The 56,591-nt window shown below is 66.7% G+C and carries 49 protein-coding genes and 3 tRNA genes (2 of these 52 only partly in view); 32 read left to right on the top strand and 20 right to left on the bottom strand.

The window, feature by feature from the left end:
• Window positions 1-66, top strand: partial view of a bifunctional [glutamate--ammonia ligase]-adenylyl-L-tyrosine phosphorylase/[glutamate--ammonia-ligase] adenylyltransferase gene (locus tag G481_RS0102435; RefSeq protein WP_028028583.1) — the end only. Its footprint begins 2,706 nt before the window's first position; only the last 66 of its 2,772 coding nucleotides appear in the window; its start codon lies off the left edge, out of view; it ends in the stop codon at window positions 64-66.
• A gap of 112 nt (window positions 67-178) precedes the next feature.
• On the opposite strand, the gene G481_RS0102430 is transcribed toward G481_RS0102435, so the two are convergent.
• The gene (locus G481_RS0102430) at window positions 179-796 is read right to left on the bottom strand and encodes a glutathione S-transferase family protein (RefSeq protein WP_028028582.1); all 618 of its coding nucleotides are present in this window, start codon (window positions 794-796) and stop codon (window positions 179-181) included.
• 138 nt (window positions 797-934) lie between these two features.
• Here G481_RS0102430 and G481_RS0102425 point away from each other — a divergent pair, with 138 nt between their 5' ends.
• The 9 genes from G481_RS0102425 (at window position 935) to G481_RS0102380 (ending at window position 10,730) form a co-directional block, all read left to right on the top strand.
• Window positions 935-1,801 (top strand): AAA family ATPase, encoded by an 867-nt coding sequence (locus tag G481_RS0102425; RefSeq protein WP_425402450.1) that lies wholly within the window; start codon window positions 935-937, stop codon window positions 1,799-1,801.
• 315 nt (window positions 1,802-2,116) lie between these two features.
• Window positions 2,117-2,193: transfer RNA gene (locus G481_RS0102420), tRNA-Met, on the top strand.
• Between the two features lie 228 nt (window positions 2,194-2,421).
• Entirely contained in the window at window positions 2,422-4,119 is a 1,698-nt protein-coding gene (ade, locus tag G481_RS0102410) for an adenine deaminase (RefSeq protein WP_028028580.1), read from the top strand.
• 142 nt (window positions 4,120-4,261) lie between these two features.
• Complete coding sequence (locus tag G481_RS0102405; RefSeq protein WP_028028579.1) at window positions 4,262-5,248, top strand: XdhC family protein; 987 nt, start codon at window positions 4,262-4,264, stop codon at window positions 5,246-5,248.
• Complete coding sequence (locus G481_RS0102400; RefSeq protein WP_028028578.1) at window positions 5,248-6,255, top strand: molybdopterin-binding protein; 1,008 nt, start codon at window positions 5,248-5,250, stop codon at window positions 6,253-6,255. Before G481_RS0102405 ends, G481_RS0102400 begins: the two co-directional genes overlap by 1 nt.
• A 124-nt stretch (window positions 6,256-6,379) precedes the next feature.
• Window positions 6,380-6,871: a (2Fe-2S)-binding protein gene (locus tag G481_RS0102395; RefSeq protein WP_028028577.1), complete on the top strand. Its 492-nt coding sequence runs from the start codon at window positions 6,380-6,382 to the stop codon at window positions 6,869-6,871.
• A 99-nt stretch (window positions 6,872-6,970) separates the two neighbouring features.
• A complete protein-coding gene (locus G481_RS0102390) occupies window positions 6,971-9,346 on the top strand; it encodes a xanthine dehydrogenase family protein molybdopterin-binding subunit (protein ID WP_028028576.1) in 2,376 nt (791 codons plus the stop codon).
• A 13-nt stretch (window positions 9,347-9,359) separates the two neighbouring features.
• Window positions 9,360-10,145 carry an FAD binding domain-containing protein gene (locus tag G481_RS0102385; RefSeq protein WP_028028575.1) on the top strand — a complete coding sequence of 262 codons (786 nt, stop codon included), beginning with the start codon at window positions 9,360-9,362 and terminating at the stop codon, window positions 10,143-10,145.
• A 99-nt stretch (window positions 10,146-10,244) separates the two neighbouring features.
• Window positions 10,245-10,730, top strand: coding sequence for a PaaI family thioesterase (locus tag G481_RS0102380; RefSeq protein ID WP_028028574.1), 486 nt, complete (start codon window positions 10,245-10,247; stop codon window positions 10,728-10,730).
• Here the strand turns inward: G481_RS0102380 and G481_RS0102375 are convergent.
• A complete protein-coding gene (locus G481_RS0102375; protein WP_028028573.1) occupies window positions 10,727-11,137 on the bottom strand; it encodes a SufE family protein in 411 nt (136 codons plus the stop codon). The two genes, G481_RS0102380 and G481_RS0102375, sit on opposite strands and share 4 nt — an antisense overlap.
• A 125-nt stretch (window positions 11,138-11,262) precedes the next feature.
• Here G481_RS0102375 and G481_RS0102370 point away from each other — a divergent pair, with 125 nt between their 5' ends.
• Window positions 11,263-11,718, top strand: coding sequence for a hypothetical protein (locus G481_RS0102370; protein ID WP_028028572.1), 456 nt, complete (start codon window positions 11,263-11,265; stop codon window positions 11,716-11,718).
• Here G481_RS0102370 and G481_RS0102365 read toward each other — a convergent pair whose 3' ends face one another.
• From G481_RS0102365 to G481_RS0102340, 6 genes are all read right to left on the bottom strand, one after another.
• The gene (locus G481_RS0102365; RefSeq protein ID WP_035024795.1) at window positions 11,719-13,749 is read right to left on the bottom strand and encodes a capsular polysaccharide biosynthesis protein; all 2,031 of its coding nucleotides are present in this window, start codon (window positions 13,747-13,749) and stop codon (window positions 11,719-11,721) included.
• Between the two features lie 88 nt (window positions 13,750-13,837).
• On the bottom strand, window positions 13,838-14,887 hold the full coding sequence (locus G481_RS0102360) for a flagellar motor switch protein FliG (RefSeq protein ID WP_028028570.1): 1,050 nt from the start codon (window positions 14,885-14,887) through the stop codon (window positions 13,838-13,840).
• Window positions 14,888-14,944: 57 nt separating this feature from the next.
• Window positions 14,945-15,103, bottom strand: a complete 159-nt coding sequence (locus tag G481_RS25810; protein WP_154664503.1) for an adenylosuccinate lyase — start codon at window positions 15,101-15,103, stop codon at window positions 14,945-14,947.
• Window positions 15,104-15,193: 90 nt separating this feature from the next.
• Window positions 15,194-16,498, bottom strand: coding sequence for an adenylosuccinate lyase (gene purB, locus G481_RS0102350; RefSeq protein WP_028028569.1), 1,305 nt, complete (start codon window positions 16,496-16,498; stop codon window positions 15,194-15,196).
• 153 nt (window positions 16,499-16,651) lie between these two features.
• Window positions 16,652-17,284, bottom strand: a complete 633-nt coding sequence (locus tag G481_RS0102345; RefSeq protein WP_028028568.1) for a MarC family protein — start codon at window positions 17,282-17,284, stop codon at window positions 16,652-16,654.
• A 504-nt stretch (window positions 17,285-17,788) separates the two neighbouring features.
• A complete protein-coding gene (locus tag G481_RS0102340) occupies window positions 17,789-19,639 on the bottom strand; it encodes an ABC-F family ATP-binding cassette domain-containing protein (RefSeq protein ID WP_028028567.1) in 1,851 nt (616 codons plus the stop codon).
• Window positions 19,640-19,867: 228 nt separating this feature from the next.
• Here G481_RS0102340 and ndk point away from each other — a divergent pair, with 228 nt between their 5' ends.
• Entirely contained in the window at window positions 19,868-20,290 is a 423-nt protein-coding gene (gene ndk, locus G481_RS0102335; protein ID WP_028028566.1) for a nucleoside-diphosphate kinase, read from the top strand.
• Window positions 20,291-20,388: 98 nt separating this feature from the next.
• Here ndk and rimO read toward each other — a convergent pair whose 3' ends face one another.
• A complete protein-coding gene (gene rimO / locus G481_RS0102330; RefSeq protein ID WP_028028565.1) occupies window positions 20,389-21,762 on the bottom strand; it encodes a 30S ribosomal protein S12 methylthiotransferase RimO in 1,374 nt (457 codons plus the stop codon).
• 139 nt (window positions 21,763-21,901) lie between these two features.
• On the bottom strand, window positions 21,902-22,699 hold the full coding sequence (locus G481_RS0102325; protein WP_028028564.1) for a crotonase/enoyl-CoA hydratase family protein: 798 nt from the start codon (window positions 22,697-22,699) through the stop codon (window positions 21,902-21,904).
• An 82-nt stretch (window positions 22,700-22,781) separates the two neighbouring features.
• Between G481_RS0102325 and G481_RS0102315 the strand changes: the two genes are divergently transcribed.
• A complete protein-coding gene (locus tag G481_RS0102315) occupies window positions 22,782-24,749 on the top strand; it encodes an AsmA family protein (protein WP_084450591.1) in 1,968 nt (655 codons plus the stop codon).
• Window positions 24,750-24,752: 3 nt separating this feature from the next.
• Here G481_RS0102315 and hrpB read toward each other — a convergent pair whose 3' ends face one another.
• Window positions 24,753-27,191 carry an ATP-dependent helicase HrpB gene (hrpB, locus tag G481_RS0102310; RefSeq protein ID WP_028028562.1) on the bottom strand — a complete coding sequence of 813 codons (2,439 nt, stop codon included), beginning with the start codon at window positions 27,189-27,191 and terminating at the stop codon, window positions 24,753-24,755.
• Between the two features lie 243 nt (window positions 27,192-27,434).
• On the opposite strand from hrpB, the gene trkA reads away from it, so the two are divergent.
• The 4 genes from trkA (at window position 27,435) to hflX (ending at window position 32,002) form a co-directional block, all read left to right on the top strand.
• Entirely contained in the window at window positions 27,435-28,811 is a 1,377-nt protein-coding gene (trkA, locus tag G481_RS0102305) for a Trk system potassium transporter TrkA (protein WP_028028561.1), read from the top strand.
• On the top strand, window positions 28,812-30,329 hold the full coding sequence (locus G481_RS0102300) for a TrkH family potassium uptake protein (protein WP_028028560.1): 1,518 nt from the start codon (window positions 28,812-28,814) through the stop codon (window positions 30,327-30,329).
• Between the two features lie 159 nt (window positions 30,330-30,488).
• Window positions 30,489-30,722 carry an RNA chaperone Hfq gene (hfq, locus tag G481_RS0102295; RefSeq protein ID WP_028028559.1) on the top strand — a complete coding sequence of 78 codons (234 nt, stop codon included), beginning with the start codon at window positions 30,489-30,491 and terminating at the stop codon, window positions 30,720-30,722.
• On the top strand, window positions 30,719-32,002 hold the full coding sequence (gene hflX / locus G481_RS0102290; RefSeq protein ID WP_051294248.1) for a GTPase HflX: 1,284 nt from the start codon (window positions 30,719-30,721) through the stop codon (window positions 32,000-32,002). Before hfq ends, hflX begins: the two co-directional genes overlap by 4 nt.
• A gap of 226 nt (window positions 32,003-32,228) precedes the next feature.
• Here hflX and G481_RS0102285 read toward each other — a convergent pair whose 3' ends face one another.
• The gene (locus G481_RS0102285) at window positions 32,229-33,080 is read right to left on the bottom strand and encodes an AAA family ATPase (RefSeq protein WP_028028557.1); all 852 of its coding nucleotides are present in this window, start codon (window positions 33,078-33,080) and stop codon (window positions 32,229-32,231) included.
• A 386-nt stretch (window positions 33,081-33,466) separates the two neighbouring features.
• Here G481_RS0102285 and dksA point away from each other — a divergent pair, with 386 nt between their 5' ends.
• Both dksA and G481_RS0102275 read left to right on the top strand, forming a co-directional pair.
• Window positions 33,467-33,889 (top strand): RNA polymerase-binding protein DksA, encoded by a 423-nt coding sequence (gene dksA, locus G481_RS0102280; RefSeq protein ID WP_028028556.1) that lies wholly within the window; start codon window positions 33,467-33,469, stop codon window positions 33,887-33,889.
• A 72-nt stretch (window positions 33,890-33,961) separates the two neighbouring features.
• Window positions 33,962-35,155, top strand: a complete 1,194-nt coding sequence (locus G481_RS0102275; protein ID WP_028028555.1) for an FAD-dependent oxidoreductase — start codon at window positions 33,962-33,964, stop codon at window positions 35,153-35,155.
• A gap of 38 nt (window positions 35,156-35,193) precedes the next feature.
• Here the strand turns inward: G481_RS0102275 and G481_RS0102270 are convergent, their stop codons facing one another.
• Window positions 35,194-36,078 (bottom strand): hypothetical protein, encoded by an 885-nt coding sequence (locus G481_RS0102270; protein WP_028028554.1) that lies wholly within the window; start codon window positions 36,076-36,078, stop codon window positions 35,194-35,196.
• A gap of 86 nt (window positions 36,079-36,164) precedes the next feature.
• Here G481_RS0102270 and G481_RS22640 point away from each other — a divergent pair, with 86 nt between their 5' ends.
• Together G481_RS22640 and G481_RS0102260 are read left to right on the top strand one after the other, a co-directional pair.
• Complete coding sequence (locus tag G481_RS22640) at window positions 36,165-37,844, top strand: ABC transporter permease (RefSeq protein WP_051294247.1); 1,680 nt, start codon at window positions 36,165-36,167, stop codon at window positions 37,842-37,844.
• A 49-nt stretch (window positions 37,845-37,893) separates the two neighbouring features.
• Window positions 37,894-37,968, top strand: a tRNA-Thr gene (locus tag G481_RS0102260).
• 216 nt (window positions 37,969-38,184) lie between these two features.
• On the opposite strand, the gene G481_RS0102255 is transcribed toward G481_RS0102260, so the two are convergent.
• Window positions 38,185-38,268 (bottom strand) — tRNA-Leu (locus tag G481_RS0102255).
• A gap of 224 nt (window positions 38,269-38,492) precedes the next feature.
• On the opposite strand from G481_RS0102255, the gene G481_RS0102250 reads away from it, so the two are divergent.
• Window positions 38,493-38,957: a disulfide bond formation protein B gene (locus G481_RS0102250; protein ID WP_028028553.1), complete on the top strand. Its 465-nt coding sequence runs from the start codon at window positions 38,493-38,495 to the stop codon at window positions 38,955-38,957.
• 41 nt (window positions 38,958-38,998) lie between these two features.
• On the opposite strand, the gene G481_RS0102245 is transcribed toward G481_RS0102250, so the two are convergent.
• Window positions 38,999-40,594, bottom strand: a complete 1,596-nt coding sequence (locus G481_RS0102245; RefSeq protein WP_028028552.1) for a GMC family oxidoreductase — start codon at window positions 40,592-40,594, stop codon at window positions 38,999-39,001.
• A 148-nt stretch (window positions 40,595-40,742) separates the two neighbouring features.
• Here G481_RS0102245 and G481_RS0102240 point away from each other — a divergent pair, with 148 nt between their 5' ends.
• Window positions 40,743-43,079 carry an ATP-dependent helicase gene (locus G481_RS0102240; protein WP_028028551.1) on the top strand — a complete coding sequence of 779 codons (2,337 nt, stop codon included), beginning with the start codon at window positions 40,743-40,745 and terminating at the stop codon, window positions 43,077-43,079.
• A gap of 96 nt (window positions 43,080-43,175) precedes the next feature.
• Here G481_RS0102240 and G481_RS0102235 read toward each other — a convergent pair whose 3' ends face one another.
• Window positions 43,176-43,550: a DUF4260 family protein gene (locus G481_RS0102235; RefSeq protein WP_028028550.1), complete on the bottom strand. Its 375-nt coding sequence runs from the start codon at window positions 43,548-43,550 to the stop codon at window positions 43,176-43,178.
• 89 nt (window positions 43,551-43,639) lie between these two features.
• On the opposite strand from G481_RS0102235, the gene G481_RS0102230 reads away from it, so the two are divergent.
• The 4 genes from G481_RS0102230 to G481_RS0102215 all read left to right on the top strand — a co-directional run bounded on the left by G481_RS0102230 (window position 43,640) and on the right by G481_RS0102215 (window position 46,151).
• Window positions 43,640-44,536 carry a LysR family transcriptional regulator gene (locus G481_RS0102230; protein ID WP_028028549.1) on the top strand — a complete coding sequence of 299 codons (897 nt, stop codon included), beginning with the start codon at window positions 43,640-43,642 and terminating at the stop codon, window positions 44,534-44,536.
• Between the two features lie 78 nt (window positions 44,537-44,614).
• Entirely contained in the window at window positions 44,615-45,436 is an 822-nt protein-coding gene (locus G481_RS0102225; protein WP_028028548.1) for an MBL fold metallo-hydrolase, read from the top strand.
• A gap of 169 nt (window positions 45,437-45,605) precedes the next feature.
• Window positions 45,606-45,740 (top strand): hypothetical protein, encoded by a 135-nt coding sequence (locus tag G481_RS26845; RefSeq protein WP_281171634.1) that lies wholly within the window; start codon window positions 45,606-45,608, stop codon window positions 45,738-45,740.
• 54 nt (window positions 45,741-45,794) lie between these two features.
• Window positions 45,795-46,151 carry a TfoX/Sxy family DNA transformation protein gene (locus tag G481_RS0102215; RefSeq protein WP_035024934.1) on the top strand — a complete coding sequence of 119 codons (357 nt, stop codon included), beginning with the start codon at window positions 45,795-45,797 and terminating at the stop codon, window positions 46,149-46,151.
• Between the two features lie 172 nt (window positions 46,152-46,323).
• Here G481_RS0102215 and parE read toward each other — a convergent pair whose 3' ends face one another.
• Window positions 46,324-48,276, bottom strand: a complete 1,953-nt coding sequence (gene parE, locus G481_RS0102210) for a DNA topoisomerase IV subunit B (RefSeq protein WP_028028546.1) — start codon at window positions 48,274-48,276, stop codon at window positions 46,324-46,326.
• A gap of 98 nt (window positions 48,277-48,374) precedes the next feature.
• Window positions 48,375-49,034, bottom strand: coding sequence for a glutathione S-transferase family protein (locus G481_RS0102205; RefSeq protein WP_028028545.1), 660 nt, complete (start codon window positions 49,032-49,034; stop codon window positions 48,375-48,377).
• 145 nt (window positions 49,035-49,179) lie between these two features.
• Between G481_RS0102205 and G481_RS22635 the strand changes: the two genes are divergently transcribed.
• The 5 genes from G481_RS22635 (at window position 49,180) to G481_RS0102180 (ending at window position 55,055) form a co-directional block, all read left to right on the top strand.
• Window positions 49,180-50,940 (top strand): bifunctional helix-turn-helix transcriptional regulator/alpha/beta hydrolase, encoded by a 1,761-nt coding sequence (locus G481_RS22635; protein ID WP_051294245.1) that lies wholly within the window; start codon window positions 49,180-49,182, stop codon window positions 50,938-50,940.
• A 298-nt stretch (window positions 50,941-51,238) separates the two neighbouring features.
• Window positions 51,239-52,186 carry a polyphosphate kinase 2 gene (gene ppk2, locus G481_RS0102195; RefSeq protein WP_051294244.1) on the top strand — a complete coding sequence of 316 codons (948 nt, stop codon included), beginning with the start codon at window positions 51,239-51,241 and terminating at the stop codon, window positions 52,184-52,186.
• 69 nt (window positions 52,187-52,255) lie between these two features.
• Window positions 52,256-53,104, top strand: coding sequence for a ferritin-like domain-containing protein (locus G481_RS0102190; protein WP_051294271.1), 849 nt, complete (start codon window positions 52,256-52,258; stop codon window positions 53,102-53,104).
• 141 nt (window positions 53,105-53,245) lie between these two features.
• Complete coding sequence (locus G481_RS0102185; RefSeq protein ID WP_028028542.1) at window positions 53,246-54,586, top strand: M23 family metallopeptidase; 1,341 nt, start codon at window positions 53,246-53,248, stop codon at window positions 54,584-54,586.
• Window positions 54,576-55,055, top strand: coding sequence for a bactofilin family protein (locus tag G481_RS0102180; RefSeq protein ID WP_028028541.1), 480 nt, complete (start codon window positions 54,576-54,578; stop codon window positions 55,053-55,055). The genes G481_RS0102185 and G481_RS0102180 overlap by 11 nt, the downstream gene beginning before the upstream one ends.
• A gap of 63 nt (window positions 55,056-55,118) precedes the next feature.
• Here G481_RS0102180 and G481_RS0102175 read toward each other — a convergent pair whose 3' ends face one another.
• Both G481_RS0102175 and prfB read right to left on the bottom strand, forming a co-directional pair.
• On the bottom strand, window positions 55,119-55,892 hold the full coding sequence (locus tag G481_RS0102175; RefSeq protein WP_028028540.1) for a DUF2189 domain-containing protein: 774 nt from the start codon (window positions 55,890-55,892) through the stop codon (window positions 55,119-55,121).
• 265 nt (window positions 55,893-56,157) lie between these two features.
• Window positions 56,158-56,591, bottom strand: partial view of a peptide chain release factor 2 gene (gene prfB, locus G481_RS0102165; protein WP_028028539.1) — the 3' portion only. Its footprint extends 694 nt past the window's final position; the window shows 434 of its 1,128 coding nt (coding positions 695-1,128); its start codon lies beyond the right edge, outside the window — the gene reads right to left on this strand; the stop codon is at window positions 56,158-56,160.

Genomic DNA, 56,591 nt, shown 5'->3' with positions numbered 1-56,591 from the left:
GGCGAGCGGATCACCGAGCTGACCACGGGGGCCGAGGCGGTGATTGGCGCCGTGATGGCAGGTTGAGGGCGCCTGTGGGGCGGGCAGTGTCTGGGGGCCTTGCCCCCGGCTGCTGTCGTGCCTCTGGCCGGTGCTGCGCCTGCCCCAGGATATTTAAGGACAGATGAAGGGGGGCCGGTCAGGGGGCCGGGAAGAACGCCTCGGGGCTGCGCATGGCGGGCAGGGCGCGCATCCGGGCGATCCAGCCGGTCAGTGCCGCGTTGGGGGAAACGCCGGCCTCGTCCAGCCACTGGGCATAGCCCCAGACCGCACAATCGCCAATCCCGGGGGCGGCGCCGTGCAGGAAGGGGGCATCGCCCAGCAGCAGCGCAAAGCGGGCCTTGTCGGTCTCATAGCGCATGCGCAGCCAGTCGGTGGCGCCGGGCGGAAAGCCCTGGCCCTTGACGCGGCGCTCTTCCTTGAGCTGCGGCAGGCACATGCCGATGCGGTTCGCCTCCCACATCAGGATCTCGCGCCCGCGGCGCAAGCCATCGGCGTTTTCGCCGCCAAGGATGCCGTAGCGGGTCGCAAGCTCCAGAAGGATTGCCCCTGATTGCACATGGGGCGCCCCGTCGATCATCAGCAGCGGCACTTCGGCAAAGGGGCTGTTCGCCAGGAACTCGGCCGGGCGGGTTTCGCGCGGCGCCCAGATATCGACCCGCACCGTGCGATGGGGCAGCCCCGCCAGCGCCAGCGCCAAGGCAACCTTGCAGGCGTGGCCCGAATCGGGATGGCCATAAAGAACGAGAGTGGACATCGCTTGCTCCTGAGCTGTTGCCCGATAGGGCGCAGGGGCCTTTCCCCTTGTCAAGCAGGCCGCGTCGCCGCAGGCTGGGCACAGTCAGGGAGGACTTTCGTGCAACGCCCCATCGCCTCGATCGACGACGTGCAGCAGATGCTTGCGGCGCAATCCTATGTCTGTGGCCGTCCGCTGGCCACGGTGCTGTTCCTTGCGCTGCGCCTTGGCCGGCCGCTGTTCCTTGAGGGCGAGGCCGGCACCGGCAAGACCGAGATCGCCAAGGCCATTGCCGCCGCGCTTGGCCGCCGCCTGATCCGGTTGCAATGCTACGAGGGGCTGGATGCGGCCTCGGCGGTTTACGAGTGGAACTTTGCCGCGCAGATGGTGGCCATTCGCGCGGCCGAAGCCTCGGGCGATGCCGATCGGCTGCGGGGCGATCTGTTCGGGCCCGAGTTCCTGATCGAACGCCCGCTGTTGCAGGCGATGCGGCCGCAAGATGGTGGCGCCCCCGTCCTGCTGATCGACGAGATCGACCGCACGGATGAACCTTTTGAAGCCTTCCTGCTGGAGGCGCTGTCGGATTTTCAGGTGACGATCCCCGAGCTGGGCACCGTGCGCGCCCCCGAGCCGCCCATCGTCATCCTGACCTCGAATCGCACGCGCGAGGTGCATGATGCGCTCAAGCGCCGGTGCCTTTACCATTGGGTCGATTACCCCGATTTCGCCCGCGAGATCGAGATATTGCACGCCCGCGCGCCCGAAGCCTCCGAGGTGCTCAGCCGCGAGGTGGTCGCCTTTGTCCAGCGTCTGCGGGGCGAGGATCTGTTCAAGAAGCCTGGCGTTGCCGAAACCATCGACTGGGCGAAATGCCTGCTGGCGCTGGATGTGCTGACGCTCTCGCCCGAGGTGATTTCCGACACGCTGGGGGCGATCCTGAAGTATCAGGACGATATCGCCCGCCTTCAGGGGATGGAGGCCAAACGCCTGCTGGACGAGGCGCGGCGCAGCCTGGAGCCGGTCTGACGCGGCTGGCTACGAGTCGGCCGGCCCCGGGTCGGGCGCCGCGCATCGCCTCGTTTCAACGCGGTGCGCGACCCCAGACATGGATTCCCGGCCAGAGGTCGCCCGCGCGATTGGCGGTGCGCGGGCGAATATCCCGGCGGGCAGTAAAATCTTTGGCGCGTGACGCGTTGCGGCGCGCCGCCCCAACCCCCTTTCCCGCTTGGCCTGTTTGCAGGTCGCGCTGCAGGAGGGGGCACGATCTTGTGGCAAACATTTGGGGTATCGCAATCTTTCCCCTTGACGCCCCCCGCGCCACACCTTAGGACGCCGCCCAGTGGCTAGGTAGCTCAGTTGGTTAGAGCACATGACTCATAATCATGGGGTCGGGGGTTCGAGTCCCCCCCTCGCCACCACTTCAACACCCATCGTCTGACTGGCTGCCAGACCGGCGCCTTGCGTTGGGCCGCCGTGTCCCGGTTGGTGTCCGACCGGAAATCCCGCTCGTGTGCATATGCTTGCGGTGCTCAAGCACCGGCACTTGCATGGCAAGCCTTCGGCCATGCCATCCGCCAAGGTGGCGACGCCTGCCGTTTCGCTGTAAGGCTGGGGCCAGATCGGGCACAAGCAGAAGGGCTATCGACATGACCGGGCTGTCCAACCTTATCCGTCAGGGCCGCGGGGCCGAGCCGGCCGATCTGGTGCTCAAGGGCGGGCGGGTGTTCTGCGTTGTTACGGGCGAGGCGATCGAGGGCGATGTCGCGATCTGCGGCGACACCATCGTCGGGATCGGGCACGACTACAGAGGCACGCGCGAAATCGACGTGACGGGCAAATGGCTGGTGCCAGGATTCATCGACACGCATCTGCATATCGAAAGCTCGCTGGTCACTCCGTTCGAATTTGACCGCTGCGTGGCGCCGCGCGGGGTGACGACCGCGATCTGCGATCCGCATGAAATTGCCAATGTGGCGGGGGTGCCGGGGATTCGCTATTTCCTCGACGCCTCGCAGCACACGGTGATGAGCATCCGGGTCAACCTGTCGTCCTGCGTGCCCTCCTCTCCGATGGAGACCGCAGGCGCGCGGATCGAGGCCGAGGATCTGGTGCCGCTGATGGACCACCCGGCGGTGATCGGGCTGGCCGAGTTCATGAACTACCCCGGTGTCCTCCACGAGGATCCAGGCTGCATGGCCAAGCTGAACGCGTTTCGCGGCCGCCATATCGACGGTCACGCGCCGCTTTTGTCCGGGCGCGATCTGAACGCCTATGTCGCTGCCGGGATCCGAACCGAACACGAGGCCACCAGCGCGGCCGAGGCGCGCGAGAAGCTGCAAAAGGGGCTGCGGGTGCTGATCCGCGAAGGGTCGGTCAGCAAGGACATGGTGGCGCTGGCGCCGGTGCTGACCCTGGCGACCAGCCCCTACATGTGCCTGTGCACCGATGACCGGAACCCGCTGGACATCGCCGAATATGGCCATCTCGACCATATGATCCGCTATCTGATCGGGCAGGGCATTCCGCCGCTCGCGGTCTATCGCGCGGCCAGCCTGTCGGCGGCAGAGGCGTTCGGGCTCAAGGATCGCGGCCAGATCGTTGCCGGACGGCGGGCGGATATCGTCGTGATGGACCGGCTGGAGGACTGCCGCGCCGATCTGGTGCTGTGCGGTGGCGTCGTCGTGGGCGACGCAGCCTTTGCCGCGCGTGGTCATGTGGCGCCGGTGGCGCGCGGGTCGGTCAAGGCGGCCCGGGTCGGGCCACAGGATTTCCGCTACCGCGGCAACACTGACGAGGTGCCGGTGATCGGCATCTGGCCTGGCAAGATCCTGACCGAACATATCCGCGAGGTCATCGCCCCGGTCGACGGCGACCGCCGCCCCGCCCCCGCGCGCGATCTGATGCGCATCACCGTGATCGAACGCCACGGGATCAACGGCAACATTGCCAACGGCTTCGTGCGCGGCTTCGGGATGCAGGCGGGGGCCATTGCCTCGACCGTCTGCCACGATCACCACAATATCGCGGTGGTCGGGGCGGATTACGCCGATATGGCGCTGGCTGCGAACCGCCTCGGCGAGATCGAGGGCGGCTTTGTCGTGGTCAAGGATGGCAAGGTGCTGGCCGAACTCGCCTTGCCGGTCGCGGGGCTCATGAGCCTCGAGCCCTTCGAGGTGGTGCACGAGGCCTTGGAACAGCTGCGTGCCGCCGCCGTCTCGCTGGGTGTCGTGCTGGAAGAGCCGTTCCTGCAACTCGCCTTCCTGGCCCTGCCGGTGATCCCGCACCTGAAGATCACCGATCGCGGCATGGTCGATGTGGACCGCTTCTGCCTGATCGAAGGCTAGGCCCCCGCGATCCCCCTCTGGTCTTTGCCTTTTCTCAAATACCCATCACCGCCGGGGCCCCGCGCCCCGGCAAGGGGGAGGTTCCCCCTTCCGCCCGCCCCCATCCCGGCGCATACTCGGCCCCCAGAACAGGGGGGCAGCCATGGACGACCGACACGACCGCATCCCGGAAATCGCGCTGGACTGGCACCGGCAAGGCAAGGGCGCGGCCCTTGCCACCGTGGTCGAAACCTGGGGATCGGCCCCCCGGCAGGCGGGCAGCCAGCTCGCCGTGTCGGGCGCCGGCGAGATCATGGGCTCGGTCTCGGGCGGCTGTGTCGAAGGCGCCGTCGTCACCGAAGCGCTGGAAGCGATGGAGGATGGCAAAAGCCGCCTCCTGACCTTTGGCGTGGCGGACGAGACCGCGTTTTCCGTGGGTCTGGCCTGTGGCGGCACCATCCGCGTCCTGGTCGAGCCGGTGGGCGGCGCGCAAGGTATTCCCGAGGCGATGCTGGCCGATCTGGTCACCGCCCGCGCGGCGCGCGCGCCCCTTGCCTATTCGGTGCACCTGACCGACTGGTCGCGCAGGCTTTACACCCCCGGCACGGCGCCCGAGGCGATTCGCGCCCGGTTCCGCTCTGACCGTTCCGGGCTGGCCGAGGATGGCAGCTTCATCGCCATCCACAACCCGCCGCTGCGCCTGATCGTCGTGGGCGCCGTGCATATCGCCCAGGCGCTGGTTCCCATGGCGCGGCTGGCGGGATTTGATCCGGTGCTGATCGACCCGCGCGATGCCTTCGGCTCGGCTGCGCGGTTCCCCGGCGAGACGCTGCTGAATGACTGGCCGGATGAGGCGATGACGGTCCTGCGCCCCGACATGCGCACGGCCGTCGTGACGCTGACCCACGATACGAAACTGGACGATCCGGCAATCCTGGCCGCGCTGGCCAGCGAATGCTTCTACCTGGGCTGTCTTGGATCCACCCGCACCCATGCCAAACGGCTGGAGCGGCTGCGCGCCGCTGGCGTCACCGAATCGCAGATCGCCCGCATTCATGCGCCGGTCGGCCTGAACATCGGTGCCGCGACCCCGGCCGAAATTGCTGTATCGGTGCTGGCCCAGATCATCGAACGGCTGAGGAAGGGCTGATGCGCTTTGGCCCCGTTCCGCTGGATCAGGCGCAAGGGGCCGTGCTGGCGCATTCGGTGCAGCTGCCAGCCGGGCGGTTGCGCAAGGGGCAGGTGTTGAACGCCGCCCATCTGGATCAGTTGCGCGCCGCCGGCTGGCAAGACATCACCGTGGCCCGGCTTGACCCCGGCGATGTGCCCGAGGATGCGGCGGCACTGCGTCTGGCCAAGGCGCTGGTGGCCGGGCAGGGGCTGCGCATCCAGCCGGTCGGCACCGGGCGCGTCAATATTCATGCGACGGGTCCGGGCGTTCTGCGCATTCATGCCGACGCGATCCATGCGGCCAATGCCGTTGACCCGATGATCACCGTGGCGACCTTGCCTGAATGGCAGCGGCTTGACCCCGACACGATGGCGGCCACCGTCAAGATCATCGCCTATGCCGTGCCGGGCGCGGCGCTGGAGCGCGCTTGCGCGGCGGCGGCCGGGGCGCTGGCGCTATGCCCGCCTGTGCTGCGCAGTGCCGTCCTGATCGAGACGCGGATCGGCGACGATCCGCCCCCCGACAAGGGCGCCCGCGTCACTGCGGCGCGGCTTGATCGCCTTGGGCTGGCGCTGTCCGGGCACCATGTCGTGCCGCATCGCGCGGCGGATCTGGCACAGGCCCTGCGCGAGGTTTCCAGGGCGGATCTCATCTTGATCCTGACCGGCTCGGCGACGTCAGACCCGATGGATGTGGCACCCTCTGCCTTGCGGCTTGCGGGCGGGGTGGTCGATCATGTCGGAATGCCGGTCGATCCTGGCAACCTGCTGTTTGTCGGTCACCTCGATGGGCGGCCGGTGATCGGCCTGCCGGGTTGCGCCCGATCGCCGGCGCTGAACGGGGCCGACTGGGTGCTGGAACGCATCGCCTGCGGCATTCCCGTCGGCCCTGCGGACATCGCCGCGATGGGGGTTGGCGGGCTGTTGACCGAAATCCCCACCCGCCCGCGCCCGCGTGCCTCAGGCGATATTTCCCAGCGGAAATAAGGTTTTGCAGTGCGGCATCGAAAATCCCCGCAAAGTGACACCTATTGAGCGAAGCGGTTGTAGACGCAGCGGAATCGCCGTGCTTAACTCCCTCTGCCAGCCAGCTACATAGGGAGGAGCACGCATGGCAAAGGTGACCATGACGGTGAACGGGCGCGCCATGTCGGCCGAGGCCGAGGGGCGGACGCTGCTATCCGATTTCTTGCGGCAGGGGCTTGGCCTGACCGGCACGCATGTGGGCTGCGATACCAGCCAATGCGGGGCCTGCACGGTGCATGTCGACGGATTGGCGGTGAAGAGCTGCTCGGTTCTGGCGATGGATGTCGCGGGGGCCAATGTGACGACGATCGAGGGGATGGCGAATGCCGATGGCTCGCTCTCGACCTTGCAACAGGCGTTTCAGGACCATCACGGCCTGCAATGCGGCTTCTGCACGCCGGGCATGGTGATGTCAGCGGCGGCGCTGCTGGCCGACACCCCCAAGCCGACCGAGGCCGAGGTGCGCCATCATCTTGAAGGCAACATCTGCCGCTGCACGGGCTATCACAACATCGTCAAGGCGGTGCTTGCGGCCTCGGGTCAGGATGTGGGCAAGGTCGGCATCGCGGCCGAATGATCTGAACTGACTGGCTGCACGGGGCGGAGGGGCCCCGTTCAGGCAACTGTCGCACAGGCGGGACTTGCCCGTCATGACAAGCATTCAGGGGAGGATTCCATGCCGAAAGATGGCGGCATCGGCGCCAGCACAAAGCGGCGCGAGGACGTGCGGTTCCTGACCGGGAACGGCCGTTATACCGACGATATCAACCTGCGCGGCCAGCTTCACGCGCATTTCCTGCGCAGCGAGGTGGCTCATGGCCGCATCCGCGGTCTGGACACTGCGGCCGCGGCCGCGATGCCGGGGGTCGTGCGCATCTTCACGGGGGCCGATTTTGCGGCCATCGGCGGCTTGCCCTGCGGCTGGCAGGTGACAGACCGTTTCGGCCAGCCGATGCAGGAACCCAAGCACCCGGTTCTGGCCGATGGCAAGGTGCGCCATGTGGGTGATCCCATCGCCGTTGTGGTGGCCGAAACGCTGGAACAGGCCCGCGATGCCGCCGAGGCGATCGTCGTCGACATCGAGGAACTGCCCGCCGTCATCGACATGAAGGCAGCCTTGGCGCCCGATGCTCCGAAGGTGCATGAAGATCTGACTTCAAACCTTTGCTATGACTGGGGTTTTGTCGAGGAAAACCGCGAAGCCGTGGCCGAGGCGTTCCGCAAGGCCGACCATGTGGTCAGCCTTGATCTGGTGAACAACCGTCTGGTCGCCAACCCGATGGAGCCGCGCGTCGCCGTCGGCGATTACGATCCGTGGAACGACATGTCCACGCTGTATACCACCAGCCAGAACCCGCATGTGATCCGGCTGTTGATGGGGGCCTTCGTGCTGGGCATCCCGGAACACCGGCTGCGCGTGGTGGCACCGGATGTGGGCGGTGGGTTCGGATCCAAGATTTTCCACTATGCCGAAGAAGCCTTCTGCACTTTCGCGGCCAGAGCGTTGAAACGGCCTGTGAAATGGACCTCGACCCGGTCCGAGGCCTTCATCACCGATGCCCATGGCCGCGATCATGTCACGCGGATCGAGCTGGCATTGGACAAGGATCATAACTTCACGGCCCTGCGGACGGAAACCCTTGCGAATATGGGGGCTTATCTGTCGACCTTCTCGTCCTCGGTGCCGACCTGGTTGCACGGGACGCTCATGGCGGGCAACTATAGCACGCCGCTGATCTATGTGAACGTCAAGGCGGTGTTCACCAATACCGTGCCGGTGGATGCCTATCGCGGGGCTGGCCGCCCCGAAGCCACGTTCCAGCTGGAACGCCTGATCGACAAGGCTGCGCGCCAGCTGGGCGTTGACCCGATCGAGCTGCGGCGCAAGAACTTCATCCAGCCTGACCAGTTCCCCTATCAGACCCCGGTCGCGGTGGTCTATGATACCGGCAACTATCAGGCCACGATGGACAAGCTGTTGCAGGTGGCCGATTATTCGGGTCTTGAGGCCCGTGTGGCCGAGGCGAAGAAGCGCGGCAAGCTGCGCGGGTTCGGCATCATCCATTACATCGAGGCATGCGGCATCGCGCCGTCGAACCTGGTGGGCCAACTGGGTGCCCGCGCGGGACTTTATGAAAGCGCGACGGTGCGGGTGAATGCCACGGGGTCGATTTCCGTGTTCACCGGCAGCCATTCCCATGGTCAGGGCCACGAGACGACCTTTGCCCAGGTCGTGGCCGAGATGATCGGGATTGATGCGGGACAAGTCGAGATCGTTCACGGCGATACCCAGAACACGCCGATGGGCATGGGCACCTATGGCAGCCGGTCCCTGGCGGTCGGCGGCTCGGCGCTGGTCAAGGCGACGAACAAGATCATCAACAAGGCCAAGAAGATAGCGGCCCATCTTCTCGAAGCGTCTGAAGACGATATCGAGCTGAAGGACGGCAAGTTCTCGGTCGCGGGAACGGACAAGTCGGTCGACTGGGCCGGGGTCACGCTGGCCGCCTATGTGCCGCACAACTACCCGCTGGAAAGCATGGAACCGGGGCTGGAAGAGACGGCATTCTACGATCCGTCGAACTTCACCTATCCCTCGGGTGCCTATGGCTGCGAGGTCGAGGTAGACCCCGACACCGGCAAGGTCGAGGTTGTGTCCTTTGCGGCGGCTGACGATTTTGGCAATATCGTCAACCCGATGATCGTCGAAGGTCAAGTGCATGGCGGTCTGGCGCAGGGCATTGGCCAGGCGTTGCTGGAAAACTGTGTCTATGACGAAAACGGCCAGCTTCTCAGCGGCTCGTTCATGGATTACGCCATGCCGCGCGCCGATGATGTGCCGTTCTATCGAGTCGATCACAGCTGCAACACGCCCTGCACCCACAACCCGCTTGGGGTGAAGGGCTGCGGCGAGGCAGGCGCCATCGGCTCGCCGCCTGCCGTGGTCAATGCGGTGATCGACGCGCTGCACCGGGGCGGCTACACCCACGTCAGCCATATCGACATGCCCGTCTCGCCGGCCCGCGTCTGGGCCGCGATGCACACGAAGTAACGGAGGCAACCCCATGTATGACTTCGAATTTGTCAAACCTGCCTCTTTGGCCGAGGCCGTGGCGGCCATGGGCCGGGACGGGGCGCAGGCGCTGTCGGGGGGCATGACCTTGCTGCCCACGATGAAGCAGCGCCTGAACCAGCCGGACAGTCTGGTCAGCCTGAACGGGCTGGCCGAGCTGAAGGGGGTGTCGGTGGCGGGCGGTGTGCTGACCATCGGCGCCGCGACCACCCATGCCACCGTGGCACGCGAAGCTGGCGCCTATCCGGCCTTGGCCGCGCTGGCCGGGCAGATCGGCGATCCGATGGTGCGCAACCGGGGCACCATCGGTGGCTCTCTGGCCAACAACGACCCGGCGGCCTGCTATCCGTCGGCGGTGCTGGCCTCGGGCGCGACCGTTGTCACCAATCAGCGCGAGATCGCGGCGGACGATTATTTCCAGGGCCTGTTCTCGACCGCGCTGGAAGAGGGCGAGATCATCACGGCGGTCAAGTTCCCGATCCCGGACAAGGCGGCCTATGTGAAATTCGCCCAGCCCGCGTCGCGCTTTGCCCTGACCGGGGTGTTCGTGGCCAAGGGACCGGCGGGGGTGCGCGTTGCCGTCACCGGCGCATCCGAAGATGGCGTCTTCCGCTGGACCGAGGCCGAAGAGGCGCTGAGCGCAAACTTCGCCCCCTCGGCGCTGGACGGGCTGACGGTCGAGGCCGATGGCATGATCGGCGATCTGCACGGCACGCCCGAATATCGGGCGCATCTGGTCAAGGTCATCACCAAACGCGCGGTCGCTGCCGCCGGTTGAATGCCATGACGCAACGGCGCTGCCCCCTTGGGGCGGCGCCTGCTGGACATGGCGGCCCTGCTTTGCCATCACCACGATGCGCCAGAGCAGGAGACCGCCATGACCCAGACCCTTTACGCCACCCGCCCCGAGGACCTTCCCCCGCGCGAGGTGCTGCTGTCCATGTCGGGTCTGGAATTCACCCAGGCCATGCTGGACGGCCGCTTGCCCGGCCCGGCGATGGCGCAAACGCTGAACTTCACCCTGACAGAGATCGACAAGGGCCGCGCCGTGTTTCGGGGCGCACCCAAATTCGCCTTCACGAACCCGATGGGCGGGGTGCATGGCGGCTGGTATGGCGCTGTCCTTGATTCGGCGCTTGGCTGCGCGGCGATGACCATGGTGCCCAAGGGCAGCTGGTATACGACGCTGGAATTCAAGGTGAACATCGCCCGCGCCCTGCCGGTCGGGTCCGAGATCGAGGCGGTCGCAAACGTCCAGCACGCCGGGCGCAGCACCGTGGTGGCCGAGGCCGTTCTGTGCGGCCTGGCCGATGGCAAGGTCTATGCCACCGGCTCGACCACCTGCATCATCATGCAGGGCTAGGCGGCAGCCGCTGCCAGCGTGCGGATCCGCTCGACCATCGCGCGCACGCCGTTCGATCGCTGCGAGGACAGATGGTCATGCAGGCCAAGGCGCCCAAGTTCGGCATGGGCGTCAATCGCGCCCACCTCGGCCACCGGAACACCGGCATAGAGCGCGTGCAGCACGGCGATCAGCCCGCGCACGATCAGCGCATCGCTGTCGCCCTGAAAATCGAACCGGCCGTCTGCAATGGCCGGATGCAGCCAGACCTGGCTGGCGCAGCCATCCACCTTGGTCGCCGGCACTTTCAGCGCCTCGGGCATCGGGGCCATGGCTTTGCCAAGTTCGATGACATGGCGATAACGATCTTCCCAATCGTCAAGGAATTCGAAGGTTTCGGCAATATCTTCAAAGGCAGGCGTGGCCATGGCGGTCTCCGTGGGTTGATCATCACCTAAGACCGGCGCAGCAATGTGTCCACCCCGGAGGCCGGGCTTTTCAAAGCGCGCGCCTTGGGCTAGGCAGGGAGGGAAGAACCGGATCGGAGGGGCGGATGCGCAAGAGCCTTTTGGCAGCCTTGGCGGCGGTAGTGGTCGTGACCGGCTGTGCGTCGGTGCGCGACTCGCGCCTGAACCCGTTCAACTGGTTCGGCCGGTCGGAAAAGGCTGCCGCGGTCGCGGCCGAACCCGTGCGCGACGAGGGCCGGGTTCCCGTCGCCCAGGTGACAGAGCTGTTCGTCGAGCCCACGGTCGGCGGGGCGATCATCCGGGCCAAGGGCCTGCCGCCCACCCAGGGTTGGTATGCTGCCGAACTGATCCAGGAAGAGGTGGAAAAGCCGGGAGAGCTGGTGTTCCGCTTTGTGCTGAAACAGCCTGCGGCCGCCGTTTCGGGAACGCCGATGTCGCGTGAAGTCACCGTTGCGACCTTTGTTTCGGACTTCAAGCTGGAAGGCGTGCGCACGATCACCGTGACCGGCAGCGACAACGCCCGCACGACGCGGCGGCGCTGATCAGCGGCGCCATATCCAGGCATGGCCGGCCAGCGCGCCTTGCGCCTTGGCCAGCAGCCGCAGCGAGGCGGATCGGGGCAGGGTGCGCCCGCTGGCGATCCGCTCGACCACCAGCTCGACCGGGCAAGGCCGCCCTGTGATCGGGTCGCGGTAGCGGGGGTAGTCTATCAACACCGCATGGGCCAGCGCCGCCACCGTGGGGCGTTCCTGCCGCCGGGCGGGCACCGGGCCCAGATCGCGCGTCAGCCCCCAGCCAGCATAGAAGGGCGCGCCCAGACAGGTCACGCGACGGCCGCGGAGCAGCGCCTCGAACCCCAGGCCGGAGGTCATCGTCCAGACCTCATCGGCCAGATCCAGCGCCGCCGCCGCATCCACGCCAGACAGCACCGCATCGGCCAAGCCGGGCAGCCGATCCGCTGGCACCGCACCAGGGCGCAGGCCCGCCTCGACATCGGGATGCGGCTTCCACAGGATCACCGCTGCGGGATTATCGGCGCGCACCCGTTCCAGCAGGGCAAGGTTGGTCTGCACCTCGCCTGCGCCAAGGCGGATGCTGGCATCATCTTCGACCTGACCGGGCACAAGGATGCGGTGTCCGGCGGGCACATCGGGGGCCGTGCCGCCAAGGTTGTATTTCGTCACCCCCGCGCTGGTCAGCCGGGCGATCAGCCGGTCGGCCCGGGCGATCTGACCGGGGCGCAGCCGTGCCCTGACCAGCCGTTCCAGCTGGCTGGGCCGGGTCGGGTCGTAGTAGATGCCGCAGTCATCCAGCACCAGCGAGAGCGGCGGCACCAGATCGGCGCCCAGACCGCGCGAGCGGATCAGCCCATCCTCGACCCGCACCGCCGATGCGCCCGCCGGGGTCTGGCCCCAGACCATCAGTCGGCGGCCGCTGGCCTGAGCCATGGTTTCCGCGCGGGCCGGGACGGCAAAGCGCAAGGGACGTTCGCGCCCGAAGAAGCCTTGCAAGGGGCCGCGCTTCCACAGCCGCATTCCGCTGGCGACCCACCCCTTGCGGTCGTCGCGAAAGGCGCGCACCTCGGCCTCCAGCTGGTCGAGCGCGGTTTCAAAGCTGCACAGCCGGTCGCGGCAGGGGTCATACCAGATCGGCGCCAGGATCATCGCCCCGGCAAAGATCTGCGCCCGCGTCAGGTTGCGGTGCCGGCGCGGCAGCGGCCCGCCATGATCCTCGGTCAGGCCCCAGCCGGCATAGAACGGGCGGCCAAAGACCTGCGGCCGGTGGCCGGCCAGAATCGCCTCGAACCCCAGTTGCGAGCTGACGGTGTAGACGGCGATGGCGCCTTCCAGCAGCACCTGGGGCGCGACAGGATCGGTCAGCAGGGTGACACCATCCCGCGCATCTTCGGGGCCGAAATGCCCCTCGCGCAGCCCGGCGGCGGTTTCGGGATGGGTGCGGATCACGATGGGGCGGCCGGGGTGGTCGTCCTGCGCGCGAAACAGCATCTCGCGGAAGGTGCCATAGCCCGCGCCGCTGGCCGCAATCGAGGCATCGCCCCGCGTCTGGTCGACGATCAGCACATAACCCGGCGGCGGGCCGGGCAGGGCGGGGTCGTGCTGGTTGTATTTCGACAGCCGCTGATCTGCCAGCCGGGCCATCCCCTCGCGCGCGCGGTCCAGCAGGGCGGAATCGTCCAGCGGGTGGCCGGCCAGCAGCGTTTCCAGATGCGAGGGGGCAGAAGGGTCGAAATGCACCCCGCCGCCAGGGTCGATCATCAGCCCTAGCGGCCCGTCGCCCCTCCGCCTGGCCCGCCCGGGCGCGATCGAGCGCAGAAAGGCATCCTCGACCCGGATCAGTGGCAGATCTTGCGTCGCGGCCAGGGCCTCGGCCTTGGGCGACAGCGGGCTGCGGCCCCAGGTGCCAACTGCGTCACCCGGGCGCGGGGACATGCCGGGCAGCGCGGGCATGGGCACCCGCCCGGCCAGAGTCAGGATCCGTCGCACCCGTCCGGGCAACCACAGGCCCGGCGCGGTGCACCAGAGCCGTTGCGGCGCCTTGTCTGTCGTTTGCATGATCGGTCCCGCCCGTGCCCTGTCCGCCCGGTTCTGTGCCGGGCTGCCATCAGCCTAGCGCAAGGCCGTGGCCGTGGCCACGGGCTGATCAATCCTCGTCTTCAAGGATCAGGCGGATCTCGCCCTGTGCCTCAAGGTTGCGCACGGCATCGACCACGGCGTTATGCGCGGCTTCGGCATCCTTTTCGCGCACCTTGCCCTTGGCCGCCATTTCCTCGCGCAGGCCTTGCGCCATGCGCTGGCTCATGTTCGACAGGATGAATTCGGCCACCGGCGCCAGCGGGCCGGTTGCCCCGACCAGCGCGGTCACCAGCACGGGCTGATCGACCATGCGCACCACCTTGGGCACATCGCGCGGGGCCACGCGGGCGGGGATATGGCCAAAGGTGAAGATCGCCTTGCGCACCTTTTCGGCAAAGGCTGCATCCTCGGCCCCCAGCCCATCCAGCAGCGCATCGCGAACCGAGGCTGAACTGACATTGAGGATCGCGCCAACCCGTTCCTCTGGCCCTGCCTCAAAGGCCTTGGGCGGCTGGGCATCCAGCTGCGCCGCCAGCGATACGCCAATGCGGCGCACCGTATCGGGGTCGATATTGCCGGTCAGGGACACGGCATGGGCCACGCGCCGCGCCTTGTCGCCAGCCAGCTTGCCCAGCAGATCGGCGGCCTTGGACACCGGCAGTTTCGACAGCAACACCGCGCCAACCTCGACCGCCTCTTCCTCCAGCACCGGAAGCAGACGCTCGGCGGGCAGGGGGATGATCCGCTCCCACGGATCGACCTTGCCCGAGGCCCCGGCCAGACGGCGCAGCCGCGTGGCCGCCGAGGGGCTGATATGGCCGTCCAGCATGGACAGCGCCCCTTCCAGCCCGCCAGGAAACGACAGGCCGACCGATTCGAGCTGGCCGACGAATTCCTCGACCACGGCCTCCATCGTGGCGCGGTCCACCAGCCGCATCGCGGCCATCTGTTCGGTCAGCGCCGCCTGCATGTGTTCGGGCAAGGCCGCCAGCGGCAAGGGCGCCCCCTCGGCCAGCAGCAGGCGCACGATGATCGCCGCCTTTTCGCGGTTGCTAAGCATGACCGGCGCAGGCGCTGGAATGCGCTGCGGCGTGATCCGGGCCAGGGCCTGCGGCATGGGAACCTCCACCAAGGGTTTCCCGCAGCCTGACAGGCCCTGGTTAAGATGGTGTTATCAGCTATGCACCGCCTTGGTGCATTGTCCCGAAACCGGGTCGCGCATCTCTCCGGCAGAACAATCCACGACCTTCTGGTCATGTCCCGAGCACATCGCCATCACGGCGCCGGGCGCAAGGGTCAGAACGAGGGTCGTCAGCAGAACGGTCAACTTCATGCCTTGTCTCCCTGTTGCCGGGGCAGGACGCCCCAGCTTCAGGATAGCACGGATTTCACTGTCTCGCAGCAATGATGCCCGGCGATCCTGTCAGGCGCCGAACACCCGGGCAAAGATCGTGTCGACATGCTTGGTATGATAGCCAAGGTCGAACTTTTCCTCGATCTCGGCCGGCGACAGGGCGGCGGTGACTTCAGGATCGGCCAGAAGCTCGGTCTTGAAATCGGCGCCCTTCTCCCAGACCTTCATCGCATTGCGCTGCACGAGGCGATAGGCATCCTCGCGCGACACGCCGGCCTGGGTCAGCGCCAGCAGAACCCGCTGCGACATGACCAGCCCTTTGAACTTGTTCATGTTCTTGAGCATGTTCTCGGGATAGACCACCAGCTTTTCGACAACGCCCGCCAGACGGTTCAGCGCGAAATCCAGCGTGATCGTGGTATCGGGGCCAATCCCGCGTTCAACCGAGGAATGCGAGATGTCGCGCTCATGCCACAGCGCCACATTCTCCAGCGCGGGGACCACCGACATGCGCACGAGGCGCGCAAGGCCGGTCAGGTTTTCGGTCAGCACCGGGTTCCTTTTGTGGGGCATGGCCGAGCTGCCCTTCTGGCCAGGGCTGAAATATTCCTCGGCCTCCAGCACCTCGGTGCGCTGCATGTGGCGGATTTCCACCGCGATATTCTCGATGCTGCTGGCGATCACGCCCAGCGTCGCAAAGAACATCGCGTGGCGGTCGCGCGGGATCACCTGGGTGGAAATCGTCTCGGGCACCAGCCCCAGCTTCTCGCAGACATATTCCTCGACCCGCGGGTCGATATTGGCAAAGGTGCCGACGGCGCCAGAAATCGCGCCGGTGCGGATTTCCTCGCGCGCGGCTTCCAGCCGTTTGCGGCCGCGTGCCATCTCGGCATAGAACCGGGCAAAGGTCAGGCCCATGGTGGTCGGCTCGGCATGGATCCCATGCGAGCGGCCGATCCGCACGGTGTCCTTGTGCTCAAACGCCCGCGTTTTCAGCGCGGCCAGCACCCGGTCCATGTCGGCCAGCAGGATATCCGCCGCGCGCACCAGCTGGATGTTCAGCGTGGTGTCCAGCACGTCGGAACTCGTCATGCCCTGATGGACAAAACGCGCTTCCTCGGCCCCGACATGCTCGGCCAGATGGGTCAGAAAGGCGATGACATCATGCTTGGTCACCGCCTCGATCTCGTCAATGCGGGCGACGTCGAATTCGACATCCTTGGCGCGCCAGACGGCCTCGGCATTGGCCCGCGGGATCACGCCCAGATCGGCCTGCGCATCGCAGGCATGGGCCTCGATCTCGTACCAGATGCGGAACTTGGTCTCGGGCGACCAGATGGCGACCATTTCGGGGCGGGAATAGCGGGGGATCATGGCAGGCCTCAGGGCTGGCAGCGGGGCAATCGTCGCCCCCTTAGCCGCCAATGGCCCGCAGGACAAGCCGCAAGCGCCGCATCCGCCCCTTTGCCTTTTTCCAAATACCCATCGCGGGCACCGCCTGGCGCACCGTCCGGCAGGCGTGCGCGACTACCCGACCAGGCCCGTGCCGCGAATGCCGTCAATGATGAACTGGATCGCCAGCGCCGCCAGCAACATCCCCAGAAGGCGGGTGACCAACATCGTGCCCGTCCGTCCCAGCGCACGGCCCAGCCGGTCCGCGATCAGGAAATTCAGGAACGCAATCACGATCACCGTCAGCATCACCGCCTCGACCACCGCAAAGCCCCACCATCCGCCACCCGCCTGCCCGACCAGCAGGATCATCGAGGCGATGGCCCCCGGCCCCGCCAGCAGCGGAATGGCCAGCGGCACCACCGACGGGTCGTCAACCTGCTCGGCCTCGGCCTCGTGCGCCTTGTCCTCGCGCCGCCGCGTCCGGCGCTCGAACAGCATGTCCAGCGCGGTCAGGAACAGCAGCATCCCGCCCGCAATGCGAAAGGCAGGCAAGGTGATGCCGATCAGCGTCAAGAGCTGCTCTCCGACCGCGCCGAACAGCGTAAGGATCCCCGCCGCCACCAGACAGGCCCGCAACCCGGTGCGCCGCCGCTGCGCCGGGGTCATGCCATGGGTCAGCGTGATGAACAGCGGCACCAGCGCGATCGGGTCGATGATCACCAGAAGCGTGGTAAAGGCCGCCAGCAGAAAGGTCACATCGGTCATGCGGGCTCCATCGGAATGGCCCACCAGAACAGCCCGCGACCACAGCCGTCAAGGGGCCACGGGGACAGCCGGCACGCCACGAGGCCAAGGGCCAGGGGCAAAGCCGCGACATGTCTTGCAACCGACAATCGGCGCCTGCCTTGCTTCGCCGCGCAGAAATCCACCGCGGGGCCCCGCCCTGATACCTGGCGCATCCCGCCCACCAGCGCCCCAAAGGGGAAGCGATCAGACGCGCGCTGGCAAGCCTTGCCCCGGATCACCCCCAGCCGCTCCGACCTGTGCGCCAGAGCCACGACGGCACTCGCGCGACGCCATTACGTCGGCACGACCATCCGGCCCACACAGGCCCGCCCCGCGCCCCTTCCACATCATCTTGCCCCAAATACCCCCGCCGGAGGCCGCGCCGCGCCCGCGCGGCGCCCGGCCCAAAGCCTTGTGCGGCCCTTCAGGGCCGCACAAGGGTGCGGGAGTGTGCCCGGGATCGCCTTGCCAGACGGCGCAAGGTCAGCCTTCGGCCGCCTCCAGCCGCTCTTGCGCGTCCAGCCACAGGGCCTCGGCCCGGCCCATGGCTTCCTCGATTTCGGCAAACTTGCGGTTCCAGCCTTCCAGCTCGTGGATCCGCGCATCCTCATACAGACCAGGATCGGCCAGCTTGTCCGCCACCTTGCCGCGCATCTCTTCCAGCTTGGTGACCCTCTCCTCGCATTTACGCACCTCGGCCCGCAGCGCCAGCACAGCCTCGCGCGACGGGCGGGCGGGCTTGGCCTCTTTCTTCTCGGGCTTTGGCGGCGGCGCCTCGCGCTCGAGCAATTCGGCGCGATAGGCTTCCAGATCCTTGCCATAGGGCGCGACCTGCCCGCCCTTGACCAGCCACAGCCGGTCGGCGACCAAGGACAGCAGATGCATGTCATGGCTGACCAGGACCACGGCGCCCGTATAGGCCGTCAGCGCCTCGACCAGCGCCTCGCGGCTTTCGATGTCCAGGTGGTTCGTCGGCTCGTCAAGGATCAGCAGGTGCGGTGCATCCAGCGTGGCCAGTACCAGCGACAGCCGCGCCTTCTGCCCCCCCGACAGCTTGCCTACGACCGTATCGGCCTGATCGGCCAGCAGGCCGAACCCGGCCAGACGGGCACGCAGCTTTGACTGGTGTTCTTCGGGGCGCATACGCTGGATGTGCTGCAGCGGCGTTTCATCCAGATGCAGCTCGTCCACCTGATGCTGGGCGAAATAGCCGATGCGCAGCTTGGACGAGCGCGTGATCTGCCCCGCCATCGGCGCCAGCTTGCCCGCCAGCAGCTTGGACAGCGTCGATTTCCCTTCGCCGTTGCGGCCCAAGAGGGCGATGCGGTCATCCTGGTCGATCCGCAGCGACAGCCCGCGCAGGATCGCGCGCCCGTCATAGCCCACGGACACCCCCTCCATCCCGATGATCGGGGGCGACAGCTCCTCGGGCTCGGGAAAGGTGAAGACCTGCTTCTTCGCTTCCTCGGGCGGGGTGATCGGCGTCATCTTCTCCAGCATCTTCAACCGGCTTTGCGCCTGCACGGCCTTCGATGCCTTGGCGCGAAAGCGGTCAACGAAGCTTTGCAGATGGGCGCGGCGGGCGTCCTGCTTGCGCGCCTCGGCGGCCTGAACCGCCATCCGTTCGGCCCGCTGGCGGGCAAACTGGTCATAACCGCCCTGCCAATAGGTCAGCTTGCGGTTGTCCAGATGCAGGATCCCCTGCACGGCGCGGTTCAACAGGCCCCGGTCATGGCTGATGACGATGACGGTATGGGGATATTTCTGCAGGTAGCTTTCCAGCCACAGCGCGCCTTCAAGGTCCAGATAGTTCGTCGGCTCGTCCAGCAGCAGGTAATCGGGCTGGGCGAACAGCACCCCGGCCAGCGCCACCCGCATCCGCCAGCCGCCCGAGAAATCCGAACAGGGCCGCTGCTGCGCCTCGGCGTCAAAGCCAAGGCCGCGAAGGATGGAACTGGCCCGTCCCTCGGCCGACCAGGCATCAATATCGGCCAGCCGGGTCTGGATTTCAGCGATACGGCCAGGGTCGGTGGCGGTATGCGCCTCGGCCAGCAGGGCGGCGCGTTCCGTATCGGCTGCCAGCACCGTATCCAGCAGCGAGGTCGAGGACGAAGGCACCTCTTGCGCCACACCGCCCACACGGGCGCGGGCGGGCAGGGCGATCTCGCCCCCTTCCAGCGACAGCTCGCCCCGGATCAGCCGGAACAGCGTGGTCTTGCCCGCGCCGTTTCGGCCGACCAGGCCCACCTTGTGGCCGGTCGGAATGGTGGCGCTGGCCTCCTCGAACAGGGGACGGCCTTCGACGGAATAGGTGATGTTATCGATACGCAGCATGTCTGGTGGGTTGCCCCAAGCCTGCGGCCGCGTCAATCGGTCTTGCACGCGAATGTCGCATGCGCGGCAAGGCTGGCGCGCCGGGCCGGCTGGCATGGGCTGCCCGATGCTCCGGGACGCTGCCAGCCACCTGATGCGGGGTTTTCAAGGTCAGATCGCCGTGCTAGGGCAGGCGCCGCAACGGGAAGGGCATGGGGCCCGGCCCGAACCGAGATTCCAGAGGGCACCATGGCCATCGAACGCACCCTGTCGATCATCAAACCCGACGCCACCCGCCGCAACCTGACCGGCAAGATCAATGCCAAGTTCGAGGAAGCCGGCCTGCGCATCATCGCGCAAAAGCGCATCCACCTGTCGCTCGCTCAGGCGCAGAAGTTCTACGAAGTCCACGCCGAGCGTCCGTTCTTTGGCGAACTGACCGAATTCATGGCCTCCGAGCCGGTCGTCGTTCAGGTGCTGGAAGGCGAAGGCGCCATCCTCAAGAACCGCGAAGTCATGGGCGCCACCAACCCGGCCAACGCGGCCGATGGCACCATCCGCAAGGAATTCGCCCTGTCGGTTGGCGAGAACTCGGTCCACGGCTCGGATGCGCCGGAAACCGCTGCGGTGGAAATCGCCTATTTCTTCTCGGGTCTCGAACTGGTCGGCTGATCGGCCCGACGCGATGATGGGAAAGGCCGCCCGTTCGGGCGGCCTTTTCGTTTGGTCCGGGGCGAGCGGCCTTGCGCCTGAACTGCCGGCGCGGGGCACTAACGCACGATGGTGCCCCACAGATCGTATTCGCCCGCCTCGTCCACCTCGACCGAGACGATATCGCCTGGCAAGAGTTCCTCGAACCCCTCGTCGATGAACAGATTGCCGTCGATCTCGGGCGCATCGCCCCTGGTGCGACAGGTGGCGCCGTTCTCGTCCACCTCGTCGACGATCACCGGCATGACCGTGCCGACCTTGGCCGCCAGCTTGGCTTCGGAAATGGCCTGCGCCTTTTCCATGAAGCGGGCAAAGCGCTCGGCCTTGACCTCCTCGGGCACATGATCGGGCAGGTCATTCGACCGGGCGCCTGCGACATTTTCATATTGAAAACAGCCCACCCGGTCCAGCTGCGCCTCGTCCAGCCAGTCCAGCAGCGTCTGGAACTCGGCCTCGGTCTCGCCGGGATAGCCGACGATGAAGGTGGACCGCAGCACGATATCGGGGCAATCGCGGCGCCAGGCGGCGATTTCGTCCAGCGTCTTCGCCGCCGCAGCCGGGCGCGCCATGCGCTTGAGCACATCGGGGTGGGCGTGCTGGAACGGGATGTCCAGATAGGGCAGAACCAGCCCCTCGGCCATCAGCGGCACCAGCTGGCGCACATGCGGATAGGGATAGACATAGTGCAGCCGCACCCAGGCGCCCAGCGAGCCCAGATCGCGCGCCAGATCGGTGATATGCGCCCGGAGCCCGCGCGCTTCTTCGTGCCTCAGATCGACGCCATAGGCCGAGGTGTCCTGGCTGATCACCAGCAGCTCCTTGACGCCGGCCGCGACCAGACGTTCAGCCTCCTTGACCACCGCATAGGCGGGGCGCGAAACCAGCCGGCCGCGCATGTCGGGGATGATGCAGAACTTGCACTTGTGGTTGCAACCCTCTGAAATCTTGAGGTAACTGTAATGCCGCGGTGTCAGGCTGACCCCGGTTGCCGGCAAAAGGTCCACAAAAGGATCGGGCGACGGGGGCACGGCGGCATGCACCGCATCCAGCACCTGTTCGTATTGATGCGGCCCGGTGACCGCCAGAACCTTGGGATGCGCGCCGGTGATATAGTCCGGCTCGGCCCCCAGACAGCCGGTCACGATCACGCGGCCATTCTCGCGGATCGCCTCGCCAATCGCCTCCAGGCTTTCGGCCTTGGCGGAATCGAGGAACCCACAGGTGTTCACGATCACCGCCTCGGCCCCCTTGTAATCGGGCGAGATCGCATAACCTTCGGCCCGCAGCCGGGTCAGGATGCGCTCACTGTCCACCAGCGCCTTCGGACAGCCAAGGCTGACCATGCCGATGGTGGGCTGGCCCGGCCGCGCCGGTTCGGAAAACCGCGGGGCAGGGGCAAGGTCGGGGCGAAGGTCTGGCGGGTTCTGGCTCATGCGCGGCATATAGCGTTGAACCCGCCGCCCGGAAAGGGGCTGCGGCGCAACCTTGGCCCTGGTTTTCGCCTTGATGCAAATATCCCGGGGGTGAATTGGCGCGGAACGCGCCAAGAGGGGGCTGGCCCCCTTTGGGCGGCTAGCCCTTGAACTGCGGCGGTCGGTTCTGCATCCCGGCCATCACCGCCTCGATCTGGTTGGGGCTGGCGATCAGATCGGCCTGCAAAGTCGCCTCGCGGGTCAGGCCGGGGCCAGGGGGCAGGGTCCAGGTTTCCTCGACCAGCCGCTTGCCGGCGCGCAGCACGTCAGGCGACACTTGGGCAAACCGGGCCGCCATCGCCCGTGCCTCGGCAAGCGGATCATCGGCCAGCCGGGTCAGCAGGCCCAGGTCCAGCGCCTCGGGCGCTTCAAGCACGCGGGCGGTCAGGATCAGCTCCTTGGCCAGGTCCATCCGCATCAACCGGGGCAGGGTCTGGGTGATCCCCATGTCCGGGATCAGCCCCCAGCGCGCCTCCATGATCGACAGGCGCGCATCGGGCGCGGCAATGCGAAAATCCGCCCCCAGTGCCAGCTGCATCCCCGCACCAAAGGCCACGCCATGCAGGGCCGCGATCACCGGAACGCCCAGCTCGGCCCAGACCGTCACGGGGCGTTGAAAGCGGTTCGCCGTGCCGGGCGTCGGGGCCAGCATCTCGGCCTTCACGCTGGCAAGGTTCTGCGCCATCCGCAGGAATTCCGACGTGTCGATCCCGGCGCAAAAGGCCGCACCTGCGCCATGCAAGATGACGGCGCGCAGCCCGTTCGCACCCTTGAGGCTTTCACCGGCGGCGGCCAGCGCGTCGAACAGATCAAGGTCCAGCGCATTGCGCTTGTCCGGCCGGTTCAGCAGGACCTCGGCCACCGGGCCGGTGCGGGTGATCGTCAGTCGCGGATCCATCGGTGCCTCCTCGTTCAGGCACAGACTGGCCATCGGCGGGGCGCCGCGCAAGCGCAACGTCGCGGCATCCGGCGCGTTGAGCATGGCTGCGGTGCAGCGTAGACTGCGCGCAATGGTGGAGGTGCGTATGCGGTGGATGGTGCGAATCCTTTCGGGGCTGGTGATGCTGGCCTTGCTGGTTGTGGGCGCGGTCTTTCTGATCCCGACAGACGAGGTCGCCCGCATGGCCGCCCGCCAGGTCGAGGCTGCCACCGGCCGCGCCTTCAGCGTTCAGGGGCCGGTCAAGGCCAGCATCTGGCCGGGGCTTGCGGTGGAAACCGGGCCGGTGCGGCTGGCCAATGCCGACTGGGCCAGCGATGCGCCGATGGTCGAGGCGGCGGGCCTGCGCATCTCGCTGGACACGATGGCACTGATCGGCGGGGATATTCGCATCGACGGGCTGGATCTGATCGCGCCCCGCCTGCGGCTGGAGCGGCACCGCGACGGGCGCGCGAACTGGGATCTTGCCCTTGCCTCCTCGGACACCGGCAGCACGCCGGGCGAGACGCGCGGGTTTTCCCTGTCCGAGGCGCGGATGAGCGAGGGCCAGGTGATCTTTGCCGACGCCGCCACCGGGGCGCGCTATGATCTGTCGGGCATCGACGCGGTCTTGCGGCTGCCCGATCCGGCAGCCCCCGCGCATCTGGATCTGAGCGGCACGCTGAACGGTCAGACCGTGCGGATGGCGCTGAGCGCCAGTCCGGCTGCGGCGCTGTTGTCGGGGGCCGAGGCCAGCGGCAAGATCGAGCTGGCGATCGGCGGCGCCGCGCTGGATTTCGAGGGCAGTTTCGGCCATGCGCCCCTGTTGGCCGATGGCGCGCTGCATGTCGATGCGGCCGATCATGGGGCCCTGGCGGCGCTGATGGGCACCAGCCTGCCCGACCTGCCGCAGGGGCTGGGGGCGCGCACGATCCGGCTTGACGGGCGGGCCGTGCTGTCCCCCGATCTGCGGCTGGTGCTGCGCGACGCCATCGCACAACTGGACGACAACCGCCTGCGGCTGAGCGCCGATCTGCGCACGTCCGGTCAGCGGCCCTCGGTGACGGCGACGATCGCGGCCGAGACACCGCTGGTGTTGCCTGCCTCGGCCGGGGGCGGCGCGGCGGGTGGGGCCGGCAGCGGCGGCTGGTCCACCGCGCCCATCGACCTGAGCGCCCTAGGCGCCGTCGATGCCGATGTGACCTTTGCCGCCCCGTCGGTCCAGGCCGGGGGAATGCGCCTTGGCGCCCTGCGGGGGCGCCTTGCGCTGGCCGATGGCCGCGCCACCGTGACCCTGTCGGAGATGCAGGCCTATGAGGGGCGCATCAGCGGGACGATGGTGGCCAATGCCTCGGGCCGCGGATCGGTGCGCGCCGATCTGCTGGTCGAGAATGTGGCGCTGCAACCGATGCTGCACGATCTGGCCGGATACGATCGCCTGACCGCCAGCGCGAATGGCCGGATCTCGGTCCTGTCTTCGGCGGCCTCGATGTCCGAGATGATGAACCGCCTGCAAGGCGAGGGGCAGCTCTCGCTGGGCAAGGGAGAGCTGCGCGGGCTCGATCTGCTGGGCATGTTGCGCAGGCTGGATGTCTCTTATGTCGGTGAAGGGCAGAAGACCATCTTCGACAGCATTTCCACCAGCTTTTCCATTGCCGAAGGTGTGCTGCGGGCCGACGATCTGAAACTGGCGGCGCCCTATCTGCAGGTGGCCGGAACCGGTACGGTCGGGATTGGCAGCCGCACGCTGGATTATCGTCTGCTGCCCGTGGCCTTGCAAAAGGAAGACGGCACCGGCGGGCTGGGCGTGCCGCTCAAGATCACCGGGCCATGGGCCAGGCCGCGCTTTCAGCTGGACATGGAGGCGCTGGCAAAACCCAAGCTGGACGCCGAGCGCGCGCGGGCCGAAAAGAAGCTGGCCGAAAAGCTGGGCGCTGACACCGAAAATGGCGAGACGCTGGAAGATGCCGCAAAACGCAAGCTGGAGACCGAGTTGCGCCGCGGTCTTGGCAAGCTGTTCGGTGGCAACTGACCCTCAGGTGCCGCGCGGCTTGGCGCGCAGGGTCGGGTCGGCCTCGGTCGGGTCTTCGGGCCAGGGGTGGCGCGGATAGCGCCCGCGCATGTCCTTGCGCACATCGGCATAGCTGCCGCGCCAGAACCCCGGCAGGTCCGAGGTAACGGCAATCGGCTTGCCGCCTGGTGACAGCAGCGACAGTCTCAGCGGCGTGCGCGCGGGGCCGACCACCGGATGCGCAGTCTGGCCGAACAATTCCTGCAGGCGCAGTTCGATTTGAGGCGTATCCCCTTCATAATCAATGGGAATACGCCGTCCCAGCGGTGTGGTGAAATGCGACGGATACATCCCGTCGATCCGCGTGCAGGCGTCCCAGCCCAGATAGAGCTTGAGCGGCTCGAGCAGATCCAGCGCGCGCAGATCGGCGCGGGTGCGCACACGGCCAAGCGCCGGGGTCAGCCAGCTGTCGGCAGCGGCCATCAGGCTGGCGTCATCGACGGGCGGCACCGGCTCGCCCGCCGCTGCGGCGCGGTTGCGCAGCCGCAGGGCGGCACCGGCAAAGGGCAGGCCATTGCCTTGGCGCACTTCATCGCGCAGCCCGTCCAGGGCTGCTGCGGCCACCGCCTCGGGCGGCGGATCGGGCCAGATCCGGTCATCCAGCACCAGCGCGCCCAGCCGTTCCTGCCGGCGCGCGTTGATCCGGCCTTCGCGGCGGGACCAGTCGCAGACATCGGTCCAGGCAATGCGCGGGGCGTAAAGCGCGCGCAGATCGGGTTCCGTGATGGCGATGGCCTGGCGGATGCCAGCCTCGCGCGCATCGCCATCAAGGTCGGTCGCCACCAGCAGCCGTGCCCCCGCCAGAGGCGTTCCCGGCGTCATGGTCGCGCCCTTGCCCCCCGACAGCACCCAGCGCGGCGCATCGCCCTTGCGCCGCAATCCGATGCGGTCGGGGTAGGCCAGCGCTGCCATGGCGCCATGGGACAGGGCAGGGCGGTCCGGTGCCATGCGGGCCAGGCGCTTGGCTTCTGCCCGGATCCGCTCCAGCACATCACGCTTGATCGGCCAGGGATGGCGATCCTGATAGGCGTTCGGTTTTTCAAGGGCTTGCAGCCGCAAGCTCAGGTCCGGCGGTGCCCCGGTCAGCGGATCGCGTTCGGCCATCAGGGCGGCCAGAGGCGCGGCGGCACGGCCCGCGATCAGCAGCATATGCGCCAGCCGCGGATGCAGCGGCAGCGCCGCCATGGCGCGGCCGTGATCGGTGATCCGGCCGTCCTTCAGCGCGCCCAGATCGGTCAGCAGCGCCCGCGCCTCGGCCAGCGCAGCGGCAGGGGGCGGCGTCAGGAACGACAGCCCGTCATCAGACCCCCACAACGCCAGTTCCAGCGCAAGGCCCGCAAGATCGGCCGTGGCGATTTCCGGCGGTGGAAAGGCGGGCAGGGCGCCTTCTTCGGCCTTGGCCCACAGCCGATAGCAAATACCCGGCGCCACGCGGCCTGCCCGGCCCCGGCGCTGGTCTGCCTCGGCCCGGCTGACCCGTTCGGTCACCAGCCGCGACATGCCCGAGCCCGGATCGAACCGCGCCCGCCGTGCGCGTCCCGCATCGACCACGACACGGATATCGGGAATGGTCAGCGAGGTTTCCGCAATCGAGGTTGCCAGCACCACCTTGCGCAAGCCATGCGAGGGAGCCAGCGCCGCGCGCTGCGCGCGAAAATCCATGGCGCCATAAAGCGGTTGCACGTCGCAGTTCACCAGATGCGACAGCTGCGCGGCGACCCGGCGGATTTCACCTTCGCCTGGCAGAAAGACCAGGATCCCGCCTTCGGTTTCCTGAGCCGCCTGGGTGATCAGGGCGGCCGTTTCCCGCTCCAGCCGTGCGCCTTGTGGCAGCGGGCGCGGCAGCCAGCGGGTTTCCACCGGATAGGCGCGCCCGTCCGACGAGATCAGCGGCGCATCCTCCATCAGCGCGGCGACGGGCGCTGCATCCAGCGTGGCCGACATCACCAGCACCCACAGATCGGGCCGCAGCGCCGCGCGCGATTCCAGCACCAAGGCAAGGCCAAGATCGGCGTTCAGGCTGCGTTCGTGAAATTCATCGAAGATGACAGCGCTTATGCCGGAAAGTTCAGGATCCGACTGGATCATCCGGGTCAGGATGCCTTCGGTCACCACCTCGATCCGCGTGGCCCTGGAGGTCTGGGCTTCGCCGCGAATGCGGTAGCCGACGCGCTGGCCGACGGGCTCGGCCAAGGTCTCGGCCATACGCTCGGCAGCGGCGCGCGCGGCCAGGCGGCGCGGCTCCAGCATCACGATGCGGCCCGGAACCTCGGACAACAGCGCCAGCGGCACGCGCGTCGTCTTGCCAGCGCCGGGCGGCGCTTGCAGCACGGCACGGCCTTGCGTCCGCAAGGCGGCGCGCAGATCATCAAGGCAGTCGTCAATGGGCAAGGTGTCGGACATGGCGCTGTTATGCCGCGCATTCGGGGAAATCGCCAGATCCAGAAATTCTGACGCCATTTCAGCGCATTGCAAGGGCTGGCCCCGGACGGTCATATCCACAATATTAACATAATACTTCTTATACGAATCATGGATCCGCATTTCCATACGCCCAAGGTTGCGCCCATCCGGCACAGATGTTGACCCCTGTTGCCCTTTCTGCGATGCAATGGGCTGCGTCGACACAGGACGGGACGGCAGAACATGAAGGTCATCATCTGCGGTGCCGGACAGGTCGGCTGGCAGATCGCCCGCCAGCTGGCTGGCGAGAAAAACGATGTCACCATCGTCGATTCCAACACCGATCTGGTGCGCCGCGCGGCGGATACGCTGGATGTTCAAGGGATTGCGGGCTTTGCCTCGTGGCCCTCGGTGCTGGAAAAGGCCGGTGCGCGCGATGCCGACATGATCATCGCCGCGACCTATTCCGACGAGGTGAACATGGTCACCTGTCAGGTCGCGCATTCCATGTTCGGCGTGCCGCGCAAGATCGCCCGCCTGCGCGCCCGCGCCTATCTCGAGGCGATGCACGCCGATCTTTACCGGCAAGATCACCTGCCGATCGACGTGGTGATCAGCCCGGAACGCGAGGTGGCCGAGGCCGCGCTGCAACGCATCGCCGCGCCTGCCGCCTTTGATACCGAGGCCTTTCTGGACGGGCGTGCCCAGCTGCTGGGCCTTGCGCTGGACGAGGATTGCCCCGTCCTGAACACCCCGCTGCGCCAGTTGACCGACCTGTTTTCCACCCTGCGCGCGGTCGTTGTGGGCATCCGGCGCGAGGGTCGGCTGTTCGCCCCCGATCCGGGCGATCAGTTGCTGGCCGAGGATCGCATCTATGTCTTTTGCCATGTCGACGATGTGAAGCGCACGCTGGAGATTTTCGGCAAGGCGACGCGCAAGCAGGAACGGGTCGTGGTCGTCGGTGCCGGAAATGTCGGGCTGGCGGTGGCGCAGGCGCTGGAATCGCGGGCTGACCGGGTGCGCGTGCGCATGGTGGAACGCAACCGCCAGCGGGCCGAACTGGCCGCCGATGCGCTGGAGCGCTCGATCGTGCTGAACGGCGACGGGCTGGACATGGAAATCCTGCAAGAAGCCGACATCGACCGCGCGGATGCCATTCTGGCGGTGACCGAGGATGACCGCACCAACCTTCTGGTCTCGGTGCGCGCCAAGCAGATGGGCTGCCGGCTGGCCATTGCGCTGGTCAACGATCCGACGCTGGTGCCGCTGACCGATGTGCTGGACGTCGATGCCTATATCAACCCGCGCGCCACGACGGTTTCGTCCATCTTGAAACATATCCGCCATGGCCGGGTGCGCGCGATCTATTCGCTGGGCGATGCCGAGGCCGAGGTGATCGAGGCGCAGGTTCTGTCCACCTCGTCCATCGCGGGCCGGCTGGTGCGCGACATTGCCTTTCCCGAAGGCGTTCTGGTCGGGATGGTGATGAAGGGGGCTGATGTGGTGAAACCGATGCCCTCGTTGCGAATCGACGAAGGCGATATCATCACCCTGTTCGTCATGGCGGCGGATGTGCCCGAGGTGGAGCGGCTGTTGCAGGTCTCCATCGACTATTTCTAGATGCGCCGCCTGACCGCCCTGCCCCTGCCGGTCGTGCTGACAGGATTGGCGGCACTCGCGATGTTCGTGCCGGCGGTCCATGCTGTCGTGATGGATCAGCATCGCGTGGCGCGGGCGTTTTTCTACCCGGCGACGCTGATCCTGATCCTGACAGTGATGGTTGCGCTGGCCACGGCCGGATGGAAGCCGCACAATGCCGCCCGCAGCCATCTGCGCAGCTTCGTGCTGGCTTATGCGTTCCTGCCGCCCGTCCTGGCCCTGCCCTTTGCCGAGGCGGTGCGCGATACCACCTATTTCAACGCCTGGTTCGAGATGGTCTCGGCCTTCACCACCACGGGCGCGACACTTTACGACACGCCGGGGCGGCTGCCCGATTCGGTGCATCTGTGGCGCGGGCTGGTCGGCTGGCTGGGCGGGTTCTTCGTGCTGGTGGCGGCGACGGGAATTCTGGCCTCGCAGCACCTTGGCGGGTTCGAGCTTTACGCGCCGCGGGCCATCGGCCGGGTGCGGCTGGAGCCGGGCCAGACCGGGCCGACCACCGATCCGGCCGCGCGGCTGCTGCGCCATGCCCTGACGCTGCTGCCGGTCTATGCCGGGCTGACCGGCCTTGTGTGGCTGGCGCTGCTGCTGGCGGGCGATCCGGGGCTGGTGGCCTTGATGCATGCCATGGCGGCGCTGTCGACCTCGGGGATCACGCCCCTGCCCCATTTGGCCGATGCGCCCTCGGGATTTCTGGGCGAGGCGATCATCGGCCTTGCGCTGGTCTTTGCGCTGACGCGCCGGCTGATGCCGGGCGCTGCCCGGATCGAGACCGAGGCCCCGCTGTGGCGCGACCCCGAATTGCGGGTCGGCATCAGCTTTCTGGTCGCGGTGCCGGTGGCGCTGTTCCTGCGCCACTGGATCGGCGCCATCGAGGGGCAGCTGACCAGCGATCTGGTGCAGGCGGTTCAGGCGCTGTGGGGCGCGCTGTTCACGGTGCTGTCGTTCCTGACCACGACAGGCTTTGAATCGGCGGGCTGGGTGGATGCGCGGGCCTGGTCGGGGATGGATGCGCCTTGGCTGATCTTGCTGGGCCTTGCCATGATGGGGGGCGGCGTTGCCACCACGGCAGGCGGGGTCAAGCTGCTGCGGATCTATGCGCTTTACAAGCTGGGCATCCGCGAGATGGACCGCTTGTCCGAACCCTCGTCGGTGGGGGGCGGCGGTCCTGCGGCGCGGCAGATGCGCGGCGAGGGGGCGTTCATCGCCTTTGTCTTCTTCATGCTGTTCGCGCTGGCGCTTGGGGTGGTGAACCTGCTGCTGGCCCTGTTCGGCATTCCCTTCGAGCGCGCGGTCGTCCTGTCGGTCTCGGCCCTGACGACGACCGGGCCGATGGCCTCGGCCAGCCGTCTGGGCGATACCAGCTGGGCCACGTTGGTGCCCGGCGCCAAGGTGGTTCTGGCCGCAGCCATGGTGCTGGGCCGGCTGGAGACGGTGGCCCTGCTGGCCTTCCTTTTGCCCACGGCCTGGCGCCGTTAGCCCCGGCAAACGGGGTCAGATACAGGCAAATATGTGAATAGGTCCGTAACGGACTGTTTTTTGGGCTGGAATCTCCGGCCAAGGCAGCCCATATTTGGCCAAGCGGGGAGGAACCGCGACATAAACGCCAAGAAGAACGCGCGACAAAGGCAATAAAACATGGCTGGCGACAAACAGAACCTGCAGGACGCATTCCTGAATCACGTCCGCAAGGCCAAGATCCCTGTGACGATATTCCTCATCAATGGTGTCAAGCTGCAAGGCGTGATCACCTGGTTTGACAATTTCTGCGTGCTGCTGCGCCGTGACGGTCAATCGCAACTGGTCTACAAGCATGCGATTTCGACCATCATGCCGGGTCAGCCGATCAGCCTGTACGAAGGCGACGATTGAGCGAAGATGCAAAACCGGGCGCCGGTCTGACGCGCGCCTGGGTGATCCATCCCGACCTGAAATCGGATCAAGGCCGTCGCTTGCCGGAACACCGGCTGGCCGAGGCTGTATCCCTGGCCGCTGCCCTGCCCGAGATCGAGGTTTGCGGCGCCGAAGTCGTGCGCCTGCCCCGGGCCCAGCCGGGCATGCTGTTCGGCTCTGGCAAGGTGGCCGAACTCAAGGATCGCCTGTCCGCGGCCGAGGTCGATCTGGTGCTGATCGACGGCCCCGTGACCCCTGTCCAGCAGCGCAACCTGGAAAAGGAATGGGGCGTCAAGCTGCTGGACCGCACCGGGCTGATCCTGGAAATCTTTGCCGACCGCGCGCGCACCCGTGAAGGCGTGCTTCAGGTGGAACTGGCGGCACTGTCCTATCAGCGCACGCGCCTTGTCCGCGCCTGGACCCACCTGGAACGCCAGCGCGGCGGTTTCGGGTTTGTCGGCGGCCCGGGCGAGACGCAGATCGAGGCGGACCGCCGGGCAATTGACGACCAGGTCATCCGGCTGAAACGCCAGCTCGACAAGGTGGTCCGCACGCGCGAGCTGCACCGCGCCGCCCGCCGCAAGGTGCCCTTTCCCATCGTGGCGCTGGCGGGCTATACCAACGCGGGCAAATCCACGCTGTTCAACCGCATGACCGGCGCCGAGGTGATGGCCAAGGACATGCTGTTCGCCACGCTGGACCCCACCATGCGCGGTGTCGTGCTGCCCTCGGGGCGGCGGATTATCCTGTCGGATACGGTGGGTTTCATCTCGGATCTGCCGACGCAGCTGGTCGCGGCCTTTCGTGCCACGCTGGAAGAGGTGCTGGAAGCCGATCTGATCTTGCATGTGCGCGACATCTCGCACCCCGAAACCGCGGAACAGGCGGCGGATGTGACCGATATCCTTGCCTCACTCGGGGTGCGCAGCGAAGTGCCGATCCTCGAGGTTTGGAACAAACTCGATCTTGTTCCCGAGACTGCCCGCGAAGGGCTTCTGGCGACGGCCGCCCTGCGCGCGGATGTGTTGCCCGTTTCGGCAATGACGGGCGAAGGCATCGCGGCGCTGCTCGATGTGGTCAACGACCATCTGGGCGAGGAACGCCACGCGCGCGATCTGCACCTGGGCTTTGCCGAAGGGCGCAAACGCGCCTGGCTGCATGAACGCGGCCTTGTGACCGAGGAACGCGAAACCCAAGATGGCTGGGATGTGTCGGTCCTGTGGACCGACCGCCAGGCGCATCAGTTCCGCGGCCTCTGATCCTGCACGCCCTGCTTCTTCATCTGTCCTGAAATATCCTCGGGGGTGAGGACCGGCTTGCCGGTCCGAGGGGGCAGAAGGCCCCCTTGTTGCCCACCGCTGCGCCCAAGTCAGGGCGGAGAAAAAGAGGGGGCCGTCTGCCCCCTCTGGTCCGTTCCGGTCCTCACCCCCGAGGATATTTGGATCAAGTCGAAACAGGAGGGGCGGCGGCGTGCCCCGCAGCCGTTCAGCGCCCTTGCTGGCGGCGTGCCATGAAGGCGAGGCGTTCGAACAGGTGAACGTCCTGTTCGTTCTTGAGCAGCGCGCCATGCAGTTTGGGCAGAAGGCTCGTGCCTTCGCGCTTGAGATCCTCGGGCGACAGGTCTTCGGCCAACAGCAGTTTCAGCCAGTCCAGCACCTCCGAGGTCGAGGGTTTCTTCTTCAGCCCCGGCTGTTCGCGCAACTCGTAGAACTGGGTCAGCGCGGTGGTCAGCAGCGCCTCCTTGATGCCGGGGAAATGCACCGCAACAATCTGGCGCATCGTGTCCATTTCCGGGAAGCGGATATAGTGGAAGAAACAGCGCCGCAGGAATGCGTCGGGCAGTTCCTTTTCGTTGTTCGAGGTGATGATGACGATCGGGCGCTGTTTCGCGCGGATCGTCTCGCCGGTCTCGTAGACGTAGAATTCCATCCGGTCGAGTTCTTGCAGCAGATCGTTCGGGAATTCGATGTCGGCCTTGTCGATCTCGTCGATCAGCAGCACGACGCGGCCCTCGGCCTCGAAGGCCTGCCACAGCTTGCCCTTGCGGATGTAGTTCTTGACATCCTTGACGCGTTCATCGCCCAGCTGGCTGTCGCGCAGGCGGCTGACGGCATCGTATTCGTAAAGCCCCTGCTGGGCGCGGGTCGTCGACTTGACGTGCCATTCCAGCATCGGCAGGCCCAGCGAGGCCGCAACCTGGCGTGCCAGTTCCGTCTTGCCGGTGCCGGGTTCGCCCTTGACCAGCAAGGGGCGTTGCAGCGTGACGGCGGCGTTCACGGCCACGGTCAGATCGTCGGTCGCGACATAGCTGTCGGTTCCCTGGAAACGAAGCGTCATTCGGCTCTCCTGTCGCAGGCTGGCGGTATCGGGGTAGCGGTGCGGGGCTGTTTTGGCAAGCACCCCGCGCCGCCTTGCGCCGTGCCGGGTGCGAATCTGCGCCGCGCGGCGGCATCGGGACGGGCGGGGCGCGCGCCTTGGGGCCTGCGGGGGCCATGGGGAAACTTCTGCCAGAGAATTGCTTGTCTTGCAGGGATTGTTTCAGGTTGCGGGAAAATCCCCAGCGTTGCGGCCAGTTTGGTTCGTTCTGCATATGCAAAAGCCTGCCGAACGACGATGGCCTAGTGACAACCCCCGACCTTTCCGTTAATTGCCCGCCCAGAAGGAGGGGCCGCATGACCGTATCCGACGACCTCGACCGGCCAGGCCCTCAACGGGGAACTGTTATGAAAGCCGAGACCTTTCTGCCTGACGATTATCGTCCCGCCGAGGACGAGCCCTTCATGAATGATCGGCAGCTCGAATACTTTCGGCGCAAATTGCTGATCTGGAAGGCCGAGCTTCTGGAGCAAAGCGCCGAGACGCTTGACAACCTTGGGGAAAGCGCCCGCAACGTGCCCGATCTGGCCGACCGCGCCAGCGAGGAAACCGACCGCGCGCTGGAATTGCGCACCCGCGACCGGCAGCGCAAGCTGATTGCCAAGATCGACTCGGCGATCCGCCGCATCGAGAATGGCGAATATGGCTATTGCGAAATGACGGGCGAGCCGATCAGCCTGAAACGGCTGGATGCCCGCCCGATCGCCACCATGACGCTGGAAGCGCAAGAGCGGCACGAGCGGCGCGAGCGCGTTCACCGCGACGACTGATCCTGACGACCGACCACAAGGGTCTGGATGCGCCGGGGTCTATCCCCGGCGCGTTTGTTTCAAGGGGCTGACATGCTGATCGGGCAGGATATCACGGTTCTTGGCGCGGGAATTGCCGGGCTTGCCGTCGCGCGGGCCCTGGCCTTGCGCGGGGCGCGGGTCACGGTGCTGGAGCAGGCCGAAGCCGTGCGCGAGATTGGCGCCGGGCTTCAGGTCACGCCGAACGGGGCGGCCGTGCTGGAGGCGCTGGGGCTGGGCCATGCGCTGCGCGCGGCCGGCGTGGCCTCGCAGGCGGTCGAGCTGCGCGATGGCCCCAGCGAGTCGCTGGTTGCGCAGCTGGATCTGGCGCGGCTGCGGCCTGGTCAGTCCTGGAATTTCGTGCATCGCGCTGATCTGGTGGCGATGCTGCTGGAGGCTGCCCGCGAGGTCGGGGTTGAATTGCGCCTGTTGCAGCGCGCCGCACGGGTCGATCTGACAGACGAGGGCCCCGTTCTGCACACCACCCAAGGGGCAGAGCTGCGCCCTGGTCTGCTGATCGGCGCCGATGGGCTGCATTCGGTGGTGCGCACGGCGCTCAATGGCGCGGCCTCGCCGTTCTTCACCAAGCAGGTTGCCTGGCGCGCGGTGATCCCCGCCGAACCCGAGGCGCGCCCGGTGGCCGAGGTGCATATGGGCCCGGGCCGGCATCTGGTCAGCTATCCGCTGCGGGGCGGCACGCTGCGCAATATCGTCGCCATCGAAGAGCGCACGGCCTGGGTCGAGGAAAGCTGGTCGCTGCGCGATGATGCGATGGAACTTCGGCTGGCCTTCGACAGTTTCGGACCGCGCGTGCGGGACTGGCTGGAGCTGGTGGACGATTGCTGGCTTTGGGGGTTGTTCCGTCACCCGATCGCCAGGCGCTGGGGCTGGACCGCGCCGGCGGCCCCGTCGCTGGGGGTTGCCATGCTGGGGGATGCGGCCCATCCCACCCTGCCCTTTCTGGCGCAGGGCGCCAACATGGCGCTGGAAGATGCCTGGGTGCTGGCGCAGGCGCTGGCCACGCATGACAGCCTGCCCGCGGCACTGGCCGCCTTTCAGTGCGCCCGTGCGGGCCGCACAGCGCGCATCGTGGCCGCTGCGAATGCCAATGCGCGCAACTATCACCTGCGCAGCCCGCTGCGCGAAGTGGCGCATCTGGGGTTGCGCACGGTCTCGGCGCTGGCGCCGGGCCAGCTGTTGAAGCGCTATGACTGGATCCACGGGGTGAATGTCACCGCGGGCGGCTGACGCGCCGCCGCATCGCGGGCAATCCGGTGCCCGGCGGCTCACGGCGCGATGAAGCGCACGCCCTCCATCGCCGCGATGCGGGCGCAATCCTCATCATAGCTGGCGGTCAGGCTGTCGATGGTGTCATCCGTCCAGCCGGGCATGTCCACATCGACCTCCAGCTTTTCGGGCAGCGCGAAACGGTCGAGGAAATCGGCAATGCCGGCGCGGCGGTCCTCGTCCGAGACGGGCTGGGTTTCGGCGAACCAGGCGGCCATGCGGCGCTGTCCGGGCACCGACATCAGGCTGGCCGGCAGATCAAGGGCATTGGCCAGTTCTATCGATTCGTCATGGCCCGCGACCGCGCGCAGCACCGAATGCCAGATCAGCGGCGTATCTTCATCGCACCAGACCGTCAGCCCCGCCCCCGGAACGGCCGCGCGGATGCGCCCCACCAGTTCCGACCAGCGCAGCGCGCCGGCATCGAACCCGTCCGGCACCGGCTCCTGGCCCTTGGCCTTGCGGCGGGCGGACAGGGCGGGAATGAAGGTGGCCGGATTGCGGATCGCGATATGAAATTCGACCGCGCCCCCTTGGAACATGGCGGCAAGGCCACGCGTGCGGGTGCCGGCGGCCGGGTAAAGCTGGCTCTGCGTCACGGCATCGCGCGGAAAGGCGAGGAAGCCTTCGAACGACAGCACCAGCCGCTGCGCCGCATCTTCGGCCTGGGCAGGCAGCAGCCCGTCCAGCAGCGTCTCTGACGCCGCCCCGTCCATCGGCCGTCCGGCAAAGACGGCGGCCGCTGCACGCAGCAGGGCCGGGTAGCGGTCGGGTTCCGGCACGGCGATGCCCTGATCCAGCAGCAGCGCGCGGTTGCGCAGCAGGACGCGAAGCAATCCCCCTTCGTCGGTGCAATGCGCGCCGAGATGATAGACAATCTGCATACTGCCCGAACCTTTCCTGCGGGGGCTCTGCGGCCCCTTGACCGGCCGCAGTATAGGCAGTTTTCCCGGCAGAGAAACCGCTTTATATGTCGCCCATGACCGACCGATCCCCCGCAGAACCTGTGCGCCGTTCCTTTCGTCCCGACCCGTGGTCGGCCGCCGCCGTGCTGATCGCCGCGCTGGTCCTGCTGCCTGTGGTGGCGGTGATCTGGCTGGCGTTCAACCCGGTGGACAATATCTGGCCGCACATGATGTCGACCACCCTGCCCCGGTATCTGACCAATACGGGCCTTCTGATGGCGGGGGTCGGGGTGCTGACGGCCGCCGTGGGCACGGGGGCGGCCTGGCTGGTGACGATGTATCGCTTCCCCGGCGCGCGCGTGCTGGACATCGCGCTTTTGCTGCCGCTGGCGGTGCCGGCCTATATCGGGGCCTATGCGCTGGTCGATCTGTTCGAATTCGCTGGCCCCGTGCAGACCATGTTGCGCGGCTGGATGGGCTGGGTGACGCCGCGCGATTACTGGTTCCCGCCCGTGCGCTCGCGCGGGGCGGCGGTGCTGGTGCTGTCCTCGGCCTATTACCCCTATGTCTACCTGCTGGCGCGCGCGGCGTTTCGCGAACAGTCCGGCAACGCCTACGAGGTCGCGCGGGCGCTTGGCGCTGGCCCCTGGGGGATGTTCCTGCGCATCGGCCTGCCGCTGGCGCGCCCCGCCATTGCCGCCGGCGTGGCGCTGGCCTGCATGGAAACCGTGAACGATTTCGGGGCGGTCAGCTATTTCGGTGTCCAGACGCTGACGACCGGCATCTTTTCCGTCTGGCTGACGGCCGGCAACGCGGGGGGCGCGGCGCAGCTGTCGCTGGTCAGCCTGGCGGTGATCCTGGCCTTGATGGGCATCGAGCGGGCGGGTCGGCGCAACCTGCGCTTTCACCGTGCGGCGCGGCAATCGCGGCCGATCCAGCCGCGCCGGCTGAGGGGCTGGCGGGGCTGGCTGGCCGCGCTGCTGTGCGCCCTGCCCTTTGCGGCCGGTTTCGTGCTGCCGGTCTCGGTGATCCTCTATCATGCGCTGACCAAGCCGGATTACTGGCTGACCGCCGGCCTTGCGCGCGCCTTGTGGCATACGCTGGCAACAGGGGGGCTGGCAGCCGTCCTGTGCGTCAGCGCGGCGCTGGTTGTGGTCTATGGCACGCGGCTGTCCCGGCGCCGCCTGCCGCAACTGCTGCTGCCGCTGACCGGGATCGGCTATGCGGCGCCTGGCGCGGTGCTGGCGGTGGGCCTGCTGATTCCCATGGCCGCGCTGGATCATCGGGTAGCCGATGCGCTGCTGTGGCTGACCGGCCATGATCCGGGCCTGATCCTGACCGGATCGGCCGCGCTGATCGTGCTGGCCTATGTGGTGCGCTTTTTCGCCATTGCCCAAGGGGCGGCCGACAGCGCGATGGACCGCATTGCCCCGTCGCTGCCGCTGGCGGCCCGCTCGCTGGGCCGCACAAGTGGCGGGGTGCTGCGGGCGATCCATCTGCCGCTGATGCGCGGCTCGGTCGGGGTGGCGCTGCTGGTGGTGTTTGTCGATTGCGTCAAGGAATTGCCCGCAACGCTGCTCTTGCGCCCGTTCAACTATGACACGCTGGCAACGCGCGTCCACGAACGCGCCAGCGTCGAGGCGCTGGCCGAGGCGGCACCTGCCGCCCTGCTGGTGATGGGCGTCAGCCTGATCGCCGTGGCGCTGCTGGCAAGAAGCACCCGGGCCGAGGGTGGGCCGCACTAAGCATTGCCGCCTTGCCTTGGCGCAGCGTCATGGGTATCACCGGACCCGTGCCGGCATAGCTCAGTGGTAGAGCGTCTGCCTTGTAAGCAGGGGGTCGGGGGTTCAAATCCCTCTGCCGGCACCAGATTTCGCCCAAAAATGATGATCGCGTCGCAGTAAGGGGCACCTTTTCTGGGTCCGTTGGCACTGCATGCCCCTCATGGCCAATCCAAGGAGGCGCCGGATCTGGCCAGGGGCCGGCAATTTCCCGACCAACCTGTCCTGCCAGCGCCAGGCGCTGCCATCGGATCATGGATCGTCTGCGAAAACCCTGCTCCTGCGGCCCGTAGGGCCAGAGGTGTGGTACGGACGGTCGGACTCGAACCGACACTCCTTGCGGAAGCAGAGTTTGAGTCTGCCGCGTCTACCATTCCGCCACGCCCGCACTGTCCGGCACCCCATGGCAGACGGGCAATCCCGAGCAGGCACCGCAGGCACGAAGCCCCGCTTCGCGTCCAAGGCATCGTCTACCCTTGCCCTGCGACTTCGTCAATCACCCCCGGCGCCGGGGGTGCACCGATCCGTGAAGCCGGCCGGACCCGGGCGGGCTTGATGTTCGGGCCGGCCGCCGCCATTGTGCCGCCGACCAGTCAGCTTGAGGAACAGCCGGTGTCGCGCAACAGCCTTATCCTTGCCGCCGCTGGCGGATCTGCCGTGTTGCTGCTGGGGGCGCTGGGGTTTCAGTATATCGGCGGGCTGTTTCCGTGCGTGCTGTGCCTGTGGCAGCGCTGGCCGCATCTGGTGGCGGTGATCCTGGGCCTGATCGGGATGCGTGTGCCGGGCCGGATTGTCCCGGTCCTTGGCGCGCTGGCCGTGCTGACGACGGCCGGGATCGGCGTGTTTCATGTCGGGGTCGAACAGGGCTGGTGGGCAGGCCTTGAAAGCTGCTCGGGGCGCGGGATCACCGGCATGTCCACCGCAACCTTGCTGGACCCGACCGCCGCCGCCCCCGAACCCGTCCGCTGCGATCAGATCACCTGGAGCCTGCTGGGCATTTCGATGGCAGGCTGGAACGTGATTGCCAGCCTTGGCCTGGCCGGTCTGTGGCTGGCCGCTGCCCGCAAGCGCGGCTGATCCATCGGGGGCAAACGCCAGCGGTCTGCCCCCGACAGGCCCTAGCGGGCATCCTCCAGCATCATCCGGGCGGCCTTTTCCGCGATCATGATCGTCGGGGAATTGGTGTTGCCGCTGGTGATCGTCGGCATGACCGAGGCATCGGCAATCCGCAGCCGCCCCAGTGCCCGGAACCGCAAGCGCGGATCGACGACCGAGGCCTCATCGGCGCCCATCCGGCAGGTGCCGACCGGGTGAAAGATCGTCGTGCCGATATCTCCCGCCGCCTTGACCAGATCGTCGCGCGATTCAAAGGCCGGACCGGGCTTGAATTCCTGCGGATCGAACCGGGCAAAGGCCGGCTGCGCCGCAATATGCCGCGCGATGCGGATGGCGCGCACGGCGACCTCGCGGTCCCCCTCGGTCGCCAGATAGTTCGGCCGGATCGCCGGATGCGCGCGGAAGTCAGGCGATTTCGCATGGACCGATCCGCGGCTTTCCGGCCGCAGGTTGCACACGCTGGCGGTCATCGCCGGGAAGGGATGCACCGGGTCACCGAACTTGTCGAGCGAGACCGGCTGGACATGGAATTCCAGATCGGCCGTCGCCTTGTCCGGCCCGGATTTCGTGAAGATGCCCACCTGGCTGGGCGCCATGGCCATGGGGCCGGACCGTTTCAGCAGGTATTCCAGCCCGATCGCCGCCTTGCCCCACAGGCTGGAGGCCTTTTCGTTCAGCGTGGGCACCCCCGTCACCTTGTAGACCAGCCGCAGTTGCAGATGGTCCTGAAGGTTGGCGCCGACCCCCGGCACCTCGACCAGCGGCGTGATGCCTGCCGCCTGCAAGGCCGCGCCCTGCCCGATCCCCGACAGCTCCAGCAGATGCGGCGAGCCGATGGCGCCGGCCGACAGCACGGTTTCTCGGGCGGCCCGCGCCTCGATCCGCTGGCCATTCTGGTGGAAGATCACGCCCTTCACCTCGCCGCCTTCGACGATCAGCCGCTCGGCCTGGGCCCCCGTCAGAACGCGCAGGTTCGGGCGGTTCGCGGCAGGGCGCAGAAAGGCCTTGGAGGTGTTCCAGCGAATCCCTGACCGCTGGTTGACATCGAAATAGCCGCCACCCTCGTTGTCGCCCGAATTGAAATCAGCGGTGCGCGCAATGCCGGCCTGTTCGGCCGCGTCCAGAAACGCATCCAGCACCTGCCAGCGCACCCGCGCCGTTTCCACCCGCCATTCGCCGCCCGTGCCATGGGCCTCGCTGGCGCCGCGATAGAAATCCTCCTGCGCGCGGAACAGCGGCAGCACGTCATCCCAGCCCCAGCCGGTGCAGCCCATCTGGCGCCACTGGTCGTAATCCGCCGCCTGACCGCGCATGTAGATCATGCCGTTGATCGAAGAGCAGCCCCCCAGCACCCGCCCGCGCGGATACATCAGCGCCCGCCCGTTCAGCCCGGGTTCCGGTTCGGTATGAAAGCCCCAGTCGGTGCGCGGATTGCCGATGCAATACAGATACCCCACGGGAATATGGATCCAGTGGTAATTGTCGCGCCCCCCGGCCTCGAGCAGCAGCACCCGGTTGCGCGGGTCGGCCGACAGCCGGTTGGCCATCACGCAGCCCGCGCTGCCTGCCCCGATCACGATATAGTCGTACTCGCTCATGCCGTCTCCTCCGCACCTGGCCGGACGATACCGGGACAGGCGGGGGGCGAAAAGGCCAGTTGATATGGCAGGTGCCGAACATTTCAAGAACAGTGCTTTTCCCTGCCGCCAAAGGCGCTATACTGCGGCCATGATCCCGGATGCCGACATGCCCGACCGCTCCTTGCCCCTCAGCCAGCGCGCCATGGCAGCGCGCCCTGCCCCGCCCTATCTTGACGGGCTGAACCCAGCCCAGCGGCAGGCGGTCGAGGCGCTGGATGGCCCGGTCCTGATGCTGGCCGGCGCCGGCACCGGCAAGACCAAGGCGCTGACCACCCGCATCGCGCATCTGCTGTGGACCGGCAAGGCGCGGCCGAACGAAATTCTGGCCGTGACCTTCACGAACAAGGCCGCCCGCGAGATGAAGGACCGCGTGGCCCGCCTGTTGGGCGAGGCGGTCGAGGGTCTGCCCTGGCTGGGCACCTTCCATTCCATCGGGGTCAAACTGCTGCGCCGCCATGCCGAACTGGTGGGGCTGAAATCGAACTTCACCATCCTGGATACCGACGACCAGATCCGCCTGATGAAACAGGTGATCTCGGCGGCCAATCTGGATGAAAAACGCTGGCCTGCGCGCCAGCTGGCCGGCCTGATCGACCATTGGAAGAACCGCGCCTGGACGCCGGAACAGGTGCCGACCTCGGAAGCGGCCCATTTCAACAATCGCGGGACGGAACTGTATGCCGCCTATCAGGACCGCCTGCGCACGCTGAACGCGGTGGATTTTGGCGATCTGCTGCTGCATTGCGTGACGATCTTCCAGCGTCACCCGGATGTGCTGGCGCAGTATCAGCGCTGGTTCCGCTATATTCTGGTGGACGAATATCAGGACACCAACGTCGCCCAGTATCTGTGGCTGCGCCTGCTGGCCCAGACCCATCGCAACATCTGCTGCGTGGGCGATGACGATCAGTCGATCTATGGCTGGCGCGGGGCCGAGGTGGGCAACATCCTGCGGTTCGAAAAGGATTTTCCCGGCGCTGTCGTCGTGCGGCTGGAACAGAACTACCGATCCACCCCGCATATCCTGGCGGCCGCCTCGGGCATCATCGCGGCGAACGAGGGGCGACTGGGCAAGACCCTGTGGACCGATCTGGAACAGGGCGAAAAGGTGCGCCTGATCGGCCATTGGGACGGCGAGGAAGAGGCCCGCTGGATCGGCGAGGAAATCGAATCCCTGACCCGCGGCGGTCGGCGTCTTGGGCCCGTCTCGCCGAACGGCATGGCGATTCTGGTCCGCGCCGCCCACCAGATGCGCGCCTTCGAGGATCGGTTCCTGACCATCGGCCTGCCCTATCGCGTCATCGGCGGACCTCGGTTCTACGAACGGCAGGAAATCCGCGATGCCATGGCCTATTTCCGGCTGGTCGTCAGCCTTGAAGATGACCTGGCCTTTGAACGCATCGTCAACCTGCCCAAGCGCGGCCTGGGCGACAAGGCGCAAGGCGACATCCAGCGCGCGGCCCGATCGGTCGGTGGCAGCCTGATCGACGGGGCGGCGGCGCTGCTGGCGCAAGGCGGCATCGGTGGGCGCGGCGCGGGGGCGCTGCGCGGCTTTCTGGATGGCATCGCCCGCTGGCATGTCGAGGCGTCAAAGCCCGGCTATGACCACATCCGGCTGGCCGAAACGATCCTCGAGGAATCGGGCTATACCGCCATGTGGCAGGCCGACAAATCGCCCGAGGCGCCGGGGCGGCTGGAAAACCTCAAGGAACTGCTCAAGGCGCTGGAACAGTTCGACACGCTTCAGGGCTTTCTGGAACATGTCGCGCTGATCATGGACAATGAAACCGAAGAGGCGGCGGAAAAGGTCACCATCATGACCCTGCATGCCGCCAAGGGGCTGGAATTTCCGGTCGTCTTTCTGCCGGGCTGGGAAGACGGGCTGTTCCCCAGCCAGCGCAGCATGGACGAAAGCGGGCTCAAGGGGCTCGAGGAAGAACGCCGCCTTGCCTATGTCGGCATCACCCGTGCCGAGGATCTGTGCACCATCTCCTTTGCCGCCAACCGCCGGGTCTATGGCCAGTGGCAATCCCAGCTGCCCAGCCGCTTCATCGACGAGCTGCCCCCCGACCATGTCGAGGTTCTGACCCCGCCGGGTCTTTATGGCGGCGGCTATGGCGCTGCGGCGCCAGGCTTTGCCGGGGTGGAATCGCGTGCGGCGCGGGCTGATGTCTACAACTCGCCTGGCTGGCAGCGCATGCAGAACCGCCAGCCCCAGCGCGGCATGTCCAGCCAGACTGCGGCGCGCGCCATGGTCATCGACGCCGAGGCCATCCCCGCCCATGAGGGCGGCGCACGCGTGTTCCACCAGAAATTCGGCTATGGCACCGTGACCGGCGCCGAAGGCGACAAGCTGACAGTGGCCTTTGACAAGGCCGGGGTCAAACATGTCATGGCCTCGTATGTGGTGGCTGCCGATCAGGCCGATGACGTGCCGTTTTGACCGTCCTTTGCCTTTTCTCAAATACCCCGGGGGTTTCCCAAGGGGGCAAGTCGCCCCCTTGGGGCGGGGGGATCGGGGGGCAGCCGCCCCCCGACCTCACCCCTTGCCGATCCGGCCCAGATGCGTGATCCCGAACGTGCGCTCGGATTTCAACCCATAGCCCATGGCCCGGTCAAACCCGATATGCGCCAGCCAGATGCAGGCGACAGGCAGCAGCCCCGGCGCCAGCCATAGCCCCATTGCGGCCAGCAGCGCGGGACCCACATGGCTATGCGCCAGGTTATAGGCCCGCGCCCCGGCAACAGGGCCAAGCAGATAGGCCAGCATCGCCAGATCGGGCGCCAGCACCAGCAGCGCAAAGGTCTGCCAGTGCCCTCCCACAAGGGCGAAGCCGGCAAGCCCGGCCGCCAGCGCCGCAGCGCCTTCCAGCCGCAGAATGGCAATCATCGGACGGTCCAGCGTGATGGTCATGTCTACCTCCATTGCGAATGACGCAGATCTGGCGCAAGACCAACCAAAAAGAAATTGCATGAAAGCGTATGCTTGCTATGCAGTAACGTATGGAAAAACCCGTCGACTGGACGCTCTGGCGCAGCTTTCTTGCGGTGGCCGAAACCGGCAGCCTGTCGGCCGCCGCGCGCCGCCTTGGCCTGACCCAACCTACCCTCGGCCGACATATCGAGGCGCTGGAAACCGCCCTCGGCCAGCCGCTGTTCCTGCGTGCCCCGCACGGCATGATGCCCACGCCTGCCGCGCAAGCGCTGATGCCCGAAGCGCAGACAATGGCCCATGCCGCCGCCAGCCTTGAACGCCGCGCCGCCTCCAGCGGCGAGTTCCGCGGCACCGTGCGCATCGCGGCCAGCCATGTGGTCGGCGCCGAGGTGCTTCCGCGCCTGCTGGCCCCGTTGCTGGACCAGCATCCGGGGTTGGCGATCGAACTTGACCTGTCGAACGACCCGGCCGACCTTGGCCGCCACGCTGCCGATCTGGCGATCCGCATGACACGCCCTGGCCAGTCCAGCCTGATCGCCCGCAAGCTGGCCGATGTGCGGCTGGGCCTTTTTGCCCATTCCGGCTATCTGGGCCGTCACGGCACGCCCACCGACCCGGCCGACCTGGCTGCCCATGTCCTGATCGGCCCCGACCGCAACACCGCCGCGCTGGCAGGGCTGGACGCCCTGCAGCTTGGCCGCAGCGCCCTGCGGCTGCGCAGCGATTCCGAAGCGGCGCAGATTGCCGCGGTCCGCGCGGGCCTTGGCATTGGCGTTCTGCAACAGGCCATCGCCGCCCTTGACCCCGCGCTGGTCCCCGTTCTGCCAGATCGCTTTGCCTGGCCGCTCGAGGCCTGGCTGGTGCTGCCCGATGGGCTGCGCGCGCTGGCGCCGGTGCGCCGGGTGGCCGACCATCTGGCCAGGGTTCTGCCGCGATTTTACGCAGGCGCCGTCACCATCGCGTGACCCGGACAGGCGAGCGGCTGACAGGGGGGAATTCTGCGCTATCCTTCCCCTGTTCCGCCAGCCGCGCCCCGAGGCCCCATGATCCGCCTTGCCGCCCCTGCCGCCGCCCTGCTGCTTGCCGCGCCCGCCATCGCGCAAGAGCGCATTCCCAGCCATTGCATCAGCCTTGCCGAGGCGCCGGGGCTGGAGGTGATCCACCGCGCCGCCTTTGGCGATCCGCTCGGGCAGGACCGCGTGCGCATCAGCTTTCTGCATCATGCGATGTTCCTGATCGAAACGCCCAATGGAACCACGGCCGTCACCGACTATACCGGGGTTCTGGGCCGCACCGATCATGTGCCCACCGTGGTCACGATGAACAACTCGCACACCACGCATTGGACCCCCGCCCCCGATCCGCGCATTCCCCATGTCCTCGAAGGCTGGGGCACCGAGGATTTCCCGACCGAACACGACCTTGATCTTGGCGAGATGCGGGTGCGCAACGTGCACACCGATGCGCGCGGGCGCTGGGATGGCGGGGTGCGCAAGAATGGCAATTCGATCTTTGTCTTCGAGGCAGCCGGCCTGTGCATCGGCCATCTGGGACACCTGCATCACGAACCCGATGCTGCGCAATATGCGGCACTGGGTCGGCTGGATGTGGTGATGGTGCCGGTCGATGGCGGCTACACGATGAATGTCGAGACCATGATGAAGGTGATCTCGCGCCTTCGATCATCGGTGGTGTTGCCGATGCACTGGTTTTCCGGCGACTCGCTGGGGATTTTCCTTGATGGCATGAAGGACAGCTTCGATGTGGTCGAACTGGACCAGAACAGCATCGAGCTGGGCCTGCACGATCTGCCGCGCCGCCCGACCATCATCGTGCTGCAACCCCGGTTGCTGCGTGGCCCCTAGGCTGCCATTCGTGCCTTTTGGGAAACGCAGTGTCGGGTTTCGCGCGGCTCACCATCAGGTGACTTGCGCAAAATTTGTGCCAATCATAGATGACCGCCACCCTGTGCCCTGTCCGAGTCGGGCGGGCGCGGGGATGTATCGCAACCAGGCATCCGCAGGACCCGTTCAGATGACCCCCAACAAGCCCCAGCAGGGCAGCCAGCAGACGGCGCCGCAGCAACAGCAGCAGCAGGGCACCGCTTCGAAACCGTCGCAACAGCAAGGCGGCCAGACCACCCGGTTCACCGACTGGGCCTCGATCTGATCATCGGTCAGGGCCTTGCCGCCCCGCGCGGCGCGCGGCATTCTGCGCGCCACCATGACCGGAACACCCTTGACCAGCATCAACAGCATCGGACCTGCGACCGCAGCCTCGATGCAGCGCGCCGGGATCCCTGACGCAGAAACCCTGCGCGCGCTTGGCGCCGATGCCGCCTATCGCAAGCAGCTGGACCACGGCGAGAAGCCGCATTTCATCTGGTATTACGTTCTGGTGATGGCCCTGCAGGGCCGCCCATGGAACGATTGCAAGGGCGCCGAAAAGACCGCCCTGCGCGCCCGCTTCGACCAGATCGTGGCCGAGGCCAAGGCCGCGCGGCTGAACCGCACCGATCTGCTGCACCCCGATCTTGAAACCGCGCTGGACATGCTGGGCGTGGTCCCAAAGCGGGGGTAAGGCGGGGGCCGGTCCGACAGTTCCAGCGCAGCCGCCTTTGGCAGCGTATCCGCCCTTGGGCGCCCCCTTCAAATCTGGCGACCTGATCCGCGCCGAACCCGCAGGCGTGACCCTGCGAGCATCCGTTCATCATGCAGGCACATGCGCCTTGCCCCCGGGGCGCCGTGTGCCCTCAGACGTCCACATCCTCGACGAAGCGCGCGTTTTCCTGAATATACTGGAACCGCAGCTCGGGCTTTTTCCCCATCAGGCGTTCCACCAGATCGCCGGTTTCGCCCGGGATCTCATCGTCGATCGACACCCGGATCAGCTTGCGGGTTGCCGGGTTCATCGTGGTGTCCTTCAGATCCTTGGCGTCCATCTCGCCAAGGCCCTTGAATCGTTGCACGTCGATCTTGCCCTTGCCGCCAAGGCCGCGGGAAAGCCATTCCTCTTTCTCGGCATCATCCGCCACATAGATCCGCCGCGCGCCCTGGGTCAGGCGGTAAAGCGGCGGACAGGCCAGATACAGGTGCCCCTTGTCGATCAGCGGCCGCATCTGGGTAAAGAAGAACGTCATCAGCAGGCTGGCGATATGCGCGCCGTCCACATCGGCATCGGTCATGATGATGACCTTGTCGTAGCGCAGATCCTCGACGTTGAATTTGCTGCCCATCTGCACGCCAAGCGCCTGGCACAGATCGTTGATTTCCTGGTTGGCGCCCATCTTGCCGCCAGCCGCGCCCAGCACGTTGAGGATCTTGCCCCGCAGCGGCAATAGCCCCTGGGTCTGCCGGTCCCGCGCCATCTTGGCGCTGCCACCTGCCGAATCGCCCTCGACGATGAACAGCTCGGTCCCTTCGCGGTTGGTGGCCGAACAATCGACCAGCTTGCCGGGCAGACGCAGCTTTTTGGTCGCGCTCTTGCGGGCGGTTTCCTTTTCCTGCTTGCGGCGCAGGCGTTCCTCGGCGCGCAGGACCAGAAAGTCCATGATCGCGCCCGCCGATTTCGGATCGGTGCCCAGCCAGGTGTCGAAATGGTCGCGCACCGCGCCTTCGACCCATTTCGCGGCTTCCTCGGTCGACAGCCGGTCCTTGGTCTGGCCGACGAAAGACGGCTCGCGGATGAAGATCGACAGCAGCGCGCAGCCGCCGGCCATCAGATCGTCACGGGTGATCAGATCGGCCTTGCGGTTCTTGGATAGCTCACCATAGGCGCGAATGCCCTTGTAGATCGCGGCCCAGAAGCCCGATTCATGTGTGCCGCCTTCGGGGGTGGGCACGGTGTTGGTATAGGACTGGATGAACCCGTCGCGCATGGGCGTCCAGTTGATCGCCCATTCCACGCTGCCGGGAACGCCGTATTTTTCCTCGAAGCTGACCTTGCCGGCAAAGGGCTTGTCGGCATAGGTCATCGTGCCGTTCAGCGTGTCGCCCAGGTATTGCGCCAGCCCGCCCGGGTAATGGAACACCGCCTCGCGCGGGGTTTCGCCATCGTCGATGTCCGACGACCAGCGGATTTCCACCCCCGAGAACAGATAGGCCTTGGATCGGGTCATCTTGTAAAGCCGCGCGGGTTTCATCCGCTGGCTGCCAAAGATCTCGGGGTCGGCATGGAAGGTCACCGAGGTGCCGCGCCGGTTGGGCGCCGCCCCCACCTTGCCCACCGGTCCCTTGGGCTTGCCGCGGCTGAATTCCTGGGCGAACAGCTCGCGGTTGCGGGCGACCTCGACGCGCAGATGATCCGACAGCGCGTTCACCACCGACGACCCCACGCCGTTCAGACCGCCCGAGGTGGAATAGGCCTTGTTGGAAAACTTGCCCCCCGCATGCAGGGTGCACAGAATGACCTCGAGCGCCGATTTGTCCGGGAATTTCGGGTGCGGATCGACCGGAATGCCGCGGCCATTGTCGCGCACAGTGACCGAATAATCCGCGTGCAGCTCGACCTCGATGCGGGTCGCGTGACCGGCCACCGCCTCGTCCATGGCGTTGTCGAGGATTTCGGCGACCATATGGTGCAGCGCGCGTTCGTCCGTGCCGCCGATATACATGCCGGGGCGCTTGCGGACAGCTTCCAGCCCCTCGAGCACCTCGATGGACGAGGCGTCATAGGTTTCCGGTTGCTGGCTGAGAAGGTCGGACATGGCTGCTCGATTCTGACTGTCGGTTTGATCGCAGCAATAGACCACCCAGCGGGGCAGGACGCAAGTTATGGGGACCCTGCGCCCTGCCCTTTGGCCGGTTATACCGGCTCGGCGTTCCGCTCGGCCCACATCCGCACCCAGGCGGGGCGGGCGTGGCAGCGGGCCAGCCAGGCGGCAAGCGCGGGCCAGGCATCATAGATGCCGGGCTGCGCCATCGCATAGCGCACACATTCCGACAGCACGATGTCAGCCACCGTGAAGCGATCGCCCATCAGCCAGTCGCGGCCCTGAAGATGCGCCTCGATCCGGGCAAAGGGACGTGCCAGGGCGCGGGTGCGTTCGGCGATGATCGCCTGCCCCTCGGGCGTGCCGGCCTGACCCTTGCCATGCACCTGCGCAATGTCCAGACCGGGCGTTTCCACCGAGGTCGCGCCCAGCAAGGCCCATTGCACCGCCTGGCCTTCCTCGGCCAGATCGCGCGGGGCCAGATCGCCGCCGAACTTGCGGGCAAGGTAGTAGGTGATCGCCAGCGATTCGGTCAGCAGCAGATCGCCATCCAGCATGGCCGGAACCAGGCCCTGGGGGTTCACCTTGAGAAAGTCGGGCGAGGCGGTGTTGAACGGCGCATCCGGCGCCGCCGCATCGGGCAGGCGGTAGGACTGGATCACCGGGACATGCTGAAACGGCGTGTTGGTTTCGTAAAGCAGCCAGATCGGCCGGGTGGCGCGGGATCGCATGGCGCCATAGATCGTCAGCATCGCTGTTTCCTCCTGCATGCGTGCGCGCCCAGCCTAGTGCGCCGCGTTGGCGGCGAAAAGTGGCTTGCCGCATGGGCAGGCCGGCGGCCACCCTGTGCACAAAGGCCCCGTGCGATTCGCCAGACCCGAGGACTGCCCGCACCCCATGACGGTTGCCGATCACCAACCTGCCCCCGGTTCCGTCCCCGAACGGGATGGCAAGGCCGCCATCGTGGACAGGCTCTATGATGTCGCCATGGACCCGATCCGGCTGGAGGAGTTGCTGGACGTCTGGGAAGGCCATGCCGCGCCCTTGCGCGCCCATGGGGCTGGGTGTGCGGCCTTGCCCGAAGATCCCGAGATCGCCCCGCATATCGACCGCGCCGGGGTGTTTCTTGACCGCTATCAGCCAGATACGGCGAACAGCGGGCAACAGGAGGTGCTGGACCGCATCCCCCGATCGGCGGCCTTTCTGGCCGATGGGGGCCCGACGGTCGCGGCCTGCAACCGCGCGGCCCGGCTGGTCTTTGGCATCGCGAACGGCGCGCCGCTAAGCGCCCTGCCCTTCGATCCCGAAGACGTGGACATGCTGCGCGGGGTGATCCGCAAGGTCGCCCATGGCCAGGACGAGCGGGTCGTGACACTGCGGATGCGATCGACAAGCACCGGCAGCGTCGTCATCATGCGGGTCAGCGCGCTGGAGATGATGGGGCGCACGCAGCTTGCGCTGGTCATGTCGACCGAACTGGTCTGGCCCGAGGGCTTTGAACATACCGTGCAAGAGGCCTTTGGCCTGACCGCCGCCGAGGTCGAGATCGTGCGCGGCATCACGCTGGTCCAGCCGATCAAGGACATTGCCGAGGCGCGGGGCCGATCGACTGAAACCGTGCGCACGCAGTTGCGGTCCATCCTTGCCAAGACCGAAACGCACAGCCAGCAGGAACTGGTGCGCGTCGTTCTGGGCCTGATGGAGGTGGCGCTGGTGCCGGGTGCCAGGGGCACTCATGCGGGCCCCGCAGCGGGGATGGAGTGGATCGAGCCTGCAGCCACCCAATCACATGGCAGGCGGCTGGAATGGATCGAATTCGGCGATCCGGGCGGGCGTCCGCTGGTGTTCATGCATCTCGATTTCGGCCTGATCCGCTGGCCGGTCGCGGCCGAACGCGCGGCCCTGCATCGCGGCCTGCGTGTCATCGTGCCGATCCGGGCGGGCTATGGTGGCTCGTCGCCCTTGCCAGCCGGCCGCGCCCATCTGGACGGGGTCAGCGACGATTATGCCGCCGTTCTGGACCATCTGGGGGTCAGGGGCGCGGTGGTGATCGCCCAAGGGGCCGATCTGCGATTCGCACTTAACCTGTCGCTGCAACGCCCCGATCTGGTCCGCGCCGTTCTGGGCTGCGCCGCGCAACTGCCGCTGCGCACCCCGGCCCAGTATGAGCGGATGGACAAATGGCAGCGCTTTGTTCTGGCCAATGCCCGCTATGCCCCGCGGGTGCTGCCCTTCATCGTCAAGGCCGGCTTCTCGCTGGCGCGCAAGCTTGGCCCCGAGGATTTCTTTCGCAAGGTCAATGGTGGTTCGGCGGCCGATATGGCGGCCTTTGACGATCCGGCGATCCGCTCGGCCGTGGTGGCCGGTGCGGCGCAGACACTGCTTTTGCCGGACGGCCACGGCGCGGCCGCCTTTGCGCAGGAATGCCTGGGGTCGGAAAAGGACTGGTCAGCCATCGTCGCCGCCGCTCGGGTGCCGGTGCGGCTGTTGCAGGCCGATCAGGATCCGCAATCGCCGGTGCTGACGATCCGCGAACTGATGGCCGACTTCCCGCATCTGGACGTGACATTCGTGCCAAATACCGGACAGCTGCTGTTCTTTTCCCGCTGGTCCCTGGTGCTTGACGAAGCCGAACGGCTGATGGGCCTGAACAGCTGACCCCGCATCGGAAAAAACGCGTCAGCCTGCAAAATCGACCGATATACCCTGAACGGGGTATGCGCCGGATGGCGGCGGCGCGCTAGGGTGAGCGCATTGATCGAGACCATTTCGATAAAGTCCTAGTCCCCGACAAGGCGGCGGCATCCTGGGTGTCGCCGCCTATGTCATTTCAGGGCTCTGGCAGCGCGACCGGCAAGATCGCCTTGCCCGCGCCGCGTTGACCCGGATCAAGGCAGGCCACCACGGATCATGCGATACTAAAGCATTGTCATTTTCCAAGGAGTCGCTGCGATCCATGCCCGAAGACCTTTCCCGGCCTGACCCGATCCCTGCCGCCCCCGCCGCTGCCGAGGCGCCCGAAGCCACGCCTGTCGCCGACCATAGCCCAAGGGTCGTGCATCACCTGCCCCCGATCAGCACGCCCGAGCAGATCCGCGCCAGCTTTGAATCCGGCCATTACCCCTATGCGCGCCGCATGGGCCGTGTGCCCTACGAGGCGGAAAAGGCCCGGTTGCAGGCAGAATTGCTCAAGGTGCAGATCTGGGCGCAGGACACCGGGCAGAAATTCGTCGTGCTGATGGAAGGGCGCGATGCGGCTGGCAAGGGCGGCACGATCAAGCGGTTCATGGAACATCTGAACCCGCGCTATGCCCGTGTCGTCGCGCTGACCAAGCCCTCGGACAAAGAGCGGGGGGAATGGTATTTCCAGCGCTATGTCGAACATCTGCCGACGGCAGGCGAGATCGTGTTCTTTGACCGCAGCTGGTATAACCGCGCCGGGGTCGAACGGGTGATGGGTTTCTGCTCGCCGGCCGAATATCTGGAATTCATGCGCCAGGCCCCCGAGCTGGAGCGGATGCTGGTGCGCTCGGGGATCCGGCTTTACAAATACTGGTTCTCGGTCACCCAGGCCGAACAGCATGCCCGCTTTGCCGCGCGCGAGACCGATCCGCTGAAACGGTGGAAACTCTCGCCCATCGACAAGGCCAGCCTCGACAAGTGGCAAGATTACACCGAGGCGAAAGAGGCGATGTTCTTCTACACCGACACCGCCGATGCGCCCTGGGTGATCGTAAAGTCGAACGACAAGAAGCGCGCACGGCTGAACTGCATGCGGCATTTCCTGTCGACCATCGACTATCCCGACAAGGACCTGTCGGTGGTGCAGCCGCCCGATCCGCTGATCGTCGGGCGCGCAGCCAATGTGCTGGATGTGACCGGCCCGCACGCACGGACCCTGTGATCCCCGCCGCGCCGTTTGCACCGCGCGCAAGGCATTGCTATGGCGGGCGGGCAACTGGCGGGGGTGGACATGGCGACACTGGCGGAAATGGCGGTCGAGGTTCTGACCACGGCCGACGGGCGGGAAAAGACCGCGCTGGGGCGGCGCCATGCGGCGGCGTGGTTCGCCTCGCGCGCGGCGGGGGCGCCGCTGGACATCGGCCGCGCCAGCCCGCCCGACCGCCCTGCCCGGCCCGCGCGGCCCGAACTCTTGTCGCCCCGTGACATGCCGCGCCGCCGGCCCGGATCGCTGGCGGGGCGGCTGGCGCTGCTGCATGCGGTTGCGCATATCGAACTGAACGCCGTCGATCTGCACTGGGACATCATCGCCCGCTTTGCCCATGTGCCCATGCCGCTGGGCTTTTATGACGACTGGGTCAAGGCGGCCGACGAGGAATGCAAGCATTTCAACCTGCTGTGCGACTGCCTTGAAGCGCATGGCAGCCAGTATGGCGCGCTTCCCGCCCATGCCGGCATGTGGCGCGCGGCAGAAGATACCGCCACCGACTTCATGGGGCGCCTTGCCGTCGTGCCGATGGTGCTGGAGGCGCGGGGCCTGGATGTGACGCCGCAGATGATCGACATCTTCCGCGCTGCCGGCGACACGGGCGCCATCGCCGCGCTGGAAACCATCTATGCCGAGGAAGTCGGCCATGTCGCCTATGGGTCCAAGTGGTTCCATTTCCTGTGCGGACGCCACGAGATGGACCCCAAGGATGCCTTCCACGATCTGGTGCGGCGCTATTTCCATGGCGCGCTCAAGCCCCCGTTCAACGAGGAAAAGCGCGCCGAGGCCGGCCTGCCCCCCGATTTCTACTGGCCTCTGGCCGAGGAAGGCGCCCCCGAATTCGGCAAGAATTCGCGCAAGTCGGCGGATTGACGCCGGTTTCAAGCTTGAAAGGTTGCGCCGCCGTTCCTTGCGCGGCTAAGGATCCGCGTGGGGACTGGTCGCGCCATGGCTGCTGCGGCCTTATTGCCCGGACCTTGCGTCCGGGCCATCTGGAACGGGGACGACGGGCCGATGGCGCAACGCGTTTTGCAGCGGGTAAATCATGCACTTGAACGACGGTTTCCCGAGCAAAGGCTGTTTCTGAAGTCCGATACCGAAACGCGCTTCATCCGCCTGCGGCCCCTGACCCAGGCGATTGCGACGGTGGTGGGCGGCGCGCTTGTCGCCTGGACGATCCTGGCCACCGCCATTCTGATGATCGACTACCTTAGCGCAGGGAATGCGCGCGAACAGGCGCAGCGGTCCGTCGTGGAATTCGAACGCCGGCTGGACGCCCTGTCGCGCGAACGCGACGAGCGTGCGGCCGAGGCGGTGCGGGCGCAGGAACGGTTCAACCAGGCGCTGGCCAAGGTCTCGCAGATGCAATCGCTGCTGCTGGCCTCGGAAGATCGTCGCAAAGAGGTCGAGACGGGCCTTGATGTGGTGCAGCTGACCCTGCGCCGCACCATCCGTGAACGCGACCAGGCGCGCGGCGAAGTGGCCGAGCTCAAGGGCGAGCTGATCGCCAAGGGCGGCGAAGGCAGCCTCGAGGCCGCCCGCGCCCGCGAGACCGAGGCCACGGTCGATCTGCTGGCCGCGACGCTGGGCGCCACCGCCGTCGAGCGCGACACAATGGCCGAAAGCGCCGCCGCCGCCCGCGCCGAGGCCCGCGCCGTCGCCGAGGCCAAACGCAAGATCGAAAAGCGCAACGACGAGATCTTCCGCAAGCTGGAAGATGCGGTGACCGTGTCGATGGAGCCGCTGGACCGCATGTTCCGCGCGGCGGGGCTGAAACCCGACGAGGTGCTGCGTCAGGTGCGCCGCGGCTATTCCGGCCAGGGCGGCCCGCTGGGGCCGATGCGGATTTCGACCAAGGGCATTGATCCGAGCGCGGACGAGCTGCGTGCCAATACCGTGCTGAACGGGCTGGATCGCATGGCGCTGTATCGTCTGGCCGCCGCGCGCCTGCCCTTTGCCGTGCCGGTGAAAAGCGGCTTCCGCTTCACCTCGGGCTTTGGCTATCGCCGCGATCCCAAGGGCGCGGGCACCCGGATGCACGCGGGCACCGATTTCGCCGCCGGGCGCGGCACGCCGATCTATACGACCGGCGACGGTGTGGTCATCAAGGCCGGCTGGCATTCGGGCTATGGCAAGGCCGTGATCGTCCGGCACGACTTTGGAATCGAGACGCTTTACGCCCATATGTCCGAAATCCGCGTGAAGGAAGGACAACGGGTCTCGCGCGGGGACCGGATCGGTGATATGGGCAGTACAGGACGTTCGACCGGCACCCACTTGCACTATGAGGTGCGGGTTGGCGGCAAACCCGTGAATCCGATGATCTATATCAAGGCAGCGAGCAATGTTTTCTAAATCCAGGATCAACGAACCCGGTCCCAAGGCCCCCGAGCCGGAGAAGAAAGTGCCCGAGGCTGCGGCTGCTCCCGGTATGAAATCCGGTTCTGACTTTGCCGCCCCCGTCTCGCGCGGCAAGCCGGCAGCATCGGTGCTGTCGTCGGACCTGACCGTGGTCGGCAATCTCAAGACCACCGGCGACATTCAGGTCGAAGGTGTCGTCGAAGGCGATATCCGCGCCCATCTGCTGACCGTCGGCGAAAGCGCCACCATCCGCGGCGAGATCGTGGCCGATGACATCGTCATCAATGGCCGGGTGATCGGGCGGGTGCGCGGGCTGAAGGTGCGCCTGACCTCGACCGCGCGGGTCGAAGGCGACATCATCCACAAGACCATCGCCATCGAATCCGGTGCGCATTTCGAAGGCTCGGTCCAGCGTCAGGACGATCCGCTGTCCGAAGGCCGGCCCGGTCTGGCTGCCGGCTGATCCGGCACCGCAGCACGGCATTTCAGCGCCGCAGGCCCCGGGGGTCTGCGGCGCTTGTCGTTTCTACCCCAGCGCCCGGCGATACAGGTGCCAGCTGGCATGACCCAGCAGCGGCAGCACCAGGACCAGACCCAGAAAGGCCGGGATCATCGCCACGAACAGCAAGACGGCGATCAACAGCCCCCAGCCCAGCATCACCCCCGGATTGCGCCGCACCACGGCCAGCGAGGTCAGCATGGCGGTGACGAAATCGACCTCGCGGTCAAGCAGCATGGGCAGCGCGACCACGGTCATGGAAAACAGCACCGCCGAAAAGGCCGCCCCCACCGCCGTGCCCATGGCAATCATCGCAAGGCCGTTCGGGGTCAGGAAAGCCTCGTAGCTGGTGGAGATGTTGGTCATCACCTGAAGCCCCATGAACAGAGCAAAGATCATGTGGGCCAGGAAGTTCCAGAACAGGAAGAACACGACGATCACTGCGGCGATCGAGGGGATCTGGCGGTCCTTCTGGCGCAAGATCACGCCCAGGATGCCGGGCCAGTCCAGCGCCTTGCCCGCCTCCAGCCGGCGGCTGATCTCGTAGAACCCGACCGCGACAAAGGGGCCCAGCAGCGGGAAGCCCAGCGTGACGGGGATGGTCCACCAGACCTGCCCGGTGGTGGTCAGCGCCCACCACAGCAACCAGCCGCCCGCGACATAGACCGCGCTGAAGAACAGCCCGAACAGTGGCGCGCGGGTCAGGTCGCGCCAGCCCGCCTGCAGGCTGGCCGCCAGATCGGCGTTGGACAGCGCCCGGATCATGGCGGGTGGTGCGGCTTCGGTGTCGGCAGTGTGCATTGGTCCCTCCCCTGACTTGGGGTCAGAGTAGGTGCGGCAATCGGCCGCGAAAAGATCTTTTCACCGGGAAGGTTCTGCAAGGGCTGCGGGGGGCCAGCCCCCCGGCCCCCGTTCAAGGGGCTGTCGGCCCCTTGAAAATCCCCGAGGGTACTTGAGGAAAGATGAAGCATGAAACCGCAGGCGCCTGCCTGCCGGTATGGGCGATGGTGGTGCGGTTCATCGGCCCCGTTGGTGCGGCGGACCTTGCGGGGCCGCGCGATCGGGCTCAGTCGTCGGCCTGAGCCTCGGCGCGGGACTTGCCGGCCACATCCATCGCCAGCGTTGCGGCCATGAACTGATCCAGATCGCCGTCCAGCACGCCCTGGGTATCCGAGGTTTCAAAGCTGGTGCGCAGATCCTTGACCATCTGATAGGGTTGCAGGACGTAGGACCGGATCTGGTTGCCCCAGCCCGCATCGCCCTTGGCTTCGTGCTGGGCGTTGATCGCCGCGTTGCGCTTGTCGAGTTCCAGCTGGTAGAGCCGCGCCTTCAGCGCGTTCATCGCGGCTTCACGGTTCTGGTGCTGCGATTTCATCGACGAGGTCACGACGATATTCGTCGGCAAGTGGGTGATCCGCACCGCCGAGTCGGTGGTGTTGACGTGCTGGCCACCCGCACCCGAAGACCGGTAGGTGTCGATGCGGATGTCGTTGGCCGGGA

The organism is Gemmobacter nectariphilus DSM 15620 (assembly GCF_000429765.1).
In the GTDB taxonomy this organism is placed as follows: Bacteria; Pseudomonadota; Alphaproteobacteria; order Rhodobacterales; family Rhodobacteraceae; genus Wagnerdoeblera; species Wagnerdoeblera nectariphila.
Note: the sequence above shows the minus strand (reverse complement) of the source record. Positions and strands in the feature narration are given on the sequence as shown.

Bases quoted from the DNA above. Each gene is read 5' to 3' on its own strand.
- trkA (WP_028028561.1), top strand. From the start codon at position 27,435: ATGAAGGTCATCATCTGCGGTGCCGGACAGGTCGGCTGGCAGATCGCC.
- G481_RS0102245 (WP_028028552.1), bottom strand. From the start codon at position 40,594: ATGAGCGAGTACGACTATATCGTGATCGGGGCAGGCAGCGCGGGCTGC.
- G481_RS0102240 (WP_028028551.1), top strand. From the start codon at position 40,743: ATGCCCGACCGCTCCTTGCCCCTCAGCCAGCGCGCCATGGCAGCGCGC.
- G481_RS0102325 (WP_028028564.1), bottom strand. From the start codon at position 22,699: ATGGATCCGCGACTGACGATCACCCGCACCGGCCCGGTGGCCGAGGTC.
- G481_RS0102175 (WP_028028540.1), bottom strand. From the start codon at position 55,892: ATGCACACTGCCGACACCGAAGCCGCACCACCCGCCATGATCCGGGCG.
- G481_RS0102345 (WP_028028568.1), bottom strand. From the start codon at position 17,284: ATGACCGATGTGACCTTTCTGCTGGCGGCCTTTACCACGCTTCTGGTG.
- G481_RS0102430 (WP_028028582.1), bottom strand. From the start codon at position 796: ATGTCCACTCTCGTTCTTTATGGCCATCCCGATTCGGGCCACGCCTGC.
- G481_RS0102180 (WP_028028541.1), top strand. From the start codon at position 54,576: ATGTTTTCTAAATCCAGGATCAACGAACCCGGTCCCAAGGCCCCCGAG.
- G481_RS0102215 (WP_035024934.1), top strand. From the start codon at position 45,795: ATGACCGGAACACCCTTGACCAGCATCAACAGCATCGGACCTGCGACC.
- G481_RS0102285 (WP_028028557.1), bottom strand. From the start codon at position 33,080: ATGACGCTTCGTTTCCAGGGAACCGACAGCTATGTCGCGACCGACGAT.
- G481_RS22640 (WP_051294247.1), top strand. From the start codon at position 36,165: ATGTCGCCCATGACCGACCGATCCCCCGCAGAACCTGTGCGCCGTTCC.
- purB (WP_028028569.1), bottom strand. From the start codon at position 16,498: ATGATCCCCCGCTATTCCCGCCCCGAAATGGTCGCCATCTGGTCGCCC.
- G481_RS0102380 (WP_028028574.1), top strand. From the start codon at position 10,245: ATGACCCAGACCCTTTACGCCACCCGCCCCGAGGACCTTCCCCCGCGC.
- G481_RS0102405 (WP_028028579.1), top strand. From the start codon at position 4,262: ATGGACGACCGACACGACCGCATCCCGGAAATCGCGCTGGACTGGCAC.
- parE (WP_028028546.1), bottom strand. From the start codon at position 48,276: ATGTCCGACCTTCTCAGCCAGCAACCGGAAACCTATGACGCCTCGTCC.
- G481_RS0102270 (WP_028028554.1), bottom strand. From the start codon at position 36,078: ATGCAGATTGTCTATCATCTCGGCGCGCATTGCACCGACGAAGGGGGA.
- ndk (WP_028028566.1), top strand. From the start codon at position 19,868: ATGGCCATCGAACGCACCCTGTCGATCATCAAACCCGACGCCACCCGC.
- G481_RS0102400 (WP_028028578.1), top strand. From the start codon at position 5,248: ATGCGCTTTGGCCCCGTTCCGCTGGATCAGGCGCAAGGGGCCGTGCTG.
- G481_RS0102185 (WP_028028542.1), top strand. From the start codon at position 53,246: ATGGCGCAACGCGTTTTGCAGCGGGTAAATCATGCACTTGAACGACGG.
- G481_RS0102395 (WP_028028577.1), top strand. From the start codon at position 6,380: ATGGCAAAGGTGACCATGACGGTGAACGGGCGCGCCATGTCGGCCGAG.
- G481_RS0102340 (WP_028028567.1), bottom strand. From the start codon at position 19,639: ATGCTGCGTATCGATAACATCACCTATTCCGTCGAAGGCCGTCCCCTG.
- G481_RS0102315 (WP_084450591.1), top strand. From the start codon at position 22,782: ATGGCTGCGGTGCAGCGTAGACTGCGCGCAATGGTGGAGGTGCGTATG.
- hrpB (WP_028028562.1), bottom strand. From the start codon at position 27,191: ATGTCCGACACCTTGCCCATTGACGACTGCCTTGATGATCTGCGCGCC.
- G481_RS0102425 (WP_425402450.1), top strand. From the start codon at position 935: ATGCTTGCGGCGCAATCCTATGTCTGTGGCCGTCCGCTGGCCACGGTG.
- G481_RS0102275 (WP_028028555.1), top strand. From the start codon at position 33,962: ATGCTGATCGGGCAGGATATCACGGTTCTTGGCGCGGGAATTGCCGGG.
- G481_RS0102385 (WP_028028575.1), top strand. From the start codon at position 9,360: ATGTATGACTTCGAATTTGTCAAACCTGCCTCTTTGGCCGAGGCCGTG.
- rimO (WP_028028565.1), bottom strand. From the start codon at position 21,762: ATGAGCCAGAACCCGCCAGACCTTCGCCCCGACCTTGCCCCTGCCCCG.
- dksA (WP_028028556.1), top strand. From the start codon at position 33,467: ATGAAAGCCGAGACCTTTCTGCCTGACGATTATCGTCCCGCCGAGGAC.
- ade (WP_028028580.1), top strand. From the start codon at position 2,422: ATGACCGGGCTGTCCAACCTTATCCGTCAGGGCCGCGGGGCCGAGCCG.
- G481_RS25810 (WP_154664503.1), bottom strand. From the start codon at position 15,103: ATGAAGTTGACCGTTCTGCTGACGACCCTCGTTCTGACCCTTGCGCCC.
- hfq (WP_028028559.1), top strand. From the start codon at position 30,489: ATGGCTGGCGACAAACAGAACCTGCAGGACGCATTCCTGAATCACGTC.
- G481_RS0102190 (WP_051294271.1), top strand. From the start codon at position 52,256: ATGGCGACACTGGCGGAAATGGCGGTCGAGGTTCTGACCACGGCCGAC.
- ppk2 (WP_051294244.1), top strand. From the start codon at position 51,239: ATGCCCGAAGACCTTTCCCGGCCTGACCCGATCCCTGCCGCCCCCGCC.
- G481_RS0102230 (WP_028028549.1), top strand. From the start codon at position 43,640: ATGGAAAAACCCGTCGACTGGACGCTCTGGCGCAGCTTTCTTGCGGTG.
- G481_RS0102360 (WP_028028570.1), bottom strand. From the start codon at position 14,887: ATGCCGCAGGCCCTGGCCCGGATCACGCCGCAGCGCATTCCAGCGCCT.
- G481_RS0102370 (WP_028028572.1), top strand. From the start codon at position 11,263: ATGCGCAAGAGCCTTTTGGCAGCCTTGGCGGCGGTAGTGGTCGTGACC.
- G481_RS0102365 (WP_035024795.1), bottom strand. From the start codon at position 13,749: ATGCAAACGACAGACAAGGCGCCGCAACGGCTCTGGTGCACCGCGCCG.
- G481_RS0102390 (WP_028028576.1), top strand. From the start codon at position 6,971: ATGCCGAAAGATGGCGGCATCGGCGCCAGCACAAAGCGGCGCGAGGAC.
- G481_RS0102205 (WP_028028545.1), bottom strand. From the start codon at position 49,034: ATGCTGACGATCTATGGCGCCATGCGATCCCGCGCCACCCGGCCGATC.
- G481_RS22635 (WP_051294245.1), top strand. From the start codon at position 49,180: ATGACGGTTGCCGATCACCAACCTGCCCCCGGTTCCGTCCCCGAACGG.
- G481_RS0102225 (WP_028028548.1), top strand. From the start codon at position 44,615: ATGATCCGCCTTGCCGCCCCTGCCGCCGCCCTGCTGCTTGCCGCGCCC.
- G481_RS26845 (WP_281171634.1), top strand. From the start codon at position 45,606: ATGACCCCCAACAAGCCCCAGCAGGGCAGCCAGCAGACGGCGCCGCAG.
- G481_RS0102235 (WP_028028550.1), bottom strand. From the start codon at position 43,550: ATGACCATCACGCTGGACCGTCCGATGATTGCCATTCTGCGGCTGGAA.
- G481_RS0102300 (WP_028028560.1), top strand. From the start codon at position 28,812: ATGCGCCGCCTGACCGCCCTGCCCCTGCCGGTCGTGCTGACAGGATTG.
- G481_RS0102375 (WP_028028573.1), bottom strand. From the start codon at position 11,137: ATGGCCACGCCTGCCTTTGAAGATATTGCCGAAACCTTCGAATTCCTT.